Origin of the sequence: Streptomyces sp. NPDC048291, assembly GCF_043201715.1 — a bacterium.
Classification (GTDB): Bacteria; Actinomycetota; Actinomycetes; order Streptomycetales; family Streptomycetaceae; genus Streptomyces.
On sequence record NZ_JBICZC010000011.1, the window covers coordinates 401,672 to 457,999 of the forward strand.

At 73.3% G+C, this 56,328-nt stretch carries 46 protein-coding genes (2 of these 46 only partly in view); 21 read left to right on the forward strand and 25 right to left on the reverse strand.

Features of this window, described 5'->3' with window-relative positions:
- Window positions 1–136, reverse strand: partial view of an alpha/beta hydrolase family protein gene (locus ACGF5O_RS30240; protein ID WP_393813037.1) — the 5' portion only. The gene continues 1,142 nt to the left of window position 1, outside the view; 136 of the gene's 1,278 nt are visible here — the first part of the coding sequence; it begins with the start codon at window positions 134–136; its stop codon lies off the left edge, out of view.
- Window positions 137–480: 344 nt separating this feature from the next.
- On the opposite strand from ACGF5O_RS30240, the gene ACGF5O_RS30245 reads away from it, so the two are divergent.
- Window positions 481–663 (forward strand): hypothetical protein, encoded by a 183-nt coding sequence (locus ACGF5O_RS30245; RefSeq protein ID WP_181809683.1) that lies wholly within the window; start codon window positions 481–483, stop codon window positions 661–663.
- Window positions 664–727: 64 nt separating this feature from the next.
- On the opposite strand, the gene ACGF5O_RS30250 is transcribed toward ACGF5O_RS30245, so the two are convergent.
- The 3 genes from ACGF5O_RS30250 to ACGF5O_RS30260 form a co-directional block, all read right to left on the reverse strand.
- Window positions 728–1,585, reverse strand: a complete 858-nt coding sequence (locus ACGF5O_RS30250; RefSeq protein WP_393813038.1) for a hypothetical protein — start codon at window positions 1,583–1,585, stop codon at window positions 728–730.
- 160 nt (window positions 1,586–1,745) lie between these two features.
- Window positions 1,746–1,994 (reverse strand): hypothetical protein, encoded by a 249-nt coding sequence (locus ACGF5O_RS30255; protein WP_393813127.1) that lies wholly within the window; start codon window positions 1,992–1,994, stop codon window positions 1,746–1,748.
- A 190-nt stretch (window positions 1,995–2,184) separates the two neighbouring features.
- Window positions 2,185–2,793, reverse strand: coding sequence for a class I SAM-dependent methyltransferase (locus tag ACGF5O_RS30260; protein WP_393813039.1), 609 nt, complete (start codon window positions 2,791–2,793; stop codon window positions 2,185–2,187).
- Window positions 2,794–2,935: 142 nt separating this feature from the next.
- Between ACGF5O_RS30260 and ACGF5O_RS30265 the strand changes: the two genes are divergently transcribed.
- The 5 genes from ACGF5O_RS30265 (at window position 2,936) to ACGF5O_RS30285 (ending at window position 7,799) form a co-directional block, all read left to right on the forward strand.
- Window positions 2,936–3,709 carry an MHYT domain-containing protein gene (locus ACGF5O_RS30265; RefSeq protein ID WP_393813040.1) on the forward strand — a complete coding sequence of 258 codons (774 nt, stop codon included), beginning with the start codon at window positions 2,936–2,938 and terminating at the stop codon, window positions 3,707–3,709.
- 36 nt (window positions 3,710–3,745) lie between these two features.
- On the forward strand, window positions 3,746–6,250 hold the full coding sequence (locus ACGF5O_RS30270) for a nitrate- and nitrite sensing domain-containing protein (RefSeq protein WP_393813041.1): 2,505 nt from the start codon (window positions 3,746–3,748) through the stop codon (window positions 6,248–6,250).
- Window positions 6,247–6,684: a roadblock/LC7 domain-containing protein gene (locus ACGF5O_RS30275; protein ID WP_362578995.1), complete on the forward strand. Its 438-nt coding sequence runs from the start codon at window positions 6,247–6,249 to the stop codon at window positions 6,682–6,684. Before ACGF5O_RS30270 ends, ACGF5O_RS30275 begins: the two co-directional genes overlap by 4 nt.
- Before the next feature lie 18 nt (window positions 6,685–6,702).
- Window positions 6,703–7,116 carry a DUF742 domain-containing protein gene (locus tag ACGF5O_RS30280; RefSeq protein ID WP_393813042.1) on the forward strand — a complete coding sequence of 138 codons (414 nt, stop codon included), beginning with the start codon at window positions 6,703–6,705 and terminating at the stop codon, window positions 7,114–7,116.
- Window positions 7,117–7,193: 77 nt separating this feature from the next.
- A complete protein-coding gene (locus ACGF5O_RS30285; protein WP_393813043.1) occupies window positions 7,194–7,799 on the forward strand; it encodes an ATP/GTP-binding protein in 606 nt (201 codons plus the stop codon).
- Window positions 7,800–7,802: 3 nt separating this feature from the next.
- Here ACGF5O_RS30285 and ACGF5O_RS30290 read toward each other — a convergent pair whose 3' ends face one another.
- The gene (locus ACGF5O_RS30290) at window positions 7,803–8,231 is read right to left on the reverse strand and encodes a PPOX class F420-dependent oxidoreductase (protein WP_393813044.1); all 429 of its coding nucleotides are present in this window, start codon (window positions 8,229–8,231) and stop codon (window positions 7,803–7,805) included.
- A 95-nt stretch (window positions 8,232–8,326) separates the two neighbouring features.
- Here ACGF5O_RS30290 and ACGF5O_RS30295 point away from each other — a divergent pair, with 95 nt between their 5' ends.
- Window positions 8,327–8,740: a roadblock/LC7 domain-containing protein gene (locus tag ACGF5O_RS30295; RefSeq protein WP_393813045.1), complete on the forward strand. Its 414-nt coding sequence runs from the start codon at window positions 8,327–8,329 to the stop codon at window positions 8,738–8,740.
- 125 nt (window positions 8,741–8,865) lie between these two features.
- On the forward strand, window positions 8,866–9,738 hold the full coding sequence (locus tag ACGF5O_RS30300) for a DUF6397 family protein (RefSeq protein ID WP_393813046.1): 873 nt from the start codon (window positions 8,866–8,868) through the stop codon (window positions 9,736–9,738).
- A gap of 10 nt (window positions 9,739–9,748) precedes the next feature.
- Here ACGF5O_RS30300 and ACGF5O_RS30305 read toward each other — a convergent pair whose 3' ends face one another.
- Entirely contained in the window at window positions 9,749–10,615 is an 867-nt protein-coding gene (locus ACGF5O_RS30305; protein ID WP_393813047.1) for an acyl-CoA thioesterase, read from the reverse strand.
- A 67-nt stretch (window positions 10,616–10,682) separates the two neighbouring features.
- Window positions 10,683–13,196 (reverse strand): DEAD/DEAH box helicase, encoded by a 2,514-nt coding sequence (locus tag ACGF5O_RS30310; protein WP_393813048.1) that lies wholly within the window; start codon window positions 13,194–13,196, stop codon window positions 10,683–10,685.
- A 145-nt stretch (window positions 13,197–13,341) separates the two neighbouring features.
- Here ACGF5O_RS30310 and ACGF5O_RS30315 point away from each other — a divergent pair, with 145 nt between their 5' ends.
- Complete coding sequence (locus ACGF5O_RS30315; protein ID WP_393813049.1) at window positions 13,342–14,136, forward strand: metal-dependent hydrolase; 795 nt, start codon at window positions 13,342–13,344, stop codon at window positions 14,134–14,136.
- 41 nt (window positions 14,137–14,177) lie between these two features.
- Here ACGF5O_RS30315 and ACGF5O_RS30320 read toward each other — a convergent pair whose 3' ends face one another.
- From ACGF5O_RS30320 to ACGF5O_RS30335, 4 genes are all read right to left on the reverse strand, one after another.
- Window positions 14,178–14,438: a type B 50S ribosomal protein L31 gene (locus ACGF5O_RS30320; protein WP_362578968.1), complete on the reverse strand. Its 261-nt coding sequence runs from the start codon at window positions 14,436–14,438 to the stop codon at window positions 14,178–14,180.
- Window positions 14,439–14,483: 45 nt separating this feature from the next.
- Window positions 14,484–14,954, reverse strand: a complete 471-nt coding sequence (locus ACGF5O_RS30325) for a DUF5709 domain-containing protein (RefSeq protein WP_393813050.1) — start codon at window positions 14,952–14,954, stop codon at window positions 14,484–14,486.
- Between the two features lie 246 nt (window positions 14,955–15,200).
- Complete coding sequence (locus tag ACGF5O_RS30330; RefSeq protein WP_393813051.1) at window positions 15,201–16,982, reverse strand: ABC transporter ATP-binding protein; 1,782 nt, start codon at window positions 16,980–16,982, stop codon at window positions 15,201–15,203.
- Entirely contained in the window at window positions 16,979–18,868 is a 1,890-nt protein-coding gene (locus ACGF5O_RS30335; RefSeq protein WP_393813052.1) for an ABC transporter ATP-binding protein, read from the reverse strand. The genes ACGF5O_RS30330 and ACGF5O_RS30335 overlap by 4 nt, the downstream gene beginning before the upstream one ends.
- A gap of 229 nt (window positions 18,869–19,097) precedes the next feature.
- Here ACGF5O_RS30335 and ACGF5O_RS30340 point away from each other — a divergent pair, with 229 nt between their 5' ends.
- Window positions 19,098–19,901: a L,D-transpeptidase family protein gene (locus tag ACGF5O_RS30340; RefSeq protein ID WP_393813128.1), complete on the forward strand. Its 804-nt coding sequence runs from the start codon at window positions 19,098–19,100 to the stop codon at window positions 19,899–19,901.
- A 24-nt stretch (window positions 19,902–19,925) separates the two neighbouring features.
- Here ACGF5O_RS30340 and ACGF5O_RS30345 read toward each other — a convergent pair whose 3' ends face one another.
- A complete protein-coding gene (locus ACGF5O_RS30345; RefSeq protein ID WP_393813053.1) occupies window positions 19,926–21,962 on the reverse strand; it encodes an N-acetylmuramoyl-L-alanine amidase in 2,037 nt (678 codons plus the stop codon).
- A gap of 215 nt (window positions 21,963–22,177) precedes the next feature.
- Window positions 22,178–23,692, reverse strand: coding sequence for a M1 family metallopeptidase (locus ACGF5O_RS30350; RefSeq protein WP_393813054.1), 1,515 nt, complete (start codon window positions 23,690–23,692; stop codon window positions 22,178–22,180).
- A gap of 142 nt (window positions 23,693–23,834) precedes the next feature.
- On the opposite strand from ACGF5O_RS30350, the gene ACGF5O_RS30355 reads away from it, so the two are divergent.
- The gene (locus ACGF5O_RS30355; protein WP_393813055.1) at window positions 23,835–25,433 is read left to right on the forward strand and encodes a peptide-N4-asparagine amidase; all 1,599 of its coding nucleotides are present in this window, start codon (window positions 23,835–23,837) and stop codon (window positions 25,431–25,433) included.
- 182 nt (window positions 25,434–25,615) lie between these two features.
- Window positions 25,616–26,953, forward strand: coding sequence for a cation:dicarboxylate symporter family transporter (locus ACGF5O_RS30360; protein ID WP_393813056.1), 1,338 nt, complete (start codon window positions 25,616–25,618; stop codon window positions 26,951–26,953).
- Window positions 26,954–27,026: 73 nt separating this feature from the next.
- Here ACGF5O_RS30360 and ACGF5O_RS30365 read toward each other — a convergent pair whose 3' ends face one another.
- Window positions 27,027–27,479 (reverse strand): MarR family winged helix-turn-helix transcriptional regulator, encoded by a 453-nt coding sequence (locus ACGF5O_RS30365; RefSeq protein WP_393813057.1) that lies wholly within the window; start codon window positions 27,477–27,479, stop codon window positions 27,027–27,029.
- A 95-nt stretch (window positions 27,480–27,574) separates the two neighbouring features.
- On the opposite strand from ACGF5O_RS30365, the gene ACGF5O_RS30370 reads away from it, so the two are divergent.
- Together ACGF5O_RS30370 and mltG are read left to right on the forward strand one after the other, a co-directional pair.
- A complete protein-coding gene (locus tag ACGF5O_RS30370; RefSeq protein WP_393813058.1) occupies window positions 27,575–29,476 on the forward strand; it encodes an ABC transporter ATP-binding protein in 1,902 nt (633 codons plus the stop codon).
- Between the two features lie 85 nt (window positions 29,477–29,561).
- Window positions 29,562–30,470, forward strand: a complete 909-nt coding sequence (mltG, locus tag ACGF5O_RS30375; protein WP_393813059.1) for an endolytic transglycosylase MltG — start codon at window positions 29,562–29,564, stop codon at window positions 30,468–30,470.
- A gap of 12 nt (window positions 30,471–30,482) precedes the next feature.
- Here the strand turns inward: mltG and ACGF5O_RS30380 are convergent, their stop codons facing one another.
- Window positions 30,483–31,559 (reverse strand): NAD(P)-binding domain-containing protein, encoded by a 1,077-nt coding sequence (locus ACGF5O_RS30380; RefSeq protein WP_393813060.1) that lies wholly within the window; start codon window positions 31,557–31,559, stop codon window positions 30,483–30,485.
- Window positions 31,560–31,644: 85 nt separating this feature from the next.
- On the opposite strand from ACGF5O_RS30380, the gene ACGF5O_RS30385 reads away from it, so the two are divergent.
- Window positions 31,645–32,073, forward strand: a complete 429-nt coding sequence (locus ACGF5O_RS30385; protein ID WP_393813061.1) for a secondary thiamine-phosphate synthase enzyme YjbQ — start codon at window positions 31,645–31,647, stop codon at window positions 32,071–32,073.
- A 26-nt stretch (window positions 32,074–32,099) separates the two neighbouring features.
- Here ACGF5O_RS30385 and ACGF5O_RS30390 read toward each other — a convergent pair whose 3' ends face one another.
- Both ACGF5O_RS30390 and ACGF5O_RS30395 read right to left on the reverse strand, forming a co-directional pair.
- The gene (locus ACGF5O_RS30390) at window positions 32,100–33,584 is read right to left on the reverse strand and encodes a glycoside hydrolase family 76 protein (protein WP_393813062.1); all 1,485 of its coding nucleotides are present in this window, start codon (window positions 33,582–33,584) and stop codon (window positions 32,100–32,102) included.
- A 132-nt stretch (window positions 33,585–33,716) separates the two neighbouring features.
- Window positions 33,717–35,228 (reverse strand): glycoside hydrolase family 3 protein, encoded by a 1,512-nt coding sequence (locus ACGF5O_RS30395; RefSeq protein ID WP_393813063.1) that lies wholly within the window; start codon window positions 35,226–35,228, stop codon window positions 33,717–33,719.
- A gap of 280 nt (window positions 35,229–35,508) precedes the next feature.
- On the opposite strand from ACGF5O_RS30395, the gene ACGF5O_RS30400 reads away from it, so the two are divergent.
- The 5 genes from ACGF5O_RS30400 to ACGF5O_RS30420 all read left to right on the forward strand — a co-directional run bounded on the left by ACGF5O_RS30400 (window position 35,509) and on the right by ACGF5O_RS30420 (window position 40,768).
- Window positions 35,509–36,582: a phytanoyl-CoA dioxygenase family protein gene (locus ACGF5O_RS30400; protein ID WP_393813064.1), complete on the forward strand. Its 1,074-nt coding sequence runs from the start codon at window positions 35,509–35,511 to the stop codon at window positions 36,580–36,582.
- Window positions 36,564–37,883, forward strand: a complete 1,320-nt coding sequence (locus tag ACGF5O_RS30405; protein ID WP_393813065.1) for a DUF6271 family protein — start codon at window positions 36,564–36,566, stop codon at window positions 37,881–37,883. The genes ACGF5O_RS30400 and ACGF5O_RS30405 overlap by 19 nt, the downstream gene beginning before the upstream one ends.
- An 8-nt stretch (window positions 37,884–37,891) precedes the next feature.
- On the forward strand, window positions 37,892–39,076 hold the full coding sequence (locus tag ACGF5O_RS30410) for a type III PLP-dependent enzyme (protein WP_393813066.1): 1,185 nt from the start codon (window positions 37,892–37,894) through the stop codon (window positions 39,074–39,076).
- Window positions 39,077–39,138: 62 nt separating this feature from the next.
- Window positions 39,139–39,621, forward strand: a complete 483-nt coding sequence (locus ACGF5O_RS30415) for a GNAT family N-acetyltransferase (protein ID WP_393813129.1) — start codon at window positions 39,139–39,141, stop codon at window positions 39,619–39,621.
- Window positions 39,599–40,768, forward strand: coding sequence for an MFS transporter (locus ACGF5O_RS30420; protein ID WP_393813067.1), 1,170 nt, complete (start codon window positions 39,599–39,601; stop codon window positions 40,766–40,768). The genes ACGF5O_RS30415 and ACGF5O_RS30420 overlap by 23 nt, the downstream gene beginning before the upstream one ends.
- A gap of 28 nt (window positions 40,769–40,796) precedes the next feature.
- Here the strand turns inward: ACGF5O_RS30420 and ACGF5O_RS30425 are convergent, their stop codons facing one another.
- The 8 genes from ACGF5O_RS30425 to ACGF5O_RS30460 form a co-directional block, all read right to left on the reverse strand.
- Complete coding sequence (locus ACGF5O_RS30425; protein ID WP_393813068.1) at window positions 40,797–41,537, reverse strand: class I SAM-dependent DNA methyltransferase; 741 nt, start codon at window positions 41,535–41,537, stop codon at window positions 40,797–40,799.
- Window positions 41,538–41,543: 6 nt separating this feature from the next.
- Window positions 41,544–42,419, reverse strand: a complete 876-nt coding sequence (locus tag ACGF5O_RS30430; RefSeq protein WP_393813069.1) for a response regulator transcription factor — start codon at window positions 42,417–42,419, stop codon at window positions 41,544–41,546.
- Between the two features lie 164 nt (window positions 42,420–42,583).
- Window positions 42,584–44,563: a hypothetical protein gene (locus ACGF5O_RS30435; RefSeq protein ID WP_393813070.1), complete on the reverse strand. Its 1,980-nt coding sequence runs from the start codon at window positions 44,561–44,563 to the stop codon at window positions 42,584–42,586.
- Window positions 44,560–48,048 (reverse strand): DUF5682 family protein, encoded by a 3,489-nt coding sequence (locus ACGF5O_RS30440; protein WP_393813071.1) that lies wholly within the window; start codon window positions 48,046–48,048, stop codon window positions 44,560–44,562. Before ACGF5O_RS30440 ends, ACGF5O_RS30435 begins: the two co-directional genes overlap by 4 nt.
- A 4-nt stretch (window positions 48,049–48,052) precedes the next feature.
- On the reverse strand, window positions 48,053–49,216 hold the full coding sequence (locus ACGF5O_RS30445) for an AAA family ATPase (RefSeq protein ID WP_362578898.1): 1,164 nt from the start codon (window positions 49,214–49,216) through the stop codon (window positions 48,053–48,055).
- 46 nt (window positions 49,217–49,262) lie between these two features.
- A complete protein-coding gene (locus ACGF5O_RS30450; RefSeq protein ID WP_393813072.1) occupies window positions 49,263–54,215 on the reverse strand; it encodes a hypothetical protein in 4,953 nt (1,650 codons plus the stop codon).
- Window positions 54,212–55,066, reverse strand: coding sequence for a DUF4132 domain-containing protein (locus tag ACGF5O_RS30455; protein ID WP_393813073.1), 855 nt, complete (start codon window positions 55,064–55,066; stop codon window positions 54,212–54,214). Before ACGF5O_RS30455 ends, ACGF5O_RS30450 begins: the two co-directional genes overlap by 4 nt.
- A gap of 207 nt (window positions 55,067–55,273) precedes the next feature.
- On the reverse strand, window positions 55,274–55,666 hold the full coding sequence (locus ACGF5O_RS30460; RefSeq protein WP_393813074.1) for a DUF5997 family protein: 393 nt from the start codon (window positions 55,664–55,666) through the stop codon (window positions 55,274–55,276).
- A gap of 126 nt (window positions 55,667–55,792) precedes the next feature.
- Here ACGF5O_RS30460 and ACGF5O_RS30465 point away from each other — a divergent pair, with 126 nt between their 5' ends.
- Window positions 55,793–56,328, forward strand: partial view of a LysR family substrate-binding domain-containing protein gene (locus ACGF5O_RS30465; RefSeq protein WP_393813075.1) — the 5' portion only. It continues 247 nt past the right edge of the window; 536 of the gene's 783 nt are visible here — the first part of the coding sequence; its start codon is at window positions 55,793–55,795; its stop codon lies beyond the right edge, outside the window.

Below are 56,328 nucleotides of genomic sequence, written 5' to 3' on the forward strand. Positions count from 1 at the left end.
CCACCGGGGCGACGGCCGCCGCCGGCGGACTCGATCCCCGCGCGACCACGGCCGTCGCGCCGCCTGCCGTCAGTGCCACCGTCACGACCGAGACCGCCACCGCCCTGCCGATTCGCCGCACACTCGTTCGCGTCATGGTCGCCGACTTCGTACGCGTCGGCTTCGTACTCGTTCGCTTCATACGGTGACCGTACGAACCCCCACAGCCACCGGCCATCCGGCCAACCTGCCTGTACGGGTGGGGTTTTCCGCAGGGCCGAGTCGCCGCCCCCGTGGACGCCAGGCACGGCAGCCGACCGGGAGTGGTTACGCTGGGAGTGGAGCCGCTTCACAATCTGTTCGAGTCGGCGCCCGGGGGTCGGCGGAGACCAGTAGGGGTAGCTCATCAGGGATGTCTCAGGGTCGTGGTCCGGAACCGCGGGAGGCGCGGGCCCGTTTTCAGATCAGAGAGCGGCAAGGGCCGCGAAGGAGGCGACGCCGATGTCGAAGAACGCGAAGATCGCCGCAGGAGGTGTGGCGGTCGGGCTCATCCTGCTGATATGGCTGCCCTGGTGGGTGACGTTCCTGATCGTGGTGGGCGTCCCGGTGGCCGCGTACCTCACCCTCGACCCCTCGCAGCGGCGCAGGCTGCGCCGGGTCACGCGCAAGGAGATCGGCCGCTGAGCCACCTGCCCGGGACCGCGCCCCGCCCCTGACAGGCCTGCGGCGGGGTGCGGTCCCGGGAGGCTCACAGGGGGCGTACGGCCATCTTGTCGAGGGCTTCCAGGAGGCCGGGCAGCTCGGGACCCCGGCCGACCGGCAGGACCTCGCCGGGTTTGTCGTCGAGGAGCACGAAGGCGATGTCGTCGGTGCGGGCCACGAGCGACCAGCCGGGCCCGTCGGCACGCAGCGTACGGGCGTCGCCCGGGGCGAACGAGGAGCGGACCCGGCCCAGCGGCGGGGGCGTCTCCACGTAGGCCCGCGCCTCGGCCAGGACCCTGCGGACCCCGCCGTGACCCTTCGGGGCCGCCTCGGCGTCCGCCGGAGCCTCCTCCGAGGCCCCCGAGGGGGTTTCTGAGGCCTCGGCCGCCGTCCCCGGTGCCGGGAAGAGGTCGTCGCCGATCTGTTCCCGCCAGATCGCCCACTGCAGCGCGATCTCGTCCGCGCCCAGCCGCCGTTGCGCCGGACCCCAGGTGCTGGTGTCCGGCGGGGTCAGCGGGGTCTGGTCCGCCACCTCCGGGCCGGGGTCGTGCGGCGCCGGCACGTTGGGAGCCGCCACGGCGACCGCCAGGGGCCAGCCGGGCAGGGCGGCGACCACCGTGCGCTCGTCCGGCGACAGGTCGTACTCCATCCCGCAGTCCCAGGTCGCGATCGCGACGGCGACCAGCGAGACGTCGTCGATGACGACCGTCCAGCGCGCCCCTTCGCCGTCCTGGCCGAGCACCAGGCCGTACCCGTCGGCGCGCGGTGCCAGCTCCAGCGCCGCGCACGCCTCCGGGTAGTCGTCGCCCAGCACGCTCGGAAACTTCGCCGGCGTCAGCAGCACCGCCGTGAGCACGTACAGTGCCTCGTCCGCGGCGACGGCCTCCTCGTCGGTCCCGGCCATCCCTGCCTCCCCAGTGGTTCGTCCAACGGCGCGCACCCTAGTGCGACGGGAAGGCCGTTGTCACGACCGGCCGCCACACGCGAGCTGCAGGTTTCCACCGGGAGGGGACGAAACGACCTCGGGGGCACGGAAGACCCGCCTCTTCGGCGGTACCGAAGGGTCAGGCCACCGGGAGGCCCAGAAGGTCGCGCGCCACCGTCGCCGGCGACTCGTCGCGTTCCCGGGCCAGGGTGACGACGGCCCGGCAGGCGAGCTCGCTCACCCCGAACGACAGCGCCTCCGGCGACACCCAGCCCGCCGCCTCCTCGATCAGGTCCTGGTCGTCCTCCGCCCGGGCCGCGACATAGGCGGCCGCGGCCTCGAACAAGTTGTGCGCGCGCCGCTCACGGCTCGCACGCCGTTCCGGCACCGCTCCGCCCTCGGTGCCACGCCTTCTGCCTACGTACCTGCGGATCCGGTCGAACACGCGGGCCCCCTTCCCTTCGTCGGCTTTCGCCCGCGAACATCTGCCTTCCTCCGTCGAACGTAGGGTTGAAGCTCCGGCAACAGAAGAGGGCGTGGCGAAGAAGGGGCAGCCCGCGGGCCTCGGCCGGCCCCGGCTAACGTGCGCGGACCGCCAGTGCCAGGAACCGGGCGTCCTCGTCCACGTACGACGTCATGAGCCAGCCCGAACCGGCCAGCAACGGGCCGAGGTTGCCCTCCGCGCGCAGGTCGTCCGGCGTGATCTGCCGCCCCTGGCGCGCCGCCAGGGCGGACCGGCCGATGGGGTGGAACAGGGCGAGGGCGCCGCCGGGGCGGACCACGCGTGCCAACTCCCGCAGGTTCTCCGCCGGACGGGGCAGATGGGCGATCAGGCCGGCGGCGAACACGGCGTCGAGGGACTCCGACCGCACCGGCAGCGCGGCGACGTCGGCGAGCAGCAGCCGCCCGTCACGGTCCCGGCCGGCCTGCCGGGCGGCCCGCAGCATCGCCGGCGTGAGGTCCATCCCCAGGACCACGCCGGTGGGCCCCACGGCCCGGCGGAGCGGCGGCAGGGCGCGCCCGGTGCCGCACCCCGCGTCGAGGACCCGGTCGCCCGGGCGCAGCCCCAGATCGGCGACGGCGGCCGCGTACGCGGGACCGTCGTCGGGGAACCGGCTGTCCCAGTCGGCTGCCCGCGCGGTGAAGAACTCCCGGACGTGTGTGTGGTCATCGCTCATGGTCCGCATGATCCCTCACCGTCACGGAGGACGACCCTGTGCGCACGTTCGAGCGGGACGCGATCGTTCCGGCACATCTCTGAGTCATATTGCAACACCTTTCGAAATGCGCCCCCTTTGTGCGCCCATGCCCCCCTAGCGTCCCTGGGCCATGGGACATCTGCACCACGCCACCTTCGGCTGGCTGACCCCCGTGCTGTCGTACGTCATGGCCTGCATAGGCGCCGCACTGGGGCTGCGCTGTACCGTCCGCGCGCTCGCCAGTACCGGCCGCGCGCGCCGCAACTGGCTGCTCACCGCGGCCTCCGCGCTCGGCACCGGCATCTGGACCATGCACTTCGTGGCCATGCTCGGCTTCAGCGTCAGCGGCACCGACATCCGCTACGACGTGCCGCTGACCATCCTCAGCCTGCTCGTCGCCGTGGTCGTCGTCAGCGCCGGCGTCTTCGCCGTCGGCTACAGCCGCGACCGCAACCGGGCACTGCTGCTCGGCGGACTCACCACCGGGCTGGGCGTCGCCAGCATGCACTACCTCGGCATGGCGGCCGTCCGGCTGCACGGCGCCGTGCGCTACGACCCGATGCTCGTCGGGCTCTCCGTCCTCATCGCCGTGGTCGCCGCGACCGCGGCCCTGTGGGCGGCGCTCAACATCAGTTCGCCCGTCGCGGTCACCGTCGCCTCCCTGGTCATGGGAGCGGCCGTCAGCAGCATGCACTACACCGGCATGTTCGCGGTGAGCGTGCACGTCACGCCCTCCGGCAGCCCCCTGCCCGGGGCCACGGCGATGCAGTTCATCTTCCCCCTCGCCGTCGGTCTCGGGTCCTATCTGTTCCTCACCTCGGCCTTCGTCGCGCTCTCGCCCACGGCCGGGGAGCGCGAGGCGTCCGCCTCGGCCCAGCGGCCCGTCGCCGGCGCCGCGCGCTGACCCGGTGCCGACCCACCTTTCCCGAGCGAGGAGGCCATGCGTACACCCCGTAGGACCCCGACAGCAGGCCCGGACACACCGTCACCGCGGCCCGTGCGCGGCCGTCGCGCGCACGCCGGACCGCCCGCCGACGAGGCGGACGACGACATGGCCGGCACCGCCGCGGACAACCCGGCCGTCCGGCCCGGAGGCTGGCGGCTCCGCCCGCGGACCGTGCGGGCCAAGGTCGTCTGCCTGCTCATGGTGCCGGTGATGTCCCTGCTCGCCCTGTGGGCGTACGCCACGGTCACCACGGCGCAGGACGTGTCCCGGCTGCGCCAGTCCCAGCACGTCGACGCCGCGCTGCGCACCCCGGTCGCCACCGCCGTCGCCGCACTCCAGGCCGAGCGGGCCGCCGCGGTCCGGTACGCGACCGACCCCACCGCCGAACAGACCGCCGACCTCAGGAGGCTGGGCGCCGGCACCGACCAGGCGGTGGCCGCACTGCGGCTCGGCAAGGACAGCACCGTCGCCGACGGCGAGGAACTCCCCTCCGGCGTCGCCCAGCGCCTGAAGGCCTTCGTCACCGGCGCCGAGCAGCTGCGCACCCTGCGGCGAGCGGTGCAGAACCGCGGCACCGGCTGGGACGCGGCCTACGGGCAGTACACCCAGGCCATCGCCTCGGCCTTCGCCGTGGACGGCGCCCTCACCGGCATCCAGGCCGACGACATGGGCTCCGACGCGCGCGTGCTGCTCGAGTTCTCCCGGGCGGGCGAGGCGCTGGCCCAGGAGGACGCGGTCCTCGGCGGTGCCCGGCTGGCCGGCGGCCTCGACGGCGAGCGGCTGCGGCTGTTCACCGGAGCCGTCGACACCCGCCGAGTCCTCACCGACGCGGCCGTCGCCGATCTGCCCGGTGCCCAGCGCACCGCCTGGCACCGGCTCGCCGACGGCGACGACTACACCGCGCTGGGCGCAGCCGAGGACCGGATCCTCGCGAGCCGGCCCGGAGCCAAGGCGGTCGGCGCTGCCCCGGAAGCAGCCTGGAACACCGCGCACACGCGCGTGCAGGACGGCATGCGCGGCATCCAGGCCGGTACGGCACGCGCGGTGGCCGGCCGGGCCGACCCCTTCGCGCGCGGCCTGCTCAGCCCGGCCGGCGCCGCCGTCCTGTTCGGTCTGCTCGCCGTGATCGCCTCGCTCGTCATCTCCGTGCGCATCGGGCGCGGCCTCGTCGTCGAGCTGGTGAGCCTGCGCAACAGCGCCCTGGAGATCGCCCGCCGCAAACTCCCCGAGGCGATGCGCAGGCTGCGGGCCGGCGAGGAGATCGACGTCCGCGCCGAGGCGCCCCCGGGGCCGCCCGCGGAGGACGAGACCGGACAGGTCGCCGAGGCCCTCGGCACCGTGCACCGTGCCGCCCTGCGCGCCGCCGTGGAACGCGCCGAACTCGCCAGCGGCATCTCGGGAGTCTTCGTCAACCTCGCCCGCCGCAGCCAGATCCTGGTCCACCGCCAGCTGAGCCTGCTGGACAGCATGGAACGCCGCTCCGACGACCCCAGCGAACTGAGCGACCTCTTCCGCCTCGACCACCTCACCACCCGGATGCGCCGCCACGCGGAGAGCCTGATCATCCTCTCCGGCGCCGCCCCGGGCCGGGCCTGGCGGATGCCCGTGCCCCTGACCAACGTGGTGCGGGCCGCCGTGTCCGAGGTCGAGGACTACGCGCGCGTGGAGGTACGGCAGCTCCCCGAGGCGGCCGTCGTCGGCGCCGCGGTCGCCGACCTCACGCACCTGCTCGCCGAGGTCGTGGAGAACGCCGCCCAGTTCTCGCCGCCGCACACGCGTGTGCGCGTCACCGGAGAACCCGTCGGCAACGGCTACGCCCTGGAGGTCGAGGACCGCGGGCTCGGCATGGGCCAGGAGACCCTCGCCGAGGCCAACCGGCGCATCGAGCAGTCCGAGGCCCTCGACCTCTTCGACAGCGACCGGCTCGGCCTCTTCGTGGTCAGCAGGCTCGCGGCCCGCCACGGCATCAAGGTGCATCTGCGCACCTCCCCGTACGGCGGCACCACCGCGGTGGTCCTGCTGCCGAAGGCCCTGCTGCACGGCCACCCGGCGGAACGTCCCGTCCGCCCGACGGCCGACACCGGGCAGGCACCCGCGCGCGCCTACGCGCGCGTGCCCGGCGCCGCCCTCCCGGAACCGGCTCCCGCCGGCCGGCCCGCCCTCGCCGCCACCCGCACCGCACCGCGCCCCGCGCCCGAACCACCGCCCCCCGGAGTCACCACCTTGAGGCCGCACCGCCCACCGCAGGACTCCGCGCCCTCCGAGGACGACCTGCCGCGCCGCATACGGCAGGCCAGCCTCGCCCCCCAACTGCGCGATCCCCGCGCCGAGGAGCCCGCGCCCGCCCGCGGCGGGGACGAGCGCACCCCCGAACTCGTCCGCGACCGCATGACCGCCTACCGCGCCGGCTGGACGCGCGGCGGCGGCAGACAACCCGGCCGCGGAGCCGCCCCGGAACCCCGCGAGGGCACCGACAGCACCGAAGGAGACCGCACATGATCCAGGACCCGAGCCCGAGGACGGACCGGCGCTCCGGCGAACTCGACTGGCTGCTGGACGACCTGGTGCTGCGCGTCACCGAGGTACGACACGCCGTCGTGCTCTCCAACGACGGCCTCGCCGTCGGCGCCTCGACCGGACTCAAACGCGAGGACGCCGAGCACCTCGCCGCCGTGGCCTCCGGTTTCAACAGCCTCGCCAAAGGCGCCGGACGGCACTTCGGGGCCGGCGGGGTGCGCCAGACCATGGTCGAGATGGACGACGCCTTCCTCTTCGTGGCCGCCGCGGGCGACGGCTCCTGCCTCGCCCTGCTCACCGACGTGACCGCCGACATCGGGCTGGTCGCCTACGAGATGGCCCGCCTCGTCAAGCGCGTCGGCGAGCACCTCTACACCGCACCGCGCGTCGCCGCCCGGCCGCCCGCCGCCGGCTGAGCCGGAAGACCGCCACCGATGACCGAGTACATGACCGGCATCCCGCACGAGCCGGGCAGCCAGTGGTACGACAGCGAGGCCGGGCCCCTGGTCCGCCCCTACGCCATGACCGGGGGCCGCACCGAACCCGGCCCCACCGGGGTGAAGTTCGACCTGATCGCCCTGGTCACGCTCGTCCCGGGCGGCCCCGGCACGGACGACGACACTCCCCTCGGCCCCGAACACCGCGCGCTGGTCGACCTGTGCCGGCCGGAGACGCAGTCCGTCGCCGAGCTCGCCGCCGGCGCCGACCTCCCCGTCGGCGTGGTCCGGGTGCTCCTGGGCGACCTGCTGGAACTGGGCCGGGTCACCGTGAGCCGCCCGGTGCCACCGGCCCAGCTGCCCGACGAACGGATTCTGCGTGAGGTCATCGAGGGATTGCGGGCACTGTAGATGAGCATCCGGAACCGACCGGGCCCGAGCCGGCCAGAACAGACGCCCTCAAGCAAGCCCTTCCGAGAGAAGTGATCATGGTCTCCGAGCACCCCGAGTCCACCGCCGACGACACCTCGGCCATGGCGCTCAAGATATTGGTCGCCGGCGGCTTCGGCGTCGGGAAGACCACCCTGGTCGGCGCCGTCAGCGAGATCCGGCCGTTGCGCACCGAGGAGATGCTCAGCGAAGCGGGCCAGCTGGTCGACGACACGGACGGCGTGGACCAGAAGGTCACCACCACGGTCGCCATGGACTTCGGACGGATCACCATCCGCTCCGGCCTCTCCCTGTACCTCTTCGGCACCCCGGGCCAGGACCGCTTCTGGTTCCTCTGGGACGAACTCTCGCAGGGAGCACTCGGCGCCGTCGTCCTCGCCGACACCCGCCGCCTGGAGGACTGCTTCCCGGCGGTCGACTACTTCGAGCACCGGCACATCCCGTTCGTCGTCGCCGTCAACTGCTTCACCGGGGCCCGGTCCTACGGTGCCCACGACGTCTCCCGCGCCCTCGACCTGGACCAGGGCACGCCCGTGGTCCTGTGCGACGCCCGGGACCGGGACTCCGGCAAGGAGGTGCTGATCCGGCTCGTCGAGTACGCCGGGCGGATGCACACCGCCCGGCTCCTCGACTCGGTGGGCTGAGCCTCAGCCCGTGAGGTCCTTGAGCGCCACCACCTTCTCCACGGCGACCCGGACCAGCAGCTCGCCGGGGACGCCGTTGCGGGCGCCGAACTCGGCCGCGCGCTCCGCACCCATGTAACGAGCCGCGATCCGGGTGGCCCAGTCGCGCAGTTCGTCCAGGCCCTCCGAGAGCCGGGCGTGCCCGTTCAGCACCACGAAGTGGAAAGGGGGCCGGTCGTCGTCCACGCAGAGGGCGACACGCCCGTCACGGGCGAGATTGCGCCCTTTCACGGTGTCTTTCCCGGTGTTGAAGACCAGCTCGTCCCCGTCCAGCAGGAACCAGATGGGCGCCACATGCGGGCTGCCGTCTGCGTTGACGGTGGACAGTTTGCCGGTACGGGTGCCGTGCGAGACGAACGCCCGCCATTCGTCGTCGGTCATCTTCTCTGCCATGTCCCCATCCTCCTTGCCCGGACGCCGGTGGTGGGGAAGGCTTGCGGGGAGATCCTCCAGCCAGGGGGAGAGGGCGCACGGGGAGACGCGACGACATGGCGCAGAACCAGGGACTCGGCTGGCTGCTCGACGACCTGACCGAGCGCGTGGAGCACGTACGGCACGCGCTGGTCCTGTCGAACGACGGGCTGGTCACCGGAGCGAGCACCGGCCTTCGCCGGGAGGACGCGGAGCATCTGGCCGCCGTCGCCTCCGGGCTGCACAGCCTCGCCAAGGGCTCCGGACGGCACTTCGGGGCGGGCCAGGTCCGACAGACGATGATCGAGTACGACGAGGCGGTCCTGTTCGTCACCGCGGCCGGGAGCGGCAGCTGCCTGTGCGTGTTCAGCGGCGCGGAGGCCGACATCGGCCAGATCGCCTACGAGATGACCCTGCTCGTCAACAGAGTCGGCGAGCACCTCGCGGTGGACGCCCGGCAACCGGAGCGAACCTCCGCGGCAGACCTCTGACCTGCGAATTCACCCCCGCCGTGGAGTTATCCACAGGCCCGCCACGAGTCCCGCCGAACCGGCTACGGTTTTTCCACGGCGAGCGCACCCGGCGCGAGCCACCCGCTCCACGGGGGAGAACGGCCATGTCCGGCACCACCCTTGCCCAGAACCGCCCGCTCACCTGCGCGCCGAGCCGCGCCGCCCGCGAACTGGGCCTCAAGCGGGGCGAGTTCGACCTCGCGGTACACCTCGGACGGATCCGCACCGTGCCCGACGAGGGCGGCGGCGGAGGCCGCCGTGTGCCACGGACCGAGATCGACCGGCTCCGGAGCCGGTCCGCGTCCCTCAGCGAGAGCGTGCAGGCCGTCGGGACGACGGAGGGCGCGGCCCTGATGGGGATCCCGCCGGGCAGGTTCACCCGCTTCGCCAAACTCGGTCTGGTGACTCCGGTCAAGTGGTACCCCAACCGCTACCGGGCCGTGGTCTGGCTCTACCTGGCGGAGGAACTCCGGCGGTTCGCGGCCGACGAGGACAACACGCGGCTGCTCACCGGCCGTACGCCCGCGGAGCTGACCGACCGGCTGCGGGCCGGCGCGGACCAGCGGGCCCGGAACTGGCGCGGACGGCACTGCGGTTTCCTGCTGAGGCAGGCGGACGGACCGTGGCAGCGGGCCGGGGTGGTGGCCGGCTTCCTGGATCCCGGTGAGATCGACGACGTCCTCCCCGACCCGCACGAGCGCGCCCACGTGACGGCCTTGCGGCCGGCCCCGCCCGCCCACGGCGCACCGGGCTCGCCGGCCGCGCAGCTCGCCGAGGACCTCATGACGGCCGCCGACCCGGACGAGATCGACTGGTTCAGGCACGACCTGGCACGGGAGGCGGCGCAGGCCCGCACACACCGGCCCGCGCCCCGCCCGGCCGCACCGACCCGGCACCCCGCGCCCGACCGGCCGGCCCACGCCCGGAGCCTGCGCGGCTGGCTGCTCCGCAGGCCCCGGGCGTGGGCCGGCCACTGACGGTGGCCCACTAGAGCGAGCGGAACAGTCCCTCCTGGACGACCGACACCAGCAGCCGCCCTTCGAGGTCGTAGACCCGCCCGCGGGCCAGGCCGAGGCCGCCCGTGGCGATGGGGGACTCCTGCTCGTACAGGAACCACTCGTCCGCGCGGAACGGCCGGTGGAACCACATGGCGTGGTCCAGCGAGGCGATGTCGAAGTTCCGCGGTCCCCACAGCGGTTCGACAGGGACGCGGACCGCGTCCAGGAGCGTCATGTCGCTGGCGTAGGTCAGCGCGCAGGTGTGCACCAGCGGATCGTCGCCCAGCGGGCCGACCGCGCGCATCCACACGGCGCTGCGCGGCTCGGAGCCGGCTATCTCCTCGGGATGCCAGCGCAGCCGGTCGACATAGCGGATGTCGAAGGGCTGACGGCGCGCCATCCGTTCCAGCCGCTCGGGCAGTTCACCCAGATGCTTGCGGATCTCCTCCGCGAGCGTCGGCAGCGACTCCGGGTGCGGCACCTCGCGGAACTGCGGCAGCTGGTGCTCGAAAGCACCCACCTCGGGCTTGTGGAAGGAGGCGGTCAGATTGAAGATCGTGCGGCCCTGCTGCACGGCGGTGACCCGGCGCGTCGTGAACGACCGCCCGTCCCGGACCCGTTCGACCTGGTACACGATCGGCACGCCCGGCCGGCCGGGCCGCAGGAAGTACGCGTGCAGCGAGTGCACCGGGCGGTCGCCCTCCACGGTGCGGCTGGCGGCGACCAGCGCCTGTCCGGCCACCTGGCCGCCGAAGACCCGCTGGAGGGACTCCTGGGGGCTGCGGCCACGAAAGATGTTGACCTCGATCTGCTCCAGGTCGAGCAGGTCGACCAGTCTCTCGGCCGGGTTGGTCATCGGTTGGATTCTCCTGTGCTGGGCCCTGTGCGCGGACCTGTGGGCGAAGCTGTTCCGGGGCTCGTGCTCAGAGCTGGCCGACTTCGGTGACACGGACCACCGCGCGGCCCTCGGCGTCGGAGGCCGTCAGGTCGATCTCCGCGCTGATGCCCCAGTCGTGGTCGTCGTTCGGGTCGTCGAAGATCTGCCGGACCCGCCACAGCGCGTTCTGCGGCTCCTCCTGGATCACGAGCAGCTTGGGACCGCGGGCGTCGGGGCCGGTGCCCAGGTCCTCGTACTCGTCCCAGTACTTGTCCATGGCCTCGCCCCAGGCGTCGGCGTCCCAGCCGGAGTCCGCGTCCATCTCGCCCAGTTCGTCGACCCTGTCGAGGGCGGCGAGCTCCACCCGGCGGAACATCGCGTTGCGCACCAGGACCCGGAAGGCACGCGCGTTGGCGGTGACCGGCTTGACCTCGTCGGCCTTCTCCTGGGCCTCCTCGGCGGTCATCTCCTCCGGGTTGGCGAGCTGCTCCCACTCGTCCAGCAGGCTGGAGTCGACCTGGCGGACCATCTCGCCCAGCCACTCGATCAGGTCCTGCAGGTCCTCGGACTTCAGGTCGTCCGGGATGTTGTGGTCGAGGGCCTTGTAGGCGCTCGCGAGGTAGCGCAGCACGATGCCCTCGGTGCGGGCCAGCTCGTAGAGCGACACCAACTCGGTGAAGGTCAGCGCCCGTTCGTACATGTCCCGGATGACCGACTTCGGCGACAGCGGGTGGTCGCCGACCCAGGGATGGCTCTTGCGGTACGTGTTGTACGCGTGGAAGAGCAGTTCCTCCAGCGGCTTCGGGTAGGTGACGTCCTGGAGGCGCTCCATGCGCTCCTCGTACTCGACGCCGTCCGCCTTCATCGCGGCGACGGCCTCGCCCTTCGCCTTGTTCATCTGGGCGGCCAGGATCTGGCGCGGGTCGTCCAGGGTGGACTCGACGACGGACACCATGTCGAGGGCGTAGGACGGCGATTCGGGGTCGAGGAGTTCGAACGCGGCCAGGGCGAAGGTCGACAGCGGCTGGTTGAGCGCGAAGTCCTGCTGGAGGTCGACCGTCAGCCGGACGATGCGGCCGGTGGCGTCGGGCTCGTCGAGCTTCTCGACGATGCCGCCGTCGAGCAGCGAGCGGTAGATCGCGATCGCCCGGCGGATGTGCCGCAGCTGCTGCTTGCGCGGCTCGTGGTTGTCCTCCAGAAGGTGGCGCATCGCGTCGAAGGCGTTGCCCGGGCGGGCGATCACCGACAGCAGCATCGTGTGCGTCACCCGGAACCGCGAGGTCAGCGGCTCCGGCTCGGACGCGATCAGCTTCTCGAAGGTGGTCTCGGTCCAGCCGACAAAGCCCTCCGGCGCCTTCTTGCGCACCACCTTGCGCCGCTTCTTCGGGTCGTCGCCCGCCTTCGCCAGCGCCTTCTCGTTCTCGATGACGTGCTCGGGAGCCTGGGCGACCACCAGACCGGCCGTGTCGAACCCCGCGCGCCCCGCGCGGCCGGCGATCTGGTGGAACTCACGGGCGCGCAGGGTGCGCACCCGGTTGCCGTCGTACTTGGTGAGGGCGGTGAACAGCACCGTGCGGATGGGCACGTTGACGCCCACGCCCAGGGTGTCGGTGCCGCAGATGACCTTCAGCAGACCGGCCTGGGCGAGCTTCTCCACCAGGCGCCGGTACTTGGGGAGCATGCCGGCGTGGTGCACGCCGATGCCGTGCCGCACGTACCGGGAGAGGTTCTGGCCGAACTTGGTGGTGAAGCGGAAGTTGCCGATCAGCTCGGCGATCTGCTCCTTCTCCTCCTTCGAGCACATGTTGATGCTCATCAGGGCCTGCGCCCGCTCCACCGCCTGCGCCTGCGTGAAGTGCACGATGTACACCGGCGCCTGCCTGCTCGACAGCAGCTCGGTGAGCGTCTCGGTCATCGGGGTGTACTGGTACTCGTAGGAGAGCGGCACCGGGCGGGTCGCCGAGCGGACCACCGCGGTGGGGCGGCCGGTGCGGCGGGTCAGGTCCTTCTCGAAGAAGGAGACGTCGCCGAGGGTGGCCGACATGAGGATGAACTGCGCCTGGGGCAGTTCCAGGAGCGGGATCTGCCAGGCCCAGCCGCGGTCGCCCTCGGCGTAGAAGTGGAACTCGTCCATGACGACCTGGCCGACGTCCGCCTGTTTGCCGTCGCGCAGCGCGATGGAGGCGAGGACCTCGGCGGTGCAGCAGATGACGGGCGCGTCGGAGTTCACGGAGGCGTCGCCGGTGAGCATGCCGACGTTCTCGGTGCCGAAGAGCTTGCACAGCTCGAAGAACTTCTCCGACACCAGCGCCTTGATCGGGGCCGTGTAGAAGGTGACCTCGTCCCGGGCCAGCGCGGCGAAGTGCGCGCCCGCGGCGATCATGCTCTTGCCGGAGCCGGTCGGCGTCGACACGATCACGTTCGCCCCGGAGACCGCCTCGATCAGCGCCTCCTCCTGGTGGGGGTAGAGCGTGAGACCGCGCTCCTGAGCCCATGCCTCGAAGGCTTCGTACAGGGCGTCGGGGTCGGCGGTCGGCGGCAGCTGATCGATGAGTGTCACGCCCCCATCTTGCCTGGCCCACCCGCCCAGGGGGGAATCGGCTTCGAGCACGAAGATCATGGCCGCTACGCTGTGTCGCCGACGGAGCGTCATCGCACCCGGTCAACTGGACAGCGGCATACGAGGAATGGGGCGGGCAACGGCCATGATGGGACCAGCACACTCACTGTCGGGGGCCGCCGCCTGGCTCGGCGTAGGAGCCGCGGCGGCAGCGACCGGGCATACGATGCCCTGGCCGGTGCTCCTGGTCGGAGCGCTGATCTGCGCGGGCGCCGCACTCGCCCCGGACCTCGACCACAAGGCGGCGACCATCTCGCGGGCCTTCGGACCCCTGTCGCGCTGGGTCTGCGAGATCGTCGACAAGCTGTCCTACGCCGTCTACAAGGCGACCAGGATGGCGGGCGACCCGCGCCGCAACGGCGGGCACCGGACGCTGACGCACACCTGGGTGTGGGCGGCGCTGATCGGCGGCGGCTGCTCGGCCGCGGCGATCCTCGGCGGCCGTTGGGCGGTGCTGGCGATCCTCTTCGCGCACATGGTGCTGGCGATCGAGGGCCTGCTGTGGCGGGCGGCGCGCGGCTCCAGCAGCGACATCCTGGTGTGGCTGCTGGCGGCGACCAGCGCCTGGATCCTGGCCGGCACCCTGGACAAGCCGGGCAACGGCTCGGACTGGCTGTTCACCCAGCCCGGCCAGGAGTACCTGTGGCTGGGGCTGCCGGTGGTGCTGGGGGCGCTGGTGCACGACCTCGGGGACGCGCTGACCGTCTCCGGCTGCCCGGTCCTGTGGCCCATCCCGATCGGCCGCAGGCGCTGGTACCCGCTGGGCCCGCCGAAGGTGATGCGGTTCCGCGCGGGCAGCTGGGTCGAGCTCAAGGTGCTCATGCCGGTGTTCATGGTGCTCGGCGGCATAGGCTGCGCGGCGGCTCTCAACGTGATCTGACCCGCGGCCCGGCCGGCCACGGGTCCGGTGTGCCCCGAGGGTCAGCCCGCCGTCCCCGACCCGCCTCCGTAGCGGCGCTCGAACGCGGCGACGCGGCCCTCGGTGTCCACCGTGCGGGCCTTCCCGGTGTAGAAGGGGTGGCTCTCGGACGAGATCTCCACGTCGACCACCGGGTAGGTCTCGCCGTCGTCCCACTCGATGGTCTGGTCGCTGGTCGCCGTGGACCGGGTCAGGAAGGCGTATCCGGCGGCACGGTCGCGGAAGACCACGGGGTGGTAGTCGGGGTGCTTGTCCTGCTGCATGGCGGCTCCTCGAAGGACGGGGCGGTGGGGCAGGGACGGACCGGTTCAGCCGTAGGCGGTGTCCTCGTCGACGATGTGCATCGCGGCCTCCTCCGCGGAGGCCCCGGCGCCGTCGATGCCGATGTCGGTCGCGACGAGGCCGTTCTCGTCGTCCTCGTGCGCCCCCTCGTTCGGGGCCACGAGCCGGCCGGAGCGCAGGTCGCCGACCTCGTTGTCCAGGAGTTCGCCGTCGCTGCCCTGGCAGTCGCCGATGCCGTCGCCGTCGGAGACGGCCGGGTCGGGCAGCTCCTCGGCGAGCCGCTGGTCCAGGGTCTCGCCCCGGTGCCGCTCCGCCGCGGTCACCCCGGTGTGCTCCACCGCCCACGGCCGCTCGGGCGGGGACCAGCCGCGGTCCAGGGGATCGCTGACGCCGTCGGACTCCAGCGTGTCCTCCACGTCGAGCAGGCCCGTGTCCTCGCGGATCTCGGATCCGTCGGGCTGGTAGACGTCGTCCCCCCATCCGTCGGCGGTGGTCACGGCTACCTCCAGGGAGTGAGGACGCGGTCCGCGGGGCGGGCCGCCGGCACGCTCGGCACGGGCGCGCGGCGCGAACCGTACGGTTCCCGGCCGGTCCCCGAACCGGTGCCGCTCTCCAGCCTTCCACCCCTGCTCGCACCCGCGCAACGGCACGGGGCGCGACCTGCGGCGCACCGCACCTCGCGCCCCGGCCGCCCCGGACCGCGCCCCGGCCACCGGAGCCTGTGCCCCGGCGGCCTCGGCCCGTCACCCGTGCCACGACCGCCAGAGCGCCGCGTAGGCGCCGTCGGCCGCCACCAGCGTGTCGTGGCTGCCGAGCTCGCTGATCCGGCCGTTCTCGACCACGGCGATGACGTCCGCGTCATGGGCGGTGTGCAGCCGGTGCGCGATGGCGACCACCGTGCGGCCGTCCAGGACCCGGGCGAGGGAGCGCTCCAGATGGCGGGCCGCGCGCGGGTCCAGGAGCGAGGTCGCCTCGTCCAGGACCAGCGTGTGCGGGTCGGCCAGCACCAGCCGGGCCAGCGCGATCTGCTGCGCCTGCGCCGGGGTCAGGGCGACTCCGCCGGAGCCGACCTCGGTGTCCAGGCCCTCCTCCAGGGCCCGCGCCCAGCCGTCCGCGTCGACCGCCCCGAGCGCCGCCCACAGCTCGGCGTCCTCCGCGCCGGTCCGGGCGAGCAGCAGGTTGTCGCGCAGGGAGCCCACGAAGACGTGGTGCTCCTGGTTGACGAGGGCGACGTGGGAGCGGACCCGTTCGGCGGTCATCCGGGACAGTTCCGCGCCGCCCAGGGTGATCCGGCCGTCCCGGGGTGCGTAGATCCCGGCGAGCAGCCGGCCGAGGGTGGACTTGCCCGCGCCGGAGGGGCCGACCAGGGCCAGCCGGGTGCCCGGCGCCACCTCAAGGGAGACCTCGCGCAGCACGTCGACGCCCTGGAGGTAGCCGAAGCGGACCTCGTCCGCGTGCACCTCCCGGCCGGCCGGGGCCAGCGCGGCGTCCCCGGCGTCCGGCTCGATGTCCCGGACGCCGATCAGCCGGGCCAGCGACACCTGCGCGACCTGGACCTCGTCGTACCAGCGCAGGATCAGGTTCACCGGATCGACGAGCATCTGGGCGATGAGCGCGCCCGTGGTCAGCTGGCCGACGTCGATCCAGCCCTTCAGGACGAAGACGCCGCCGATCATCAGCACCGAGCCGAGGACCGTGGTGTGGGTGGCGTTGACGGCCGGGAACAGCACCGAGCGCAGCCACAGGGTGTACCGCTCCCATGCCGTCCACTCCTTGACCCGGCGCTCCGACAGGGCGATGCGGCGGGCGGCGAGCCGGTGCGCCTCGATGGTGTGCCCGGCGTCCACGGACTCCGCGAGGGCGGCGGCCACGGACGCGTACCCGGCGGCCTCGGAGCGGTAGCCCGAGGGCGCCCGCCGGAAGTACCAGCGGCACACGACCACCAGGAGCGGCACGGCGAGCAGCACGGTGGCGGCCAGCGGGGGAGCCGTGACCGCGAGCCCGCCGATCAGCAGCACGACCCAGACGACGCCGATCGACAGCTGCGGCACGGCCTCCCGCATGGCGTTGGCGAGCCGGTCGATGTCCGTGGTGATCCGGGACAGCAGGTCGCCCGTGCCCGCCCGCTCCAGGACGCCCGGCGGCAGCCCGACCGACCGGACCAGGAAGTCCTCGCGCAGATCGGCCAGCATCCGCTCGCCGAGCACGGCACCCCGCAGCCGCACCTCCCGTACGAAGACGGCCTGGACGGCGAGCGCGAGCAGGAACAGGCCGATGGTCAGGCCCAGATGGAGCTCGCGGGCGCCGTCGGAGACCCGCTCGACGAGCCCGCCCAGCAGGTAGGGGCCGGTCATGGAGGCGACCACGGCCACGGTGTTGACGGCGATGAGGAGGATGAAGGCCCGGCGGTGCCGGTGGAACAGTTCGGCCACATAGGCGCGGACGGTCGCGGTGGCGCCGACCGGGAGGGTGGTGGCCGTGGTCGGGGCTGCCGGGTCGTATGCCGGTGGCGCGACGCCGATCATGCGCTCTCCTCGATCTCTTCCAGCGCCCTGCGGGCTCGCAGCGCGCGTTCGGTGTCGTCCGGCCTGCCTCGCAGCGCGGCTTCGCTCTCTTCGGGCACCGTGCCCCGCAGCGCGGCTTCGCTCTCTTCGGGCACCGTGCCCCGCAGCGCGGCCTCGTCGTCCGTCTCACGTGTCACCACCGACCGGTACCGGCGCTCGGTGCGCACCAGTTCGCGGTGCACGCCGACCGCGGCCACCTCGCCCTCGTGGACCAGGACCACCCGGTCGGCCCGGTCGAGGAGCAGCGGAGAGGAGGTGAGGACGACGGTCGTGCGGCCGGACCGCAGTGAGCGGATTCCCTCGGCGATCCGGGCCTCGGTGTGCGAGTCGACGGCGGAGGTGGGTTCGTCGAGGACGAGCACCCCGGGGTCGGTGATCAGCGACCGGGCCAGGGCGAGCCGCTGGCGCTGGCCGCCCGAGAGGGACCTGCCCCGCTCGGTGATCCGGGCGTCGAGCGGGTCGATGACGTCCAGCGAGCCCTGGACCAGGGCGTCCAGGACGTCGGTGCACTGGGCGGCGGCCAGCGCGTCCTCGGCCCGTACGGACCCGGAGGCCGGTACGTCGAGCAGTTCCCGCAGCGAACCGGAGAGCAGCACCGGGTCCTTGTCCTGGACGAGCACCGCGGTGCGGGCGGCCTCCAGGGGCAGCTCGTCGAGCGGTACGCCGTCGAGCAGCACCGAGGTGCCGGCCTCGGCGGGGTGGCCGCCCAGCCGTTCGGCGAGGCGCCCGGCCGCGTCGGGGTCGCCGCAGACCACGGCGGTCAGCCGGCCCGCGGGCGCGAGCAGACCGGTGGCCGGGTCGTACAGGTCGCCGTCCGGCACCGTGTCCGCCCGCGAGCCGCCGGTGTCCGTGGCCCGTTCCAGGGAGAGCACCCGGGCCGCCCGTTTCGCCGACGGGCGGGAGAAGGAGTAGGCCATGGCGATCTCGGTGAAGTGCTGCAAGGGGTAGTTGAGGATCATGACCGCGCTGTAGACGGTGACCAGTTCGCCGACGGTGACGCGGCCCTGCCGGGCCAGGTGCACGCCGTGCCAGACGACCGCGATCAGCAGCAGTCCGGGCAGCAGCACCTGGATCGCGGAGATCAGCGACCACATCCGGGCGCTGCGCACGGCGGCGTGCCGTACCTCCTGGGAGGCGCGGCGGTAGCGGTCGAGGAAGAGGTCCTCGCCGCCGATGCCGCGCAGCACGCGCAGTCCCGCGACGGTGTCCGAGGCCAGCTCGGTGGCCCGGCCGGCCTTGGTGCGCTGGAAGTCGGCGCGCCGGGTGGCCCGGGGCAGCAGCGGCAGCACGGACAGCGCGACCAGGGGCAGCCCGGCGGCCACGACCCAGCCGAGGGCCGGCTGGTAGAGGACCAGGGAGACGCCGACCACGACGACCGTCAGCGCGGCGGCCGTGAACCGGGAGACCGCCTCCACGAACCAGCCGATCTTCTCGACGTCGCCGGTGGAGACGGCCACCACCTCGCCGGCCGCCACCCGCCGGGTCAGCGCGGAGCCCAGCTGGGCGGCCTTGCGGGCGAGCAGTTGCTGGACCCGGGCGGCAGCGGTGATCCAGTTGGTGACGGCGGCCCGGTGCAGGAAGGTGTCGCCGACGGCGATCGCGGTGCCGCACAGCACCAGCAGACCACCCGTCAGGGCCAGCCGGGTGCCGGAGCGGTCGACGACGGCCTGGACGGCGAGGCCCACGCAGAACGGGAGCGCGGAGACGGACACGAAGTGCAGCAGCCCCCAGGCCAGTGCCTTGAGCTGACCGCCCAGCTGGTTCCGCCCCAGCCACCACAGGAACCGGGGACCCGAACGCGCGTCGGGCACGCCCGGATCGGAATACGGAAGATCTTGAATCTGCATGACGTCCCAGCGGCTCGGGTCGGGGTGAGGTGGCGACAAGCCGTGAAAGGTTCGCGTCGGAGCGTCGTCGAAATCAAACGGTTTTTCCGGCCGGCCGTCGAAATCCGCTCCCTTCAGGCCAGGGCCCGCCGCCCCAAACGCGCTGAATGCCATGCAATTCAGTTGATTGCCCGGTATGTGATGCCAGGATGGCCGGGTGCAGATCAAGAGCGTCCGGCGGACGACCGCCATGGCGGCGGTCATCGGGGCCGTCCTGGTGGCCCTGAACGCCTGCGGGGCGTCACCGGGCGGTGGCGGGAAGAACGGCCTGCCGGGCCCGCACCCCGCAGCCCCGAGCAGCCGGTCGGCCTCGGGAAGCCCGCCAGGCCCGGGAAGCCCGTCGGCCGCGAGCGGCGCCGCGGCGGGTCCGGGCTGGCAGCAGCAGGACCCGGCCGGACCCGTCGGGGACGCGGACCGGCTGCCGGGCGTCGGCGCGCTGTTGCGGGCGGAGATCCCCGCGGACTCCCGCCAGGTCGTCGCCGTGTACGGCGAGGGCGCGGACTCGGCCGACTCCACGGTCGTGCTGTACAGCCGGGAGGACCGCGGCTGGCGCCCGGTGGCCGGTTGGCCCGCCCACAACGGGCGGTCCGGGTGGACCGTCGACCACCATGCGGGTGACGGGCGCAGCCCGGTCGGCGTGTTCACCGTCACCGACGCCGGCGGAGTCCTTCCCGACCCGGGCACCCGGCTCTCCTACGCCCAGGGCCGGGACCTCTACACACCCCCGCACTACTGGAGGCCGGCGTACCGGCACGACTTCGACTACGTCATCGCCATCGACTACAACCGCCTGCGGGGCACACCGCCGCACGACACCACCCACCCCTGGGGCAACGGCCGGGGCGGCGGCATCTGGCTGCACCTCGACCACGGCAGCGGCACCTCGGCGTGCATCGGCCTGTCCAAGGAGGCCATGGCGTACCTGCTGCGCACCCTCGACCCGGCCCGCGATCCCGTCGTGGTGATGGGGGACCGGCCGAGCCTGCTCTCCTAGTGCCCCAGGGCCCCGGTGCCGTTGTCACTGTGCGTCAGGGACGGCCTCGCTCCCGGCCGAGCCCGTCGTGCCTGTCGTGCCCGTCGTGCCCGTTGTGCCGGTGGTGCTGGTGGGGTTCGTGTCCACCACGTCCACGTCGTCCACCCGCACGTAGGCGAGCCGGTGGCCGAACTGGATCTCGTAGTACCTCTCCTGACCCACCACCACGGGCTGAGGCGTGGCGGCGAAGGTGGACCGGTCGACGTAGGAGCCGCCGAGGTCGGACTGTGTCACATACCGCTGGCCCGCCCGCAGGGTGTACGGCAGCGGTGTCTCGTCCTCCTCTTCCATCCCCTCCGGGTAGGCCTCCTCCTCCGGCAGAGCCCGCCCGAACACCGGGATCTCGTCCAGCCCCTCCCTCGGCGTCACCATGCGGCCGCTGGCACCGACGGCCGTCGGATGCACCGCGGGGTTCTTGAACCACGCCTTGTTGCCCTGGTACCAGATCGCCGTCCACTCGCCCCTGCGGTCGGCCACGGCGAAGGTCTGGCCGGTGGAGGCCCGGGAACCCAGGTCGCTCACGTCCTCCGTGGACGGGTCGCCGTCCGGCCTGCGGCCCGGGTCCTGGATGAGCGGAGAGTTCTCGTCCGGGCGGGTGTACAGGCGGACGGCGCTGGAGCCGTGCGGCAGGCACGGTTTGCCGTCGCCGTCGCACCCCGTGTACCGCGGTTTGTGGGTGGCGTAGTCCGGCAGGATCATCACCATGGGGCTGTCCGGTCCTGCCGTGGCCTTCAGCGGTGCGCCGAGCAGGTCGAAGTAGTGCCGCCAGTCCCAGAACGGCCCCGGGTCCTCGTGCATCTCGGGGATGCTGTCGCCGGTAGGGGACGGAACGTTGTCATGGCCGAAGATGTGCTGCCGGTCCATCGGGACGTCGTACTTCTTCGCCAGGTAGCGCACCAGGCGGGCCGAGGAGCGGTACATCTGCTCCGTGTACCAGGTGCCGGGGTGGGCGAGGAAACCCTCGTGCTCGATGCCGATCGAGCGGGCGTTCACGAACTTGCTGCCGGAGTGCCAGGCCTCGTCCTTGGTCCTGACGTGCTGGGTGATGTGGCCGTCGCTGGAGCGGATCGAGTAGTGCCAGGACGCCTCGGTCGGGTCCTGCACGGTCTTGAACATGTTCGGCAGCGTCGACTCGGTGTCGTGGATGACGATGTACTCGATCTGCTGGTCCCGGGGCCGGTCGGCGAGGTCGTGGTTGCCGTAGTCGCCGTCGTCGTCGATCTCCTCGTAGGGCGCGGCAAGCCAGTCGCAGGCCAGGTCGGGCGGGCACTCGACCTCCTTCGGCCGCTTGGGGGCCTGCGGTCCGTGGTGCGCGCTGACACCGGGGGTGGCGGGAAGGGTGACCTCCTGTCCTTCGGCGGTGGTCCGGTGGGCGCCCCGGCGGATCAGGCCGAAGACGTCGTTGGCGTACGTCGTCGCCGACGTGATGTCACGGGTGCCGGGGAAACGTTCCACCGCCTGCCACCAGTCGTCCGGGTCGGCGCTGAGCGGCTTGCCGAGATGCCGCTGGGCGGCGGCCAGCAGCGCCGCGCCGCCGCGTACGTTGGCGACGGCGTCCGTCCGCAGCTGTTTGGCGGGGGCCTTGATCAGCCGTGCGGCGCGTTGCAGGTCCGCGGGCCGCACGGCGTGACCGCCGGTCGCGAACGCCGTTCCGGTGAGCGGGTCGGACCGGCCGCCGTCCGGGGCCGGTGCGCCCGGTGCGGGTGACTGGACCGAGGGGTGGTCACGGGTGGTGTCCACCAGGTGCATCGGGCCGTAGCCCCCCGCGACGCTCGGGGCGCCCGGGTGGGTGTCCCAGCGCGACTGCATGTAGGACACGCCCATGAGCACGCTGCGCGGCACGTGGAACTCGCGCGCGGCGTCGGTGAAGGCGTTCTGCAGACGCTGGTCCTCCGAGTCGTCGGTGCCGGACAGCGGGAGGATCAGCAGCGGTGGCAGCAGCGCGGCCGTCGCGATCAGGCAGGCCGTCAGGCGGCACGTCCGGAGGGCACTGGGCACACGTGGAGCGACAGTTCTTCTCATACCAGAGGGTCTCCAAACCGCTTGCTGAGGGTCTCCGAGCACGCTCGTCGCAACCAGGGCAAGGGGGTTGCCCTTCACGTCACCCCTCGTACGTTTCCGTGCCCGGCGCGACACGGCGCGCCGAGCGTCGACCGGGTGGCCCAGCGCTCCGGCAGAGGCCACCCGGTCGGCGGGCAACGGCCCGGCGTCCGACGACGGCCGCGCACCGTGCGGACTCAGTCCTCGACCGGGTCCGTCCGCCAGTCGGGATGACCCGGCATCGGCGGCGTGTCGGGCCCGTACAGCCAAGGCGTCAGAAACGGCGTCAGATCCTGGCCGGCGACCCTGGAGGCGAGCGCGAGGAAGTCCCGGGTGCCGGCCGCGCGGCCCCGGTACTCGGTCACCCAGGCCCGCTCGATCCGGTCGAACGTCTCGTCACCGACCTTCTCCCGCAGGGCATACAGCACCAGCGCCGAGCCGTCGTAGCGCATCAGCTTGAAGAGCGTCGGCCCGGTGGGCTCGGCGGGCGCCCCGTCGTCGTGGCGCCACTGGTCGTGCTGCTCGTACGCCGCCCGCATGGCGTCCTCCATGCTCACGCCGCCGTGCTCGGCGGAGTACAGCCGTTCGTAGAAACGGGCGTGACCCTCGCTCAGCCACAGGTCGGACCAGCGCCGGACGGCGACGCTGTCGCCGGTCCAATGGTGTGTCAGCTCGTGGACGAGATTGCGTTCGGCGTCGACCCGGTCGCCCAGCAGGTCGTCCTTGGGTACGAGGGACAGCGACTGCGTCTCCAGCGCCACCGGCAGCTCGGTGTCCCCGACCAGCACGCCGTAGCGGCGGAACGGGTACGGGCCGAGCCGCTGTTCCAGCCAGGCGAGGTGCCCCGGGGTGAGCGAGCGTTCGGCCTCGGTGTCCGTGACCAGGTCGTCCGGCACCACGTCCCGCACGGCCAGGCCGCCCGGCCCCCGGCCGGCGACGAACGTGAACTTCCCGATCGCCAGCTGGACCAGCTGGGCCGCGACGGGGTCCTCGGAGTCGTACGTCCACTGCACCCGCCCACCGGGCTGCCGGACGCGTTCGACGAGCCGGCCGTTGGCCACCGCGCTCACGTCGGACGGGGTGGTGATGTGGAAGGTGAGGGGAGCCCGGAGGCTGGGGTGGTCGTCGGACGGGAAGATCATCTTGGCGCCGTCGGGCTGTGCGCAGACCAGGGTGCCGTCGGGGGTGGGCACCCAGCCGTACTCCCGGATCGCGTCGCTCCGCTGCCGTCGCTGGGTCGGGTCGGCCGTGTAGGAGACCCGGACGGTGAACGTCCTGCCGCGCGGGATCGGCCGCGCGGGGGTGACGACGAGTTCGTCGCCGTCGCGTACGGTGCGGGCCGGCGCGCCGTCGACGGTGACCCGGTGCAGCGTGTTGCCCGCGAAGTCCAGGTCGAAGCGGGACAGGGCCTGGGTGGCGGTGGCGCTGATGGTGGTACCGGCCGGGAAGGGCGTCCGGGGGGCCCGCCAGTCGAGGTCGAGCGTGTAACGGCGGACCGTGTAGCCGCCGTTGCCGTCCAGCGGCATGAGCGGGTCGCCGATCCCGGGCGCGCCGGGCGACGGGGCGGCACCGGACGAGGCGGCCGAGGCGCCGGGGGCGGCGGAGCCGTGGCCATGGTGCGGGTCACCGCCCGAACAGCCGGTGCCGGTGAGCGCGACGGCTCCCGTGAACGCGAGGGCGGCGCGCAGGGCGCGAGCGGTCTTGATCTCCATGGCAGCACTGTGACAGTGCTGTCCGCTCATAGCACTATTTGTCGGCATGGTGTGCGCCCGTCCGGTGCGGGTGGCCGAACGGCCCGCTGTCGACGGGTCCCGCCATTGCGGCCGGTGGCCAACTCCCCGTAGAACACCGGCCATGAGAAGACGGATAGTCATGTCCATGCTCGCCGGGGCGACCCTCCTGGCGAGTGCGCTCCTCGGTACGGGGGCGCCCGCCGCCCGTGCCGCCGACGTCCCGGCCGAGTTCGGCACCGACTGGCACGACCCGGTCACCGCGGCCCCGCCGGTCTCCGTGCCCAAGGGCGCCAGGTCCTGCCAAGTCACCCTGGCCGAGGCCCAGTTCCGCGACTTCACGCCGTACCGGGGAACGTACACGCCCCCGCGGGGCTGCGGCGACCGCTGGAGCAGGGTGGTCCTGCGCCTCGACGGCAAGGTGAAGGGCCGTCAGTACGACCGCCTGGGCTACCTGCACGTCGGCGGCGTCGAGGTACTGCGCACCTCCACCCCGGAGCCCTCGCCGGACGGCATCGAGTGGCACGTGGAGAAGGACGTCACCCGCTACAGCGACACCTTCCGCTCCACGCAGGACGTCGAGATGCTCATCGGCAACGTTGTCGACGACACCTACACCGGGGTCATCGACGTCAAGGCCACCCTCACCTTCTACGCGGGACGCCCCGAGGCCTCGGTCCCCGACAAGGTGCTCACCCTGGCCGACGACGGCACCACCCTCACCACCCCGCGCAACAGCGAACGCATCGTCGCCGAGGTGTACGCCACCGGATCCGGCGGCGGCTGCGAGGAGTTCTGGTACCTGACCGTGGCCGACCCCGCCTCCTACTCCTGCAAGGCGGACAAGGGGCCCTACCGGGAGGTGCAGATCAAGGTCGACGGCCGGCCGGCCGGAATCGCCGCGCCGTTCCCGAACGTGTGGACGGGCGGCTGGTCCAACCCGTTCCTCTGGTACGTCGTGCCGGGCCCGCGCGCCTTCGACGTCAAGCCGATCGAATACGACCTGACGCCGTTCGCGGGGATCCTCGACGACGGCCGCCCGCATCAGGTCGAGGTCTCCGTCGCCGGCGTGCCGGCGGGGCAGGCCGGCTGGAGCGCCCCCGTGAACGTGCTGGTCTGGCAGGACGCGCACCGGACCCAGGTCACCGGAGGGCTCACCGGGGCCACGGCCTCCGAGCCCGTCAACTCCTCCGTGTACACCCCGGGTTCGGGGGAGTACCGGGTCGACACCGACGCCGGGCACCGGCTGACCGTCTCCGGATACGTCGACACCTCGCACGGCCGGGTGACCACCACTGTCAGCCGCACGCTGGCCAACACCTCCGTGCACCGCTGGAACGACGGCGAGACGACGGACGCGCTCGACGCCACCTGGACGGACGACCAGAGCGTCACGGTCCGGGCGGGCGGCGCCACCCGGACCACCCGCACCCACCGCACCTACACCATGGACGGCGCCACCACCATCGGCACCGACGACCGGCTGCGCACCGAACTCACCCTCGGCGACCGGGCGGCGGTGAGGCGGTCCGGTGGCGACTGGTCACGGTTCGACGACACCTACAGCGGGGACGCGACGTACACCCTGAACGTGCCGCGCGACCAGCGGCACGCGGTCGGCACGTCGAGCGAGCGCTACCGGCTGTACGGCCCGGACGGCTGCTACGACCGCTCGCTGGCCACCGAACAGGGGGTGCTGACGGTGGATCGCCTTCGCTGCTGAGCGCTCGCCGCTGAGCCGGGGTGCGTGCGACGCGTCACCCGGCGCGTTGTTTACACGGCTGTGACGCGGCGGTCTCGAACGGGATCAAGAACACCTCCAGAGTGATCGGCACGGAAGTCACTTTCCGTATCGCAGAAGTCCCGCTCGGCTTCGGCGAGTCGATCCCCCCACCAGGAGTGCCCGTGCCGCCGTCCGTACCGTCCCTGCCGCGACGCTTCGCACGCATACTGCGTACCTCTCTCTTCGCGCAGGTCGCCTGCGCGCTCGTGCTCGGCATCGTCGTCGGGCGGCTGTGGCCCGGGTTCGCCTCGGACCTCCAGCCGCTCGGCGACGGCTTCACCCGGCTCATCAAGACGATCATCTCGCCGCTGGTGTTCTGCGTGGTCGTCGTCGGCATCGCCAAGGCCGGCGACCTGAAGGCCTTCGGGCGGATCGGGCTTAAGGCGCTGATCTGGTTCGAGGTGGCGAGCACGCTCGCGCTGGTCATCGGACTCGTCGCCGCCAACATCGTCCAGCCCGGCGCCGGGATGCACGTCGACCCGGCCACGCTGAGCGCCAAGGCGGTCGACGCCAAGACGGGCGGTGGCTCGCTGCCCTCGACCACCGAGTTCGTGCTCGACGCCCTGCCCACCAGTTTCATCGGCGCCTTCGCCGAGAACTCCCTGCTCCAAGTGCTCGTCCTGGCCTGCCTGGTGGGTGCGGCGCTGCTCCACCTCGGCCACACCAGGGTGCCCCAGGTGCTGCCGGCCGTCGAGCAGGCCCAGGAGATCATCTTCGCGATCGTCGGTTTCGTGATGCGCCTCGCCCCGATCGCCGTCTTCGGCGCGATGGCCGTCCTGATCGGCCAGTACGGCCTCGGCGTCATCGAGACCTACGCCAAGCTGATCGTCCTCTGCTACGCGGCCGCCGCGCTCTTCGTCGCCCTGCTCGCCGTCGCCCTGAAGGCCCTCACCGGGCTCAGCCTCTGGAGGTTCGTCCGCTACATCCGCGAGGAGCTGCTGCTGGCGCTCGGCACCGCCTCCACGGAGTCCGTGCTGCCGCGCGTGATGCAGAAGCTGCGCAAGGCGGGTGCCCGGGACGACGCGGTGGGTCTGGTGCTGCCCACCGGCTACTCCTTCAACCTCGACGGCGCCTCGCTCTATCTCTCCATCGGCACCCTGTTCATCGCCCAGGCCGTGGGTGTCGACCTGAGCCTGGGTCAGCAGATCACCGTGGTCCTGGTGCTGATGCTCACCAGCAAGGGCATGGCCGGCATCCCCGGGTCGGCCTTCCTCGCCCTGTCCGCGACCGCCTCCTCGCTCGGGGCGATCCCGGCCGGTGCCGTCGCCCTGCTGCTCGGCGTGGACCGGATCATGGACTCGATGCGCGTCGTCACCAACCTGCTCGGCAACTGCGTGGCCGTCTTCGCGGTCTCCCGCTGGGAGGGCGCGCTGGACGTCGAGCGGGCGAAGCAGGTGCTGGGCGGTGAGGTCGCGGTCGTCACGGCGGAGCCGGCCGAGGAACTGGTGTCCGAGGGCTGACCGGGCGACGAAGCGGCTCCCCGCGCCGGGCGGGGAGCCGCTTCGTCATGCCTCATGCCTCATGCCTCATGCCTCAGCAGTGCTTCGCCGTCACCGGCCCGTCGACCAGCGTGTCCAGCAGCCCGGCCAGCATCTCCCGCTGCTCCGGCGAGAGCGGAGCCAGGATCTCCTGGGCCGCCGACCTCCGTGCGGCCCGCAGCTCGCGCAGGGTCTCGTGCCCCTCCGCCGTGATCTCGATCCGGGTCACCCGCCGGTTCGTCGGATCCGGCACCCGGCACACCTTGCCGCTCGCCTCCAGCCCGTCGACCAGCGTCGTCACCGCGCGCGGCACCACCTCGAGGCGCTCCGCGAGATCGGCCATGCGCGGGGGTGCGTCGTAGTGCGCGAGGGTGCGCAGCAGCCGAGACTGGGCGGGGGTGACGCCCAGATCGCGCGCCGCCAGATGGCGCTTCTGGATGCGCCACACCCGGCGGGTGAGGCGCAGCAACTGCTCGGCGAGCGGGCCGTCGGGGTCGGGGGTGCTCATACGGGAACAATATCAGGACCATGTTCATTGTGAGTATAGGTAACAGTGAGCTATGCTCCGTGAGTCCGTACACACCACACCCATCCGTAGGAGCCATGCCCCGAGACGAGATCAACTGGACCCCTGACGGCACCTCGGCCGGACAACCCCGCCAGGTGCGCCGCATCCTCCGGCTCTTCCGCCCCTACCGCGGCCGGCTCGCGGTCGTCGGCCTCCTGGTCGGCGCCGCCTCGCTGGTCTCGGTCGCCACCCCGTTCCTGCTCAAGGCGACCCTCGACACCGCGATCCCGCAGGGCCGCACCGGACTGCTCAGCCTGCTCGCGCTGGGCATGATCCTCAGTGCCGTCCTGACCAGCGTCTTCGGCGTCCTGCAGACGCTGATATCCACCACCGTCGGCCAGCGCGTCATGCACGACCTGCGCACCGCCGTCTACGGCCGGCTGCAGCGCATGTCGCTCGCCTTCTTCACCCGCACCCGCACCGGCGAGGTGCAGTCCCGCATCGCCAACGACATCGGCGGCATGCAGGCCACCGTCACCTCGACGGCCACCTCCCTGGTCTCCAACCTGACCAGCGTCGTCGCCACCATCGTCGCGATGATCGCCCTCGACTGGCGGCTCACCATCGTCTCGATGGTCCTGCTCCCGCTCTTCGTGTGGATCAGCCGCCGGGTCGGCAACGAACGCAAGAAGATCGCCACCCAGCGCCAGAAGCAGATGGCCGCGATGGCCGCGACGGTCACCGAGTCGCTCTCCGTCAGCGGCATCCTGCTCGGCCGGACCATGGGCCGCGCCGACTCGCTCACCGCCTCCTTCGCCGACGAGTCCGAGCAGCTGGTCGACCTCGAAGTGCGGTCGAACATGGCAGGCCGCTGGCGGATGGCCGTGATCACGATCGTGATGGCCGCGATGCCCGCCGTCATCTACTGGACCGCCGGCATGGCCCTCCAGATGGGCGGCCCGCAGATCTCGCTCGGCACCATCGTCGCCTTCGTCTCCCTCCAGCAGGGCCTGTTCCGCCCCGCCGTGAGCCTGCTGGCGACCGGCGTCCAGATCCAGACCTCGCTCGCGCTCTTCCAGCGCATCTTCGAGTACCTCGACCTGCCCATCGACATCACCGAGCGCGACCAGCCGGTCCACCTCGACCGGGTGAAGGGCGAGGTCCGCTTCGAGAAGGTCGAGTTCCGCTACGACGACAAGGGCGGGCCCGTCCTCGACGGCATCGACATCGCCGTCCCGGCCGGCACCGGCTTGGCCGTCGTCGGCCCCACCGGCGCCGGCAAGTCCACGCTCGGGTACCTGGTGCCCCGGCTCTACGACGTCACCGGCGGCCGGGTCACCCTGGACGGCGTCGACGTCCGTGACCTCGACTTCGACACCCTCGCCCGCGCGGTCGGCGTCGTCTCCCAGGAGACGTACCTCTTCCACGCCTCGGTCGCCGACAACCTGCGCTTCGCCAAGCCGGACGCCACCGACGAGGAACTCCACGCGGCTGCCCGCGCGGCCCAGATACACGGGCACATCGCCGCGCTGCCCGACGGCTACGACACCGTCGTCGGCGAACGCGGACACCGGTTCTCGGGCGGCGAGAAGCAGCGGCTGGCCATCGCGCGCACCATCCTGCGCGACCCGCCGGTCCTCATCCTCGACGAGGCGACCAGCGCCCTGGACACCCGTACCGAACACGCGGTCCAGGACGCCATCGACGCCCTGTCCGCCAACCGGACGACCATCACCATCGCCCACCGGCTCTCCACGATCCAGGGTGCCGACCAGATCGTCGTCCTCGACTCCGGTCAGGTGGCCGAACGCGGCACGCACGAGGAGCTGCTCGAACTCGACGGCCGGTACGCGGCACTGGTGCGCCGGGACGCCCGGCTGGAGACGGCGGGGGAGCAGGCCGGAACCGCCGAGGTGGCTCAGCACGAGACGGCACTCCGGCCGGTACGCCGACGGGGCGACCGGGGACGCAGGCACGCGACACCGCCGACGGGCTGAAGCCGGCTTCTCGAAGCCGACACAGTGGAGCCGACAAGCAGAAGATATGTCGGGTTTATCGCCTTGTGCGAGCTAACGTGCCCGCATGCAGACGAACACTCCGCCACGGAAACCGAGTCGACGGACGCCCGCCGGCCGCGGCGCCCCGAGGCGCGGCAAGTCGATCCGGCTGACCCGCCGGGGCAGGCTCGTCCTCGTCGTGACCGGCGCCGTCGTGGCCGGTGCCGCCGTGGTGGTGCCCCTGCTGTCCCTGGTCGGCGGCCGGGCCGGAGCCGCCACCCTGGTCATCCCGGAGGGCTGGCGCGCGACCCAGGTCTACGACGCCGTCGACAAGGCCCTCGCTCTCCCGGCCGGGAGCACCAAGGGCTCCGTCGGCAGCGCGGGCCTGAAGCTCCCCGGCGACGCCGGGGGCAACCCGGAGGGCTATCTCTTCCCGGCCACCTATCCCCTGGGCAAGGACGCGACCCCGCAGTCGGTGTTGCGGGCCATGGTCGACACCGCCAACCAGCGGTTCGGCTGGGCACCCGTCGCGGCCGGTGCGCAGCGCGACGCGATGAACGTCTACCAGGCGGTGACGATCGCCAGCATCGCCCAGGCCGAGGCCGCCGGCAAGGTCGACATGGGAAAGGTGGCGCGTGTCGTCCTCAACCGGCTGCAGCGCGGCATGCCGCTCCAGATGGACTCCACCCTCAACTACGCCCTCAACCGCAGCACCCTCAACACCACGGTGAACGACACCCGGATCGAGAACCCGTACAACTCCTACCAGCGCATGGGCCTGCCGCCCACCCCGATCGACAACCCGGGCACGGACGCGATGCGTGCGGCGCTGAACCCGCCGCCGGGCAACTGGCTGTACTTCGTCACGGTCAAGCCGGGGGACACGCGGTTCACCGCCGATTTCGCCGAACACCAGCGCAACGTCGCCGACTTCAACGCCGCGCAGAAGACCAGGAACCAGCGGTCGCCGCAGGTCACGCAGGCGCCGCGGTGAGCGGTCGGCAGGTCAGGCGGCGACCGGGTCCCCGGCGAGCAGCCGCCTGATGTCCCGTACGGCGTCGCGCCCCGCGCGGTTGGCGCCGATGGTGCTCGCGGACGGGCCGTAGCCGACGAGGTGGACGCGCGGGTCGGCGACCGCGCGGGTCCCGTCGATCCTGATCCCGCCGCCCGGCTCGCGCAGCCGCAGCGGTGCCAGATGGTCCAGGGCCGCCCGGAAGCCGGTGGCCCAGAGGATGACGTCCGCGTCGACGTGCCGCCCGTCGTTCCACGCCACCCCGTCGGGCGTGACGCGGTCGAACATCGGCTGCCGGTCCAGGACCCCGTCCGCCAGGCCCTGCCGGATCGCGTCGTTGAGCGGGAGCCCGGTGACCGAGACCACGCTCCGCGGCGGCAGCCCCTGCCGTACCCGCTCCTCCACCAGCGCCACCGCGGCGCGGCCCACGCCCTCGTCGAAGGGGCCCTCGCGGAAGACCGGCGGCCGCCGGGTGACCCAGGTGGTGGCGGCCGCGTACGGGGCGAGCTCCAGCAGGTGCTGGGTGCCGGAGGCGCCACCGCCGACGACCACGACCCGTTTGCCGGCGAACTCCTCGGGCCCGGCGTACTGGGCGGTGTGCAGCTGACGCCCGCGGAAGGTCTCCTGGCCCGGGTAGCGCGGCCAGAACGGCCGGTCCCAGGTGCCGGTGGCGTTGACCAGCGCCCGCGTCGACCAGTCGCCCCGGTCCGTCTCCACGAGCAGCCGCCCGCCCTCGCCCTCGCGCACCGCGCGGACGTCGACCGGCCGGTGCACCCGCAGGCCGAAGGTGCGCTCGTAGTCCGCGAAGTACTCCCCGATGACCTCGGCGGACGGCCGTGCCGGGTCGGCCCCGGTCAGCTCCATGCCCGGCAGCGCGTGCATCCCGTGCACCTTGCCGTAGGTCAGGGACGCCCACCGGAACTGCCAGGCGCCGCCGGGTGCGGGGGAGTGGTCGAGCACCACGAAGTCACGGTCCGGCTCGAAGCCGGTGCGCCGCAGGTGGTAGGCGCTGGACAGGCCCGCCTGACCGGCGCCGATGACGACTGCCTCGACCTCACGCGTATCGTTCACGCTTCCACCAACAGCGGAGACCGCCATGGATCTTCCCGGCCCGGCCGCTTGTCCCGCGGTCCGGCGCATGGGCCAGGATGGAGCCATGTCGGATGCCTTCACCACACGAGAACTCGATGTCGCCACCGGTAGCCGGGAGCGGGTCGTCGACCTGACCGGCGACTGCGAGGCCTTCCTCGGCGAGGCCGCCGCCGGCCGCGACGGACTGCTGAATATCTTCGTCCCGCACGCGACGGCCGGCATCGCCGTCCTGGAGACCGGCGCCGGCAGCGACGACGACCTGCTGGCCGCCCTGCACACCCTGCTCCCCGCCGACGACCGCTGGCAGCACCGGCACGGCAGCCCCGGCCACGGCCGCGACCACGTCCTCCCGGCGATCGTCCCCCCGCACGCCACCCTCCCGGTGATCAACGGCCGCCTGGCACTGGGCACCTGGCAGTCGGTCTGCCTGGTCGACACGAACCGGGACAATCCACAGCGAAAGGTTCGCGTCACGTTCCTCGCGGGCTCCTGACCCCGGCCGGCGGTGTCGTCGGACGGTCAGGACGCCGCGTCGAGCAGGTCGACGGCGCTCTGCTGACGGGCGGCGTCCACCTGGTCGAGCGGCCCGTACCAGCGCAGTCCGTACTGGTCCAGGGCGTTGCGGTCGCTCGCGCGGGCGCGGTCCGCCTGGCGCTTGAGGTAGTCGGTGTAGGGGTGGTCCGGGAGTACCGAGTTGAGCCTGCCGAGCCCGCGGACGTCGGCGCCCTTGAAGGACGGGCCGTCGCCTCCGCAGTCACCGCTCTCGCACGGATCGCGCAGGATGCCGTCGGAGGTGTGCAGCAGAGAGGTCGTGGTGGCCGCGTCGGCGATCTGCCGTGCGCTGGTGAGCAGCCCGCCGTCGCCCGTGGCCCGGTACAGCTCGGTGAGCGCGCCGAGCAGGACACCCTGGTTGTACGACCAGACGGCCTGCCCGTTGTTGCCGCAGGTGGACAGGTCGATGCCGTCGTTGACCAGGTGCGAGCCGTTGACCATGCCGGTGCCCTGGAACCAGGTCCAGCCGGCCCGGGCCCGGGCGAGGTAGGTGGTGTCGCCCTGGACGCGGTTGTGGAGAGCCGCGTTGAGCTGGATGTAGAGGGAGTTGGCGATCGCGTTCTTGTACGTCCTCGCCGTGCTCCACCACACTCCGCCGCCGCAGGTGGAGTCCCAGTAGGCGGCCATGTGGTCGGCGTCCGCGCGGGCCGTGTCCAGGTAGCGGGTGTCGCCGGTCAGGTCGTAGGCGGCCACCCAGGCCAGGCCCCACCAGCCGGTGTCGTCGATGTAGTCGTTGCGGAACTGCCCGCCCTGCGCGTTGATGTTCAGGTCGTAGGTGCGGGCGATCGCGTACCGGTAACTGCCCATGCCTGTCACGCGGATGTTGTCGATGACCGCGGTCAGGGCGTTCGCGGAGTTCCACCAGCCGGTGGTGTCGAACAGGCCGGTCCCGTAGTCGTAGAAGGTCATCAGGCCGGTGGCCGCGGCGGTGCGCGGCTCGCCCGCGTTCCAGGTGGTGCGGGCCCAGGGGGTGCACGAGATCTCCGCGCGGTCCCCGGCCTTGCCGCAGGCGCGCAGGGCGCCGACGCCGAGGTTGTTCCAGTCGTCGACGTTGTACATGAGCGTGCGCCAGCCGCGCTGGCCGGTGGGCACGGTGGTGTCGCCGAGCTTGCTGCCCGAGCTCCAGGTGCGGCCGCCGTCGAAGGAGCGGTCGAGCCACACCTCGTCGCCCGGGCTGCCGTTGTCTGTGGAGGCCCAGCCCATCGCGTCGGCGTCGTCGAAGTGCAGGACGATCGACCGGGAGTAGATGCCGGCCGTGACCGGGGTGCGGTCACCCGGGGAGAGCGCCGGGTCCCGGGCGTCGCAGTACCTGTTGCAGACGGTGGCCGCCGCGCCGGTGTCGGCGGCGGCTGCCGGGGGCGTGAGCGGGAGAAGGACGGTGAACAGTGCCGGAGCGAGTGCCGCCGCCAGTCGGCGAAGGGCGCGCCCGGCGGATCTGCGCACGGGGGACATGGCACCTCCCTGCTTCGAGGGGCGGATGTGAGAGCGCTCTCGGAACGTAGGGAAGAGGAAGGGGGGCGTCAACGTGGCGCGCGGGTACGGACGTTGCGCTCAGGTCCGTACCAATGTGCACTCAGGTCTGCACTAAAGGGCACCGGCCAGCACCTCTGCGGCGGCCACCCCGGAGGCGGCCGTGGCGCCGTGCGTGAAGATCTGGGCGGCGGAGGGCACGACGGTGCCCGGCAGGCCCATCTCCACGACGATCGCGTCGGGCCGGGCGGCGACGAGCTCCGTGAGGGCCCGCGCCATCCACGCGTGCCGGGCGGCATCGCGCACCACCACGACCAGGGGCCGTCCGGCGGCGGGGGTGAGCGCCCGCGCCTCCAGGGTGCCCGCGCGGGACAGCAGTTCCTCGCGGCCCACCCGGGCGGAGGTCGTCCCCGGCAGCCGCTCGCCCAGCGGGGCGGCCACGCCCCAGGGGGTCTCCTTGCCGATGGCGAGGTTGGTGGTGGGCACCAGTTCCACCACGTGCGGCGCGTTGACCAGCGGCAGGGCGTGCCGTACGGCCCCGGTCAGCCGGATGGCGCGGCGGGCCGCCGTGAAGCCGATGCCGTCGGCGTCCCAGACGGCGGTGCCGGCCGGGCTGAGCCCCGCCGACCAGGCCGCGAACTCCCGGACGCGAAGGCTCGCCTCGGCGAGCCGCTCCTCCGGCAGGCCGCCCGCGAGCACGGCGTCCGTGAGGGCGTTCACGAGCTGCCCCGCGGTGGCCTCGTCGGCGTTCTCGCCGCCCACGCAGACGGCGTCGGCACCGGCGGCGACGGCCCGGACCGTGGCCCCGCCGATCCCGTAACGGCCGGTCACGGCGCCCATCTCGATGGCGTCGGTGACGATGATGCCGTCGAACCCGAGCTCCTGGCGCAGCAGTTCCTCCAGGATGCGGCGGCTCAGCGTGGCCGGCAGGTCGGGGTCGTAGGCGGGGACCAGCAGGTGGCCGCTCATCACCGCGCGGACGCCCGCGTCGAGGGCGGCCCGGAACGGCGGCAGGGCCTGCTCGGCGATCCGGTCGCGGTCGGCCTCGTAGACGGGCAGCCCGTGGTGGGAGTCGACGGCCACGTCGCCGTGGCCGGGGAAGTGCTTGGCGCAGGCGGCGACGCCGGCCGACTGGAGTCCCCGGATCCAGGCGCCGGTGTGCCGCGCGACCACCTTGGCGTCGACGCCGAAGGACCTGACCCCGATGATCGGGTTGTCGGGGTTGGAGTTCACGTCCGCGCTCGGTGCGTAGTCGAGGCTGACCCCGGCCGTGCGCAGCTGGCGGCCCAGGTCGGCGGCGACGGCCTCGGTGAGCTCGGTGTCGTCGACGGTGCCGAGGGCGAAGTTGCCCGGCCGGGTGGAGCCGGTCGCCGACTCGATCCGGGTGACGTCACCGGCCTCCTCGTCGATCGCGATGATCAACTCTGGATTCTCCGCGCGTAGTTGCCCGGTCAGGCGGGCGACCTGCTCGGGCGTGACGATGTTGCGGGCGAACAGCACGACCGATGCCAGCCCGTCCCCGATCTCGCGCAGCACCCAGTCGGGGGCCTCGGTGCCCACGAACCCCGGCTGCAGGACGGAGCGCGCCAGTCGTCGCAACTCCTGGCTGTGCTTGCTGGAGACCATAGCGTGCGCCCTCCTCTTGGTACAGACCAATGCGTCCCCGTCAGGCTAGCCGCACGTGTCAAGGGGGCCTGGACCGTGCCCTGTTGGTGAAACGCGCCCTCAACTGGGGTGTTTGACAGGATGAGTTGGTCTAGTCCAAGTTGGAGGCACGCGAGTTCGAAGAGGGGCTGGTGTGGCCCGTGGTGCAGTGACCCTGCAGGCACGGTCCCCGTCCCTCACTCCGCGCAGTTGGCGACCCGGTCGGGCCGCCGGTACCTGATATCGAGGTGTGGAGCACCGCATGCCCACGACTGACCGTTATCTCCATCGAGCCCCCTCGGACATCCCTTACTTCAGCTCGGACGGCGAGACCTACCTCGCCCGGACACCCCTGCGGGACCTGACCAAGACCCGCCCGCTGCGAGTCCTCTCCGAGGAGGACCTCGCCCACTGGCAGACGTACGGCTACGTGGTGGTCAAGCAGGCCATCCCCGCCGCCTCCGCCCGCGAACTGCTCGACTTCGCCTGGGAGTTCGAGGGGCTGGACCCCGAGCGCCCGGAGACCTGGTACGAGGAGCGCGAGTACCGCTCCGACCTCGACCGGGACCTGCACGTCTACGGCTTCGTCGAGGCCTACCACCACCAGCTCCTCTGGGACAGCCGCCAGAACCGCCGGGTCTACGACGCCTTCGTCGACGTCTGGGACTGCGAAGAGCTGTGGGTGACGCTCGACCGGCTCAACCTGAACCCGCCCAACATCAGGAACCGCGACCGGGCCCTGATCCCGGGCACGTCCGAGGGCTTCGACATCGAACTGCACTGGGACGTCGACACCACGCTCGGTGTCCTGCCGCAACGCGTCCAGGGGATCATCGCCCTCACCGACACCGGGCCGGAACTGGGCGGCTTCCAGTGCTGCCCCGAGCTGTTCAAACGCTTCGACCAGTGGAAGGCGTTCCAGCCGGAGGACCGCGACCCGATCCGGCCCAGGATCGACCGCGCCGAGTTCCCCGTGGTGCGCCCGCAACTCGAAGCCGGCGACCTGCTCATCTTCAACGGCCTGCTGGCGCACGGCGTGGCACCGAACACCTCCGAGCGGACGGTGCGCGCGGTCCAGTACCTGTCGATGATGCCGGCACTGGAGTCCCACGCATCGCTCCGGCGCTCCCGCGTCGAGTCCTGGCGCACCCTCGCCACCCCCGACTGGAACGCCACGCTGCTCGGCGACGCCAGGCGGCACGAGTCCCTGCGGTACGGCACGGCCACGCTCGACGAACTCGGCTCCAGGCTGCTGGGCCGCACGTCCTGGAGCGGGGCGGACCTCAACGGTGCGCAGCGGCCGGCCGGAGAAGAGACATGCGCCGAATCTGCCTGACCCTGCCCACCAACAGGCCCTGCGCGGCGACGATCACGGCCGTGGCCGAGGAAGCGGCCTACGCCGCCCGGCACTTCGATGTCGAGGTGCATCTCCTGATCCTGGACTCCAGCGACGCACCGGCCCACGCCGAACACGCGGAAGCCGTGCGCCGGACACCCGAGCACCCGCGGATCACCGTCCACCACCTCGACGAGGCACGGCAGCGGGACTTCCTGCGGCGCGCGATCGACCGGTCCGCGGCCACGAAGCCCGACCTCCTGCTGGACCTGATGCTGCCCGCCGGCGTCTCCTACGGCGCCTGCACCAACCGCGCCTTCCTCCTCGCCGCCGCGCTCGGCTGCGAGTCCGTGCACCGCAGGGACTCCGACAGCCGGTACCAGACCGTGGACGGCGATCCGGTCTTCCCCGTCCACCACGAACTACTGGCGCTCGGCAGCCGAGCGGCCGACGCCGCCCGTCACGTCACCGAGACCGCGCTCGCCGCCGACCGCATGGACCGGCGGGTCGCGATGGTCGGCAGCTCCTTCGTCGGCGAACTGTCCGTGGACATCGGCGAGATACTCCGGATCGACCCGGACGTCTACCACGACATGGTCGGCCTGTGGGCGCCCGCGCACTGGACGCCCGAGCAGAAGACAGAACTCGTCGAGGAGTCGTTCCGGGGTGCGGGCACGGACGCCTTCACCGCCGACCACTCCACCCTGACCCTGGTCGACCCCATGCGCGTGGACATGTGCAACATCGCCTTCCACGGCGTCCACGAACACGTGCCCCTGCCGCCCGCGACCGACACGATCGGCAGCGACTACTTCCTGATCCACCTGGTCCACGACGCCGCGCTGCCGGGCGTCCTGCACAACCGGAACATCGTCAACTTCTACACCGGTGAACGCCGCACCGACTCCGGGTTCGTCGCGTACCAGCTGCGCTTCGTCAAGTTCCTGCTGTCGATGCTCTACTTCAACTCCGTCTACGCCCACATGGCCCGAGAGGGCGAGTCACTGCTCGACGGGCAGGGCCGGGTGCGCGCGTCCACCGTGGCCCGGCTGGCCAGGGAGAGCGCGGGACTCGGCCGGAGCGAGAACGTCCACCGGCTGGACGCCCTCGACACCGCCTACCGGAAACTCGGCGGCCGGTACGCCGAGTTCGCCGACCTGCTGAGCGGGCGCCGCGAACGCCTCCTGGACGAAGCCCGCGGCGACATCGAGGACTTCGCCCTGCTCACGGAGGCGTGGGAACCACTGGTCGACGCGGCCCGCCGTACCCCCGTACCCCCGGCACCCGGGCAGCGGCGGTGACGGCGGCCATGGCCCACGCCTCCGCGCCCCTGCTCGCCGCCCTGGCGGGCGCCACCGAGGACGGGATCTTCTTCGACCTGGCCGGGATCCGGCGCGGCTACGCCACCCTGCGGCGTGAACTGCCCGGCGTCGACGTCCGGTTCGCCCTGAAGGCCTGCCCGGTGGACGAGGTGGTCGAGTGCCTGGCGGGCGAGGGCGCGGGGGTCGACGGGGCGAGCCCCCGCGAACTGGAACAGGCGCTGCGCGCGGGCGTGCCGGTCGGCAGGACCCACTACGGCAACACCGTCAAGTCCGACCGGGACATCGCCGACGCCCACCGGCTCGGCGTGCGGGACTTCGCGACCGACAGCGTCGAGGACCTGGCGGCCGTCGCGGCCCACGCCCCGGGAGCCCGCGTGTTCTGCCGGCTGGCGACGAGCGGCGACGGGGCGCTGTGGGGACTGAGCCACAAGTTCGGCTGCTCACCCGCGGACGCGGTGCGGATCCTGGAGACGGCACGGGAGACGGGCCTGACACCCTCCGGGCTGTCCGTGCACGTCGGCTCCCAGCAGATGACGGCCGACGCCTGGCACAGCGCCGTCGAGTGCCTGGCGGACGTCCTGACCGCCCTGGGGCGGCGCGGAATCGTCCTGAACCACGTCAACCTGGGCGGCGGGCTGCCGGCCCTGGGCTACCTCGACCGGCACGGCCTGCCCCTGGAACCGCCGCTGGACAAGATCTTCGCCGTCATCCGGGAGGGGATGCGCCACCTCAGGAAGGTCCACGGCGAGCACCTCTCGTTCGTCCTGGAGCCGGGACGTCACCTCGTCGCCGACCACGGGGCCATCCGCGCCCACGTGGCCCGCCTGTCCGAGCGGCGCGGACCGGACGGCGAGCGGCAGCACTGGCTCTACCTGAGCTGCGGCAAGTTCAACGGGCTCTACGAGATGGACGCGCTCCAGTACCCGCTCGTCTTCCCCAGCCACCCCGACGCGGGGTCCGCGTACGTCCCCGCCGTCCTCGCCGGACCCACCTGCGACAGCGACGACGCCTACCCCCGGGGACACGCCCTGGTCCGGGTCCCCGGGGACCTGGCCTCCGGCGACCCCGTCTGGGTGCTCTCCAGCGGCGCCTACGCGCTCAGTTACACGACCCAGGGCTTCAACGGCTTCGCCCCGCTCCCGTACACCTGCGTCGACGGAGAGCTCCGGTGAGCGGCGACGACGGCATACGCATACGCCCCATCGCCGCCGCCGACTGGGACGCCATCACCGCGATGGAATCCCACGCCTACACGGAACTCGGCCTCACGGAGGGGCGCGCAGCCCTGCGATCCAGGGCGGACGCCTCGCCGGCGACCTGTTTCGTCCTCGACGTCGGCTCCCGGCAGTCCGGGTACGTGCTGGCACTGCCCTACCCGCCCTTCGGTTACCCCGACCTCGAACGGGCGGAGCAGCCCGCGCTCCCCTCCCTCCCGCCGCGCAACCTGCACCTGCACGACCTCGTCGTGGTGGAACGGCTGCGCGGCAGGGGACTGGGACGGCGTCTCCTGAACCACCTCACGTGGACCGCGACCGCCCGCGGATTCGAACGCATCTCGCTGATCGCCGTCGGCCGCAGCGAACCGTTCTGGACGGCACGCGGGTTCACCGCCCACCCCGGGATCTCCCCGGACGGATACGGCGCGAACGCCGTCTACATGTCCCGTACGACGGTCGAGCCGACGAAGCGAGTTGATGCGCGTGTTCCCTGCCCGTGACCCCTTCCAGCGCAGCCAGGTGGCCATCGCCGCACTGTTCTGCTCCCTCGGATTCCAGTACGCCACCTGGGCCTCCAGGATCCCCGCCATCAAGGCCGACCTCGGGCTGACCGCGGCCGAGGTGGGGGTGCTCCTGATGGCGGCCGGCATCGGCGCGGTCGCGTCGTTCCCCCTGGTGCCGGTCCTCATGAAACGGCTGGGCTCCGCACGGCTGGCCCTGCTGTCGGCCCTCTGCCTGACCCTGCTGCTCCTGGCACTCGCGCTCGCCCCGGACTACCCGGTCGCCCTGCTGGTCATGGTGGCCGACGGCGTGTTCGTCGGGTGCCTGAACGTCGCCATGAACGCCCAGGGAACGGCCCTGGAGACCCGGTACAGCCGCAACACCATGGCCCGGCTGCACGCGACGTTCAGCGCCGGCTCCCTGCTCGCCGCGCTGCTCGCCTCCGGCATGAACGCGGCCACCTCCTCGGTCACGGCGCACTTCGGCGTGGCCGCCGCCGTCCTCGTCCTGCTGACGGCCCTGGCGCGCCCCGGCCTGCTCGACGACGAGGCCCCCGCGGCGGAGAAGGCGAACGAAGGCAGGAGCCGCACCGGCTGGAGCCTGCCGTCCCGTGTCACGCTCTGGATGTGCTGCGCCATGGCGTTCGGCACGGTGACCGAGGGCGCCATGAACGACTGGTCCGCCCTCTACCTGCGGGAAGTCGCCAAGGCGACCGCGGAGTTGGCGCCGATGGGCATCGCCGTGTTCTCCGGCATGATGGTCCTGGCCCGCCTCTTCGCGGACGGCTGGCGCAGCCGCTGGGGCGACGGCCGCGTCGTGCTGTTCGGCAGCGCCCTCGCCGCCGCCGGGCTCGCCTTCGCCCTGCTGAGCGGGGGAGTGGCGGCGGCGCTCATCGGCTTCGCCTGCGTCGGACTGGGCTGCGCGGCGGTCACCCCCTGCGTCTACGTCGCCGCGGCGAAACAGGGCTCGGAGACGCTGGCCCTCGTCGCGGCCACGGGCACGACGGGCCTGCTGGCCGGCCCCCCGCTCATCGGCTTCGTCGCGAGTTCGAGCAGCCTGGTGTGGGGCCTCGCGGTCGTCGCCGCGGCGGCCGTCGTGGTCTCCCTGTGCAGTACGCGGATCCGGTGGACGCCGGTGAGCGGCTGACCGGTGCCCGGGCCGGTGGCCGGGCCGATCACTCGGGTCTGCGCCACACCGAGATGTGCTTCGTGGAGTCCTGGGTGAACGGTGAGCCGTCCCAGTCGGACACCCGGCGTTCCGGTGCGAGGCCCGCGAGGCGGGCCATCAGGTCCAGTTCCGCGGGCCAGGCGTAGCGGTGCCGGGAGGCGTCCCGGCGGTAGCGGCCGTCCTCGCCGTCGCGGGTGAGGTGGTGCGAGACGAGGATCTGTTCGACCAGGTCGAAGGTGTCGAAGCCGAGATGGCCCGCGGAGACGTCGAACGGCACCGCGACCTGGCCGGGCGGCAGCAGTCGCAGCGGCGGCACCCCCAGTTCGATCACGAACCGGCCGCCGGGCCGCAGATGCCGGGCCGCGTTGCGGAAGCACTCGACCTGCTCGTCCTGGGTGAGCAGGTTCGAGATCGTGTTGTAGACGAGGTAGACCAGGGCGAACTCGCCGGGCACGGTGGCGGTGGCCATGTCTCCGACCACGACCGGCAGGGTCTCCGCGTCGGCCTTCTGCCGCAGCACCGCAACCATGTGCTCGGAGTACTCGATGCCCGCCACCGGCACCCCGCGCTCCCGCAGCGGGACGCCGACCCGCCCCGTGCCGATGGCGAACTCCAACGCCGGGCCGTCGCCAGCGAGTTCGGCGAGGAAGTCGACGGTCGGGCCGAGCACGGCCGCCGAGGACATCTCGTTCTCCTCGCCGTCGTAACGGTCGGCTTCGGCCCGGCTCCACAGCTCACTGGTCGTCACGAGCGGTCACTGTGCCGGGCGGGCGACGGTGCTGTCCATCGGGTTTCCCGGGCGGCCGCCGACGGCTGACGGGTGGCGCGGGCCGGTTCGGGCTGGATCGGGTGTCGGTACCAGCCCCAGGCGCTGGGCGTGCAGCACCGTGCCGAGGCGGTCGCGGGTGCCGAGCTTGCGGTAGATGTTCTCGACGTGCTTGTGCACCGTGCGCGCCGAGATGCCCAGCCGACGGCCGATCGCGTCGGCGGTCAGGGCGTCGGTGAGCAGGAGGAGAACGGTGATCTCCCGGGGCGTCAGCGCACAGTCCGCCGCGCTCTCCTCCGCCTCGCCGGGCGCCGCGGACGACCGGCGCCACTGCTCCAGCAACCGGCGCTGCCGCTCGACGGCGGCCAGCAGCGGCTGCGCGCGCTCGGCGATCCGCACGTGGTCGTCGGTGAAGTCCGCACCGGAGCGGTAGACCAGGCAGCCCGTGATCGGTGCGACCGAGCCGGGCAGCGGCAGCGCCAGCACCTCGTCCAGGTCCAGGCTGTCGCCGAGCACCCGCGCGGTCTCGCTCACCGGCCAGGCCCGCCCCGCCAGCCGACGGGCCGTCACCGGAGTACGGCCGAGGCCGGCCTCGTAGTGGTGGGCGAACGGGTAGCCGGACCGCAGCACCCCCAGCGCCTCGCCGCCGATCCGGTCCAAGGCGTCGGCGGCGGCGGGGGACAGGCCGAGCGTGCCCTTGCCCTCGCTCCAGTCGTCCAGTTTGTAGATCAGCGTCTCCCCGCCGCACAGGCCCGTCACGGCGTCGGCCAGCAGCGGCCAGAGCCGTTCGGGCTCGCGCTCGTTGAGCGCGGCGACGGCCAGTTCGGTGAGGCGTTCGTAGGCCCTGTCCAGCCCGTTTACCACGTGTTCCTCTCCGCTTGTGCCCCTACGCAGTTATACGCATACCCAGGCGGTGGCCAGGTGCCGCATGCTTCAACCGGGTACCGGCACCGGATGGGACGACTCCGGTCACGCGGGCCGCCGGCACGGGGGAGCGGCGGCCCGCTCCCGGTCGTCGCCGGACCCGGTCAGCCACCCCAGGCGGCCGCACACAGCACCCGGTCGACCTCGTCCGTGTAGCGCCCCGCGGCCAGCCAGGCCCGGGCGAAGCGGCCGGTGTCCGCCGGAAGGAGACGGCCGAAGACGTCGCGCGAGCGTTCCGCAGCCGCGGCGAGCAACTCGTCGAGGATATCGCCGGCCGTCCCCAGACCGTGCCGGTGCAGACGGCGGGCGTCGGCCGCGGAGTCACCCGGGAAGGCCAGCACGCGCCGCCCGCCCGAAACCGCCTGCTCGATCCGGCGGCGCAGCAGGTGCAGGGGCGCCTCGTCGGACGTGCGCACCGCCTCGCCCGCCGCGGAAGGAGACAGCGAGGCAGACGCCGACGCCGGAGCCGGCAGGTCCGCGCGCTGGAGACGGTCCAGCCCCAGGTCGACACGGCTCCCGGCGCTGCTGGGGTGTTCGGTCGCCAGGAGTTGGGCACGGGCGTGCGGAGCCGCGGTGAGGCGTGCGATCACCCGCAGCCGGCTGCCCGGCGCGGCGGCCAGCAGCCGCAGGTTGTCGCGGTGCGGAAGCGCCGGATGGTCGTGCGCCGCCGTCAGCCGCAACGGCACACCGCCGCAGTCGGCCAGCAGGCAGTCGCCCGCCGCCTCGCGCACCGCGCCGGCCAGCGTCACCTCCAGGAAGAGCAGACCGTGGCCGCCGCCCAGGGCCCGCCCGACCTGCTCGGCCACGGGCACCGCCCACAACCCGTCCAGCGGATCGGCCCGCCACTCCACCCCCGACGCGCGCACCGCCCGAACCGCGGCACCCGCCCCCAGCCGGCCGGTCGGCGACACCGTCGCCCCCGACACCGCGAGCCCGGCCCGGGCCAACTCGCGGTGCGTGAGGGCCGTGTCCCCGATCCGTACGGCCCGGTCGGCGGCGCCCACCGCCCGGCCCGCGCCGCCCGGCGCCACGTCCGGGACCGTGTACAGCCGCCCCGCGGCATCGGCGGTCCAGGTGACGGCCCCCGCATGGCCGCTCGCGGTGAGCACCGGCTCCGAGAACAGTCCGTACAGCCGCAGCGAACCGTCCGGCGTGTACGGCTGCCGTGCCGTGCCGCGCAGCCCGGCCAGCTCGGCACCCGTGGCCTGAGGCACGCGGTGGGCCACGGACAGAGCCTCCGACACGGCCCCGACGAGCTCCGCGAGCCGGAACGCGGGATCGGCCGCGCGGGCCGCGCGCAACGCGGTGACCACGGAGACCGCCGCCGTGGCTGCCCGGGGCAGACCCGCGAGGCGCGCGGAGTGCGCGGCCCGCAGCAACTCCGCCTGGAGCACCGCCCCTGAACCGTCCGTACCGGCGTCGAGCACGGCGGCCACGGCGTCGAAAACGGCGTGGGCGGCGGCGAGTTGCGGGGGCGTCGCCGACTCGTCGGGGGCGGCTGCATCACGGTTGACCGAGACGGGCGTCCGCTGCAAGGCGGCGGCTGCGGCGGCTGCCGCGGCTTCGGTGGGCTCGGTGGTCCCCGCACCTGCGGTGGTCCCCGCACCTGCGGTGGTCCCCGCACCTGCGGTGTTCTCCGCACCTGCGGTGTTCTCGGCGCTTACGGTGCTGTTCCCGCGTGCGGTCTGCTCGGCGCCCGCGATGCCCTCCGCGGTCCCTGCGTTCTCCGTGACCCCCGTCTTCTCCGCGGCCCCCGTTCCCGCCGTGAGTTCTCCGGCCTCCGTCATGTCGGCCACCGGCGCCGCCGAAGCCGCCGCCGCGCGGTGCAGGCAGTCCGGGGCCAGCAGACAGCCGCAGCGGATGGCCGCGGCGTCGGCCACGACGCCTCCGGGCGCGTGCAGTTCGAGCGCGGAGCCCTCGTCGTCGACGGTGACGCGCACGGTGTCGCCGTCGCGCGTGACCGGCCGGTCCGCGAGTTTGGCGATGCCCGCGTCCAGCCGCTTGCGCAACCGGGGCGAGAGGGCCGCGACCAGCTCGGCGGTCACGGCGGGGGCGACGGCGGGCAGGTCCCGTTCCGTGTTCATGCGATCTTCTCCCCTACCCAGCGGGCGAGTTCGAGCGGGCTGAGGGCGGCGACCGGCATTCCGGCGGCGACCAGCTGCCCCGCGATGCCGGTGGAGTAGCGGGGCCGCCCCGAGTCGTCGAGACTCGCACAGCCCAGGACCTGGCAGCCCGCCCCGACCAGCGCCCTGACCTCGGCGAGCAGCCCGCCCACCGGGTAGCCCTCCTCGAAGTCGCTCACCACGACCACCAGCGTGCGGGACGGCACGGTCACCAGCTCGCGCGCGTGCCGCAGCCCGGCCGCGATATGGGTGCCGCCGCCGACACTCACCTCGAGCAGCAGCGACAGCGGGTCGTCGACATGCCCGGTGAGGTCGACGACCTCGGTGGAGAACGCGAGGAAGTGCGTGGACAGGGTCGGTACCCCGGCGAGCACCGAGGCGGTCAGCGCCGCCCAGATCGTCGACGCCTCCATGGACCCGGACACGTCCGTCACCAGGATCAGCCGCCAGTCGGCGGCGCGTCGGGCCCGGGTCCGGAAGACCGGGCGCTCCGGGATCACCCGGACCGTGCCGTCGGCCGCCCTGCGGGCGGTGGCCAGGTTGGCCCGCAGGGTGCGCGGCAGGTCCAGGCCGCCGCCCGGGCGCCGGCTCGGCCGGGGCAGGGCGGTGCCGTGCAGCGCGGGGCGCAGCCGGGTCGCCAGCTCCCGGGTCAGCGCGTCCACCAGCCGCCGTACCAGCGGGCGGAGAGCGGCCAGCCGGGCCTCGGGCAGCCCGCCCGCGTGCCTGAGCACCGACCGCAGCAGGTCCACGGAGGGCCGCACGCTGTCCGGTTCCAGCTCGGCCAGCACGTCCTGCCGTCCCGTCGCGGCGGCCGCCGCCAGCACCTCCTCGCGGATGCCAGGCCCGAACAGCGCCGCCAGCTCCTGCGACCACTCCCGTACCCCGGGATACGGCGCCTCGCGCCCGCCGCCCGTCCCGTCGAGGTCACCCCGGCTGCCCTCGCCGCGCCCGCAGCCGTACAGCTCGTCCAGCGCGGTCGCCAAGGCCCGTGCCGACCCGGGGAGTTGATCGGCACGGCGGCCGAGCAGCAGCCGCCAGCGGTCGGCGGGGGCCAGTCGGCGCTCCGGCAGCGCCGCCGTGCCGGCCCGGGCCGGCACGGACTCCTGGTGTGTCCGCGGCGGCGGCAGCAGGCCGAGCGCGCGCAGGGTTTCGCGAGCGGCGAGGTCCGCCCGGGTCCAGGTGGCCAGCGCGGCCGGGTCCACTGCTCCGGTGTCGGCGACCCGGTCGACGCCGAGCCGCTCCTCTACCCCGGACAGCAGACGCTCGCGGTCGGCCGGGCTCAGCGTGTCGAAACCACCGCGCAGGGCCGGCAGCCGATCGAGGAAATCCCGGTCGGACAGGTCCGACACCCGCTCGGCCAAGGGCTCCAGCGCCGGTGCCGCCGCCTCAAGCAGCCGCCCGGCGGCCGTCAGCAGCCCCGTCAGCCGCGCGGTGAGCGCCGACCGCGACTCGGCGTCGACCGCCCCGTCCACCCAGGAGGCGACCCGGTCGCCGAGCGCCCCCGGATCCTCCTGGCCGAGCAGGACGCGAACGGCTCCGGCGGCGCCCTGCATCAACGGGGAGCCGTCGGCGGCCAGCCGGGCCAGGGCGTCAGCGAGCCGGATACCGCCCGACAGGTCGGCGCGGTGCGCGAGTTCGAGCAGGGCGTGGGCGTCGGCCGGGTCCTCGGAACCGGTCAGGCCGTCCACCTGGCGCACCGCGGCTGCCGTCAGCAGCCCGGACACGGCGACGGACCTGGCCGTACGGTCGTCATCCGTGCCCAGCCCGGAGATGTGGCCGGTGCCCAGCCGGTCCAACAGGGCCAGCCCGGCAAGGAGTTCGGGCAGGGTGCCGGCGTCCGGCAGCACCTCGGCGGTGTCGCCGAGCCGCTCCTCGACCAGGCCGGGCAGGCCGCAGTGCGCCGCCTGCGCCAGGCCGTCGAGCACCTGCGCCGCCGTCGGACCGCCCGCGTCCCGCTCCTTGCGGCTCCGCTCGCGCAGCAGGCCCTCGGCCGCCTGGGCGAGGGTGACCCCGCGGACCCTGGCCGCCGTCAGCATCGCGGCGGTCGCCGGCGTCCAGCGCACCTCCCAGCGCGAGGTGAGCGCGTCGGCCCCGCCGGTCCCGGTCACCGGCCTGGCCTCGGCGTACGGCACGGAGCACAACGTCAGGCGGCGCAGCAGCAGTTCGCGGCGCCGGTCGAGATCCGAGCGGAGGGGGTCGAGCCGCAGGTCCCGGGCGGCGCCGGGGCCGCCGTCGGCCGGACCGGGCAGACCGAGTTCGCCGAGCTCGGCCTCCACGGCGGGGGCGAGACCGCTGCGGGGCGCCTTCGGCGCGGGACGTCCGACGCGGGTGCCGACCAGGACGTTCTCCATCGCCCTGGCGACGGCTCGGCCCCTGCCGTACGGCTCGCCCTGTGCCAGTACGGTCTGGACGGCCTCGACCAACTCGCCGCGGCCCGCGGCGGGGAGGTTGCGGAGGCGGGCGAGGTCTCCGGCGAGGCGGGTGATCTCGCGGGCGTCGGCGGGGCCCGACGGGTGGCCGAGACCGCGGAGTTCGGCACAGACGCGGACGGCCGCGCTGGTCAGCGCCTGTTCCAGGGCAAGGGGGTCGCCCGCTGCCGTCAGGACCATGTGCTGCCATTCGGGGTCGCGGATTCCGGCCGGGTAGCCGGAACGCTCGTCCAGCAGGGCGTAGGTGTAGGGGATGAGGGAGGTTGTCCATTCGGGTGCGGGCCGGTGGGGGCTTGTCGCGCCCGCGCGGCGGTAGCCGCACATCGGATGCAGCCCCGCGCCCCTTGGGTCGGCTGTCAGAGCCGGCGTATGAAAGGCACCCACCACCATGGCGGCTCGCTCGCCGTTCGTCGTGGCCTCGGCCAGCCGGGAGCGCATCCACTCCTCCCGCAGCAGGTCCACCTCCGACACGGCCGACTCCTCCCGCAGCGCCCACCCCGTCAGCAGCGCCGCCCGGCGCAGCGCCTCCGGTGTCGAGCCGGGCGCGGTGGCCTCGACCAGCCGGTCCCAGAGGTCGTCGCCCGGCCGTCCGGTGAGCCGGGAACGCAGGGCGTCCGACAGCCGGCCCGGCCCCTGCGCGGCACGCTCTCCTCCCCGCCACCCCCGGTCCGCGAGCGGCAGATCGCAGGCGACCACCGGCACTCCGCGCCGCCCGGCCCACCGCACCGCCGCCAGTTCCGGGGAGAAGTCGGCGAACGGATAGAACGCCGGGCCGCCGCTGCCGTCGGCCGGTGCCGCGGCGAGGGCGACCGGGGCCCGGGTCTCCTCGTGGGCCAGCCACGGCAGCCACTCCTGCAACTCGGCGGGCAGCTCGACGAGGAGTACGTCCGGGTCCGCCGTGTCCAGCAGCGCCGGGACGGCGGCGGCCAGCGAGGGCGCGTGGTGCCGTACGCCGATCAGGTAAGGCCCCGCCGGGTCGGTGAGAGCGGCGAGGGCCGCCTCGGGGGAGTCGGACACGACGTCACGCCTCCAGGACCGTACGCAGGTCCCACAGCGTGCGCCAGGTCGCCGAGCCCTGCTCCGCGCGCCGCCGTACCGGACCGTCCCAGTAACCGCGCAGCCGGGCCGCGTCGGCGGGATCGTCCTTGCGCACGACACCGAGCAGATGGCCCGGGAGCAGGCCGAGGACGTCGCGGTCCCCGGGGAAGTAGGCCGCCGCCAGGGCCAGCGCACCCGCCACCGACACCGCTTCCGCCGTGCTCATCACCGTGGACGGGCGCTCCACCTCCCAGCCCTCCGCCGACCGTCCCTCGCGCAGGTCGCGGAAGGCGGTGACCAGGGCCTCCAGGACCGCGTCGTCGACCTGGAACGGCGCCCCGGCCCGCTCCACCGATGCCCGGGCCTGGCCGCGTACCAGCGCGGTCTCGGCGTCGAGGTCCGCGATCGGGCCCACCGTCTCGAAGTTGAAGCGCCGCTTGAGCGCGGCGGACATCTCGGAGACGCCCCTGTCCCGCAGGTTGGCCGTGGCGATCAGGGTGAAGCCGGGTGCCGCGTGCGCCAACGCGTCATCCGTGCCCGCCAGTTCGGGCACCGCGATGCGCCGCTCGGACAGCAGCGAGACCAGGGAGTCCTGGACCTCGGGGAGGCAGCGGGTGACCTCCTCCACGCGAGCGACGGCACCCCGGGACATCGCGGTCAGGACCGGCGAGGGCACGAGTGCCTGGCGGGTCGGGCCCTGGGCGAGCAACAGGGCGTAGTTCCAGCCGTACTTGAGCTGGTCCTCCGTCGTGCCCGCGGTGCCCTGCACGACCAGGCCGCTGGTGCCGCACACCGCGGCCGACAGCAGTTCCGACAGCATCGACTTGGCGGTGCCGGGCTCGCCGACCAGCAGCAGCCCCCGTTCACCGGCGAGGGTCACCACGCAGCGCTCGACGAGGGCCCGGTCGCCGACGAACTTGTCCGCCACGACAAGTCGGCGCGGCACCCCGTCCGGTGCCTCGGCGTCGTCGGGCAGCCGCAGCGCCCGGCCGCCGCTGCCCATCACGAAGGTGACGACGGACCGGGGCGTGAGCCGCCAGGCGGGCGGGCGCGGACCGGCGTCGTACGCGGCGAGGAAGGCGAGTTCGGTGGCGTACCGGTCCTCGGGCGGGACGATCTGGCGCGGGGGCGCGGTGCTGACGGTCATCGGAGGTCGCCCTTCGCGGCGGTTCGGGTGGTGGTGCGGATCGTGGTCATCGGCGGCGGCCTCCGCGGGTGGCCCGCGTGGTCAGCTGCTCGTAGGCGGGGGCGTCCCCGGTGCGTACGCGCTCCCAGGCGCGGGCGAACAGCTCCGGCACCGGGACCAGGGGGAGGGTCCGGTGGCCGTCGGAGACGGGGTAGAGGGCTTCCTTCCAGGTCTCCAGCGGCAGGGCCGGATTCCTGAACTCGCGCCAGCCACCGGGTAGGAAGAGGGTGCGGCCGGCCCGCGGGCGCTTCGCCTCGACGACGAGTCCGGTCGCCGCCAGTTCGGCGCGCGCCTTCTTGATCCGGGCGGGCTTCCAGCCGGTCCAGCGCGCGCAGTTGCGGTCGGTGGGATCGGGCAGCGCCAGCAACTGCAGGTAGAGCGCCGCGGCGTCCGCGCCGAGACCGCGCGCCTCGGCCACCTCCGCGACCAGCTCGGGCACGGAGACCGTGGGGTCCTGGGCGTATCCGGCCGGGCCCTCGGCCGCGAGGGCACGGGCGAGGTCCTCGCCGAGGATCGTCCGGACGGACCGGAGCCGGGACGTCCGCCCCTCGCCGAGCAGGCCCTCCAGGAGCCCGAAGACGGGGTCGTCGGCTCCGCCGAGCGCTCCCGGCCGGAGCAGCACATGCTCCGTGTCCGAGTACCAGGGACGCAGCACCAGCGTGTCACCGGCCCTCGTCAGCCCGTGCGCGTCGCCGCCGCCGGTCTCGGGCAGACCGAAGACCTTGCGCAGCTGCACGGAGGTCGGGCCGCCCTTCTCCGTCCACTCCAGGTCCAGGTCGAGCAGCAGCTCGGGATCGGCCAGCCGCCGGCGCAGCGCGCCGAGCCCGTCCGCCAGCCCGGCCCGCAGCGCATGCCCGTACGGCAGCACGTAGGCCAGCGCGGCCAGGCTCTCCACGGCACCGGCCAGCGTGTACGAACCGGGCACCGCCGACGGGTCGGCGGGCGCGAGGTCACCGTCCTCGTCGGGCCGGAACACCGTGGTGCGGGCGAGCCAGGGGGTGCGCGCGGGGTTGAGCACGGCCTCGGCGTGACCGGCGCCGACCCCGGCGAGATCCGCGCTGAGGTCCTCCGGCAGACGCACCAGGGTGCCGAGGCGCTCGGCCCACAGCCGGCCCGCGGCCGTCGTGTCGGGGCCGGTCGTCCACAGCTCGGCCGGGTCGTCCGGCAGCAGCGTGCCGAGGAGCGCCCCCTGCTCGTCCTGGCCCAGCGAGTTCAGCAGCTGCGCGCCGAGGTTCCGCTGACCGGGCTTGAGGCCGACGACGGCGAGTTCCCCGGCACCGGGGGCGTGCGGGTGGCCGGCCAGCAGCACGGCGGCCTGGAGGGGGCCGAGTGCGCCGTTCGTCGCGGTCGCCAGCGCCTCGGGGGCCTCGGGATGCCAGGGCGCGGCGCCCTTCTCCCGGACCAGCCGGGTCAGTTCGGCCAGCCGGTCCGCCGGGATCCCGGCGGTGTGCCGGGTCTCCTGGACCAGCGTGAAGTGCCCGACGGCACCGAACGCCCCGGTCGGGTCGTGGTCCAGCGCCAGCCACTCGACCGTGTCCAGGCGCATGTCGACGCTCTGGCAGCCGAGCACCACCACCGTGCGGCCGTCCCGGCGCAGCACCTGCCCCACCCGCTGCTGCTTGTCGTGCGGCTCGCCCAGCACGACCACGCGCAGTGCGGAACCGAGCCCGGGGAGCGGTCCCTCGGTCAGCGCCTCGAACAGCAGGAGCAGCGGCTCGCGCTGGACATCGGTCAGGGCCGGTGCGGCGGCGCGGTAGGCGAGCGGCCGGAGGGCGCCCAGGGCGGGCGTCCAGTCCGCGCCGATGGTGGGCACGGTGTGCTCGTCGCTCCGCCAGTCGTCGCCTACGGCGGTGAGCCGCTCGGACTCCGGCAGCGGCCTGCCGTCGGCGGGCCGGCCGGACAGCACGTGGTTGACCGCGCGGATCTGGCGCAGCGCGGACCAGCCGCCGTGCCACGCGTTCTGCAGGTTCACGACCCCGGCCGTGGCGTCGTGCAGCGCCCGGTCGTCGCCGTGGGGCGGGGAGTAGTCGGCGAACATGCCCTCGGTCCGCTGCCGGGGCAGCCGGGGCCGTTCCTGAGCGGGCCTCGCCAGGGACGCGGCCGCCTCGGCGACCCGCAGCGCCGCGAGGACGAGGGAGGCGACACCGGCCAGCAGCCGCCGGTCGGTCAGTGCGGGCAGCGCCCGTGCCAGTGCGGCCACGGCGACCTCGTCCGTGGTCGGCACCGCGGCCCTCGCCCGGTCGTCCTTGCCGGCCCGGGCCAGCGCCTGCTGACGCTCGTCCAGCGCGGTCGCCGTCGCCCGCATCAGCGCACCGGCCGAGTCGTCGGCCAGGGCCCGCAGGACGGCCGACCCACGCTCGTCACGGGGGCGCAGCGCGTGCCAGAACGCGACCGGCGGCACCAGCCGGGTACCGGCCGCGTACGCCCCGCCGGACCCGCCGAAGGACACCCGCCCGAGCTCGGTGCCGTCGTCCGCGTGCAGGGCGACGCTCTGGTACATCTGCGCGGCGATCGGCTCGGCCCCGCCCGGCAGCCGCAGGGTGCCCAGCGGTACCCCCGGCACCCGGCCGTTGCGGGCCGCCCGCAGGGTCGCCGTCCGCCCGTCCGGCGTACCCGCGGTGGTCCGCGCTTCGGTGCCCTCGCCCTCCGTGCGCACCCACCGGCCGAGGACCGTCCCGTCGGTGCCGAACGGGCTGTGCTCAAGGCCGGGTTGCAGCGGCAGCACCTCGCAGGAGTCGTGCAGCAGCGAGGCGTCCTCGCGGACGGCCGACGCCAGCAGCGCGGGCAGCGAGGCCCGTCCGTGCTCGCCGGTCGCCGGGTCGTACTCCAGCCACAGCGACTGCCTGCCCTGCCTGCCCTGACGCCAGTACGTGGTGCCGTCGCCGATGACCGGGCGACTCGGCGGCAGGACCGTGTCCCCCGCGTGCAGGGTGCGGCCACCGGTGGCCCGGCCGCCGCCGGGCAGCGGGATCGAGGCGTTGGCCGCGTCCATGCCGGACCACCAGCTCGGGATCTGCTCACCGCCGAGCGGGACCACCTCGGACGGGCGGTTCGACCAGTAGCCGTGCTGCTTCGCGCCGTCCCGCCACACAACCAGCAACTCGCCGTCGACGTACCGGAACCGGGGCCGCTGCCAGCGGTCCAGGTGCGCGGGCAGTCGCAGGTCGTGGGTGAGCAGGATCCCCTCGGGGCCGACGACGAGCGCCTTGTGACCCCGTACCAGGATCAGCGCGGGCCACGCCTCGGTCACCGACAGCGTGTCGTCCCGGTCCTGGCGCACCTCGGCGTCGAGCAGCTCCAGCGCCTCCTCCAGCGCGGGCCAGCCGAGCTCGTCCAGGATCCCGGCGCGGAGCGTACGGCCGAGTACCGGGACGATGTCGTACCCGGTGAGCCGCCCCACCGCCTGCGGGCTCTCCCGCACGACCGCCCGGAAGGGCCGCAGCCGCTCCAGCTTCGCGTCGACGCCGGGCAGTCCGGTGGCGGCGGCGAACTCCGCGGTGGCCTCCTGCAACCACTCGCGCAGCACGTCGCCGAGCACCGGATGCGCCGCCACCTTGGGCAGCTCCGCGGGCCCCTGCCCCCGGCCGAGGCCCTCGACGGCCTCGAACAGCAGCGCGCGGTACCGGGATTCGGCGGCGACGGCCTTCAGGTCCCGCTGTCCGGGCCGCTCGTCGCGCAGCCAGACGGCCAGCGGCAGGTGCACCTGGGTGTCCGCGCCGGGTACGGCCAGCGCGATGCCCTCCGCCACGCACAGGTCCAGCAGGTCGAGGTCCGCCCCCGCCTGCCAGCGCCCGGTGAACAGGTCGACGGGCCGCCCGCCCGCGCGCAGCCGGGGCGCCATCCGCTCGGCCAGCGCCAGCGTCGCGGGGGAGCGGTGCGAGTACGCCGCGCCGTGCTTGCGGTGCTGGGCCCACCGGCCGAGCCAGTCCGCCGCGTCGACCTCCCCGCCGCCGTCCCCGGTGAGCAGCAGGTCAGCCCCGCACTCCGCCAGCAGCGCCAGCCAGAACTCGTCGTCCGCCACGTCCCGGCCGAGGCCGGCCGGCATGATCTCCAGCAGCCGGATCCGGATTTCGGGCCGCCGCTCGGCGAGGACCGGCAGCACGCTCCGGTAGGCGTTCCAGAAGGAGGCCGGCGCGCGGACGGCGGCCGGGGACGCGAGCAGGTCGGCGACGAGCGCGCACTCCTCGGTGACCCGGTCCAGACCCGCCGCCCTGATCAGCCCCCGCGCGTCCTGGGGCAGCGAGGCGTACGGCGGCATGCCGGCCGCGCAGCGCTCCACCGTCAGCTGCCGGAACTGCGCCCAGGCGGTGGCCGGTTCGAGCCGCCTCGCGAGATCCTTCACGTACTCCTTCAGCGCCTTGACGGTGAGCGCCCCGGCGAAGGCGAACTCCAGGAACACCGCCCGCTGCCGCTCTTCGTCCACGGCGAGGGCGTGCACCCGCTCGGCCTCGCGGGCCTTGCCGAAGAAGGCGGCCGCGTAGGTCGTGTTCTCGTGCTGGAGGAAGACGCGGGCGGCCTGCTCGTAGAAGGTCGGCAGGAAGTGCGGGACCGCGCGGCCGAGCCGCTCGCCGAGCGCCTCGAAGCCCTCCTTCGCGTTGCCCGGCTTGGACTTGGCCTGCCGGGCGAGCCGCTCGACGTCCTTGACCAGGGCGAGGGCGTGATGGCCGTTGGCCGGGTCGTGCACCAGCGCCCAGGCCGGGAAGCCCAGGGTCTCCCGGCGCACCTGACCGACCTCGGGCGCAGCCGGCTCCCGGCCCAGGCCGAGGAACTCCAGCGCCAGGTCCTCGGCCTCGCCGAGGGTGCCCGGGACCAGCCGGACCACCGTCCTCCCGTCCAGGGCGGGGTGCGTGTAGGTGCGTGCGGTCAGGACGTCGGCGTCCTCCCGCGCGGTCGTGCCCGGGGGCAGGATCGCGCCGGCGTCGAGCAGCGCGGTCGTGGTGGTGTCGTCGTACTCGCTCATGCCGCCCGCTCCTCGTCCTCGATGTCCCGCCCGGCGTACAGCGCCGCCGCCATCCGCATCCCCTCCGACCAGGCGACCGGCCCGACCTGACCCAGCCTCAGCGTGCGGCCCGCCGGATCGGTCCACGCCAGCGGGCCGGTCTCGGTCTCGAAGTAGCTGTCGTAGTCGCCGATCCAGACCCGGGCCTCGACCCCGCGGCCCTCCTCCAGCACCGAGCACACCGCATGGCCGCCGCGCACGCGGTACCCCAACTGCGTGGCCCTGCCGTGCAGGAACCGCAGCTCCTTGAAGACCCCGCCCGCGTACTCCTCGACCTGGGTGCCCTCCGCGTCCAGCGCGGCCGGGCGGTGCCAGACCTCGCGGAAGAGCTGCTGGGCCTTCTGCCCGACGCCGAGTTCCACGGCGAACTCCCGCAGCTCCGCCAGGTCTTCGAGGAGCACAGGGTGGGGCAGCCGGACCAGTTCGGGGGCGATGCGCACGGTGTCGCCGTCGAGGTCGACCAGGCCGAGCCCGCGTTCGGCGTCGGCGTCCCGCAGGAACCCGGCGACCTCGCCGTCGGCGCCGGTGACCACCAGGTCGCGCAGCGCCGCCTGCCAGGCGGGGTCCGGCCAGACCTGGGCGAGGACGGCGAGCGGGACCGGCAGGGACCGGGTCATCCACCGCTCCACGTCGGCCAGGCACTGCCGTTCGTGCCGCTCCAGCCACTCGGCGAGCTGCCGCAGCCCCAGCACGGCCGGATCCTCCGCAAGCTTCGCGGGCACGGACTTCAGCCGCCGCCCCGCCGCGTTGCGGCAGACCACCTTCCCGTCGTCCAGGGCCACTTCGTAGTCCCCGGCCGTCACCCACCCCATGCGTGCCTCCCCGCACCGCAGTGATCAACTGGTGGCGACTGTAGGGGAGACCACTGACAACGCCCGCCGCGGCCTGCGCCGGCTGGGGAAAACGCGGCCCGGCGAGGGCGGGAACGCGGGCAGGAGGCTCGGGCGGGTACGGCGACGGCCCCGGTCCGCGGGCGGAGTCGCCGGGGCCGGGGCCGTGGGAAGGTACGGGGGAGGGGGTCAGTTCTGACCCGACTCCGTCTCCCGCTTCAGGTTCTTCAGCCGCACGGTCTCCTTGCGGACCTCGGCCTGCGTGGTGCGCTCCTTCTCCAGCCACTCGGGCAGTGCGCGCTTGAGCTCCTCGATCTGCTCGGTGGTGAGCGGCTCCGTCACCCCGCCGCGGGCCAGTCCGGCGATGGACACGCCCAGCTTGGCCGCGACCACCGGACGCGGGTGCGGCCCGTTGGCCTGCAGCTCGCGCAGCCACTCGGGCGGGTTGCTCTGGAGCTCGGTCAGCTCGGCGCGCGAGACGACGCCCTCCTGGAAGGCGGCGGGCGTGGCGGGCAGGTACACGCCCAGCTTCTTCGCCGCGGTCGCGGGCTTCATCGTCTGGGCGGTCTGGTGCGAACTCATGAGGTCAAGGGTATCGGCCGGGCGCGGAAGCCCTGACCACGACCGATGGCGCCGGCCGTGGCCGATGCCGGGCCGCTGTCCGTGGCCGATGCCGGGCTGCCGTCCGCGGCCCGTTAACCTGGGCTGGTGACAGGCTCGGAGGAAACACCGTCGTTCCGGCTCGCGTACGTCCCCGGCGTGACGCCGGCCAAATGGGTTCGGATCTGGAACGAGCGCCGGCCCGGCATCCCCCTCGCCCTCCTCCAGGTCCCCGCCGACGAGGCGTCCGGCCTGCTGCGGGCGGGTGACGCGGACGCAGGTCTGCTCCGGCTTCCGGTGGACCGCACGTTCTTCAGCGCGATCCCCCTGTACAGCGAGACCACCGTGGTCGTCGTCCCCAAGGACCACGTGATCACGGCGGCCGAGGAGGTCACCGTCGCCGACCTCGCCGACGAGGTCCTCTTCCACCCCCTCGACGACGTCTTCGACTGGGACGCCCCGCCCGGCGAGCCCGCGTTCGAGCGCCCCGCGACCACCGAGGACGCCGTCGAACTGGTCGCCGCCGGGGTCGGTCTCCTGGTCGTCCCGCAGTCCCTGGCCCGCCTGTACCACCGCCGGGACCTCACGTACCGGCCGCTCACCGACGGCCCGGAGTCGATCGTCGCCCTGTCCTGGCCCGAGGA

What these genes read in the sequence shown, in the direction of transcription:
- ACGF5O_RS30245 (WP_181809683.1), top strand. Translation starts at nt 481, where the DNA reads ATGTCGAAGAACGCGAAGATCGCCGCAGGAGGTGTGGCGGTCGGGCTC.
- ACGF5O_RS30250 (WP_393813038.1), bottom strand. Translation starts at nt 1,585, where the DNA reads ATGGCCGGGACCGACGAGGAGGCCGTCGCCGCGGACGAGGCACTGTAC.
- ACGF5O_RS30260 (WP_393813039.1), bottom strand. Translation starts at nt 2,793, where the DNA reads ATGCGGACCATGAGCGATGACCACACACACGTCCGGGAGTTCTTCACC.
- ACGF5O_RS30265 (WP_393813040.1), top strand. Translation starts at nt 2,936, where the DNA reads ATGGGACATCTGCACCACGCCACCTTCGGCTGGCTGACCCCCGTGCTG.
- ACGF5O_RS30270 (WP_393813041.1), top strand. Translation starts at nt 3,746, where the DNA reads ATGCGTACACCCCGTAGGACCCCGACAGCAGGCCCGGACACACCGTCA.
- ACGF5O_RS30275 (WP_362578995.1), top strand. Translation starts at nt 6,247, where the DNA reads ATGATCCAGGACCCGAGCCCGAGGACGGACCGGCGCTCCGGCGAACTC.
- ACGF5O_RS30280 (WP_393813042.1), top strand. Translation starts at nt 6,703, where the DNA reads ATGACCGAGTACATGACCGGCATCCCGCACGAGCCGGGCAGCCAGTGG.
- ACGF5O_RS30285 (WP_393813043.1), top strand. Translation starts at nt 7,194, where the DNA reads ATGGTCTCCGAGCACCCCGAGTCCACCGCCGACGACACCTCGGCCATG.
- ACGF5O_RS30290 (WP_393813044.1), bottom strand. Translation starts at nt 8,231, where the DNA reads ATGGCAGAGAAGATGACCGACGACGAATGGCGGGCGTTCGTCTCGCAC.
- ACGF5O_RS30295 (WP_393813045.1), top strand. Translation starts at nt 8,327, where the DNA reads ATGGCGCAGAACCAGGGACTCGGCTGGCTGCTCGACGACCTGACCGAG.
- ACGF5O_RS30300 (WP_393813046.1), top strand. Translation starts at nt 8,866, where the DNA reads ATGTCCGGCACCACCCTTGCCCAGAACCGCCCGCTCACCTGCGCGCCG.
- ACGF5O_RS30305 (WP_393813047.1), bottom strand. Translation starts at nt 10,615, where the DNA reads ATGACCAACCCGGCCGAGAGACTGGTCGACCTGCTCGACCTGGAGCAG.
- ACGF5O_RS30315 (WP_393813049.1), top strand. Translation starts at nt 13,342, where the DNA reads ATGATGGGACCAGCACACTCACTGTCGGGGGCCGCCGCCTGGCTCGGC.
- ACGF5O_RS30320 (WP_362578968.1), bottom strand. Translation starts at nt 14,438, where the DNA reads ATGCAGCAGGACAAGCACCCCGACTACCACCCCGTGGTCTTCCGCGAC.
- ACGF5O_RS30330 (WP_393813051.1), bottom strand. Translation starts at nt 16,982, where the DNA reads ATGATCGGCGTCGCGCCACCGGCATACGACCCGGCAGCCCCGACCACG.
- ACGF5O_RS30335 (WP_393813052.1), bottom strand. Translation starts at nt 18,868, where the DNA reads ATGCAGATTCAAGATCTTCCGTATTCCGATCCGGGCGTGCCCGACGCG.
- ACGF5O_RS30340 (WP_393813128.1), top strand. Translation starts at nt 19,098, where the DNA reads ATGGCGGCGGTCATCGGGGCCGTCCTGGTGGCCCTGAACGCCTGCGGG.
- ACGF5O_RS30345 (WP_393813053.1), bottom strand. Translation starts at nt 21,962, where the DNA reads ATGAGAAGAACTGTCGCTCCACGTGTGCCCAGTGCCCTCCGGACGTGC.
- ACGF5O_RS30350 (WP_393813054.1), bottom strand. Translation starts at nt 23,692, where the DNA reads ATGGAGATCAAGACCGCTCGCGCCCTGCGCGCCGCCCTCGCGTTCACG.
- ACGF5O_RS30355 (WP_393813055.1), top strand. Translation starts at nt 23,835, where the DNA reads ATGAGAAGACGGATAGTCATGTCCATGCTCGCCGGGGCGACCCTCCTG.
- ACGF5O_RS30365 (WP_393813057.1), bottom strand. Translation starts at nt 27,479, where the DNA reads ATGAGCACCCCCGACCCCGACGGCCCGCTCGCCGAGCAGTTGCTGCGC.
- ACGF5O_RS30370 (WP_393813058.1), top strand. Translation starts at nt 27,575, where the DNA reads ATGCCCCGAGACGAGATCAACTGGACCCCTGACGGCACCTCGGCCGGA.
- mltG (WP_393813059.1), top strand. Translation starts at nt 29,562, where the DNA reads ATGCAGACGAACACTCCGCCACGGAAACCGAGTCGACGGACGCCCGCC.
- ACGF5O_RS30385 (WP_393813061.1), top strand. Translation starts at nt 31,645, where the DNA reads ATGTCGGATGCCTTCACCACACGAGAACTCGATGTCGCCACCGGTAGC.
- ACGF5O_RS30390 (WP_393813062.1), bottom strand. Translation starts at nt 33,584, where the DNA reads ATGTCCCCCGTGCGCAGATCCGCCGGGCGCGCCCTTCGCCGACTGGCG.
- ACGF5O_RS30395 (WP_393813063.1), bottom strand. Translation starts at nt 35,228, where the DNA reads ATGGTCTCCAGCAAGCACAGCCAGGAGTTGCGACGACTGGCGCGCTCC.
- ACGF5O_RS30400 (WP_393813064.1), top strand. Translation starts at nt 35,509, where the DNA reads ATGCCCACGACTGACCGTTATCTCCATCGAGCCCCCTCGGACATCCCT.
- ACGF5O_RS30405 (WP_393813065.1), top strand. Translation starts at nt 36,564, where the DNA reads ATGCGCCGAATCTGCCTGACCCTGCCCACCAACAGGCCCTGCGCGGCG.
- ACGF5O_RS30410 (WP_393813066.1), top strand. Translation starts at nt 37,892, where the DNA reads ATGGCCCACGCCTCCGCGCCCCTGCTCGCCGCCCTGGCGGGCGCCACC.
- ACGF5O_RS30415 (WP_393813129.1), top strand. Translation starts at nt 39,139, where the DNA reads ATGGAATCCCACGCCTACACGGAACTCGGCCTCACGGAGGGGCGCGCA.
- ACGF5O_RS30420 (WP_393813067.1), top strand. Translation starts at nt 39,599, where the DNA reads ATGCGCGTGTTCCCTGCCCGTGACCCCTTCCAGCGCAGCCAGGTGGCC.
- ACGF5O_RS30435 (WP_393813070.1), bottom strand. Translation starts at nt 44,563, where the DNA reads ATGAACACGGAACGGGACCTGCCCGCCGTCGCCCCCGCCGTGACCGCC.
- ACGF5O_RS30445 (WP_362578898.1), bottom strand. Translation starts at nt 49,216, where the DNA reads ATGACCGTCAGCACCGCGCCCCCGCGCCAGATCGTCCCGCCCGAGGAC.
- ACGF5O_RS30450 (WP_393813072.1), bottom strand. Translation starts at nt 54,215, where the DNA reads ATGAGCGAGTACGACGACACCACCACGACCGCGCTGCTCGACGCCGGC.
- ACGF5O_RS30455 (WP_393813073.1), bottom strand. Translation starts at nt 55,066, where the DNA reads ATGGGGTGGGTGACGGCCGGGGACTACGAAGTGGCCCTGGACGACGGG.
- ACGF5O_RS30460 (WP_393813074.1), bottom strand. Translation starts at nt 55,666, where the DNA reads ATGAGTTCGCACCAGACCGCCCAGACGATGAAGCCCGCGACCGCGGCG.